The sequence below is a fragment of the Caldisericaceae bacterium genome (genome assembly GCA_036574215.1).
Taxonomy (GTDB): Bacteria; Caldisericota; Caldisericia; order Caldisericales; family Caldisericaceae; genus Caldisericum.
Genome location: JAINCR010000049.1, coordinates 1 through 52,890, shown reverse-complemented (window position 1 = coordinate 52,890; position 52,890 = coordinate 1). Strand labels below are relative to the sequence as shown.

45 protein-coding genes, 3 tRNA genes and 1 other RNA gene are annotated in these 52,890 nt (G+C 34.6%); all 49 read left to right on the top strand.

All coding sequences use genetic code 11. The features are described 5' to 3' along the window. The coding region (locus K6343_03060) for a penicillin-binding protein 2 (protein MEF3244947.1) at positions 1-1,548 on the top strand (1,548 nt) is incomplete at its 5' end. Beyond that, a complete protein-coding gene (locus K6343_03055; GenBank protein MEF3244946.1) occupies positions 1,545-2,987 on the top strand; it encodes a UDP-N-acetylmuramoyl-L-alanyl-D-glutamate--2,6-diaminopimelate ligase in 1,443 nt (480 codons plus the stop codon). The genes K6343_03060 and K6343_03055, both read left to right, overlap by 4 nt. Further along, entirely contained in the window at positions 2,977-4,332 is a 1,356-nt protein-coding gene (gene murF, locus K6343_03050; protein ID MEF3244945.1) for a UDP-N-acetylmuramoyl-tripeptide--D-alanyl-D-alanine ligase, read from the top strand. Before K6343_03055 ends, murF begins: the two co-directional genes overlap by 11 nt. Then, positions 4,325-5,293 carry a phospho-N-acetylmuramoyl-pentapeptide-transferase gene (gene mraY, locus K6343_03045; protein MEF3244944.1) on the top strand — a complete coding sequence of 323 codons (969 nt, stop codon included), beginning with the start codon at positions 4,325-4,327 and terminating at the stop codon, positions 5,291-5,293. The genes murF and mraY overlap by 8 nt, the downstream gene beginning before the upstream one ends. Positions 5,294-5,303: 10 nt before the next feature. Further along, positions 5,304-6,650: a UDP-N-acetylmuramoyl-L-alanine--D-glutamate ligase gene (gene murD, locus K6343_03040; GenBank protein MEF3244943.1), complete on the top strand. Its 1,347-nt coding sequence runs from the start codon at positions 5,304-5,306 to the stop codon at positions 6,648-6,650. After that, complete coding sequence (locus K6343_03035; GenBank protein ID MEF3244942.1) at positions 6,647-7,708, top strand: FtsW/RodA/SpoVE family cell cycle protein; 1,062 nt, start codon at positions 6,647-6,649, stop codon at positions 7,706-7,708. Before murD ends, K6343_03035 begins: the two co-directional genes overlap by 4 nt. After that, positions 7,705-8,769: an undecaprenyldiphospho-muramoylpentapeptide beta-N-acetylglucosaminyltransferase gene (murG, locus tag K6343_03030; GenBank protein ID MEF3244941.1), complete on the top strand. Its 1,065-nt coding sequence runs from the start codon at positions 7,705-7,707 to the stop codon at positions 8,767-8,769. Before K6343_03035 ends, murG begins: the two co-directional genes overlap by 4 nt. Beyond that, on the top strand, positions 8,762-10,114 hold the full coding sequence (locus K6343_03025; protein ID MEF3244940.1) for a hypothetical protein: 1,353 nt from the start codon (positions 8,762-8,764) through the stop codon (positions 10,112-10,114). Before murG ends, K6343_03025 begins: the two co-directional genes overlap by 8 nt. Continuing rightward, positions 10,111-11,043: a UDP-N-acetylmuramate dehydrogenase gene (murB, locus tag K6343_03020; protein ID MEF3244939.1), complete on the top strand. Its 933-nt coding sequence runs from the start codon at positions 10,111-10,113 to the stop codon at positions 11,041-11,043. Before K6343_03025 ends, murB begins: the two co-directional genes overlap by 4 nt. Further along, positions 11,040-11,969 carry a D-alanine--D-alanine ligase gene (locus K6343_03015; GenBank protein MEF3244938.1) on the top strand — a complete coding sequence of 310 codons (930 nt, stop codon included), beginning with the start codon at positions 11,040-11,042 and terminating at the stop codon, positions 11,967-11,969. The genes murB and K6343_03015 overlap by 4 nt, the downstream gene beginning before the upstream one ends. Next, complete coding sequence (locus K6343_03010; protein MEF3244937.1) at positions 11,966-12,571, top strand: hypothetical protein; 606 nt, start codon at positions 11,966-11,968, stop codon at positions 12,569-12,571. Before K6343_03015 ends, K6343_03010 begins: the two co-directional genes overlap by 4 nt. Continuing rightward, positions 12,564-13,769 carry a cell division protein FtsA gene (gene ftsA / locus K6343_03005; protein ID MEF3244936.1) on the top strand — a complete coding sequence of 402 codons (1,206 nt, stop codon included), beginning with the start codon at positions 12,564-12,566 and terminating at the stop codon, positions 13,767-13,769. The genes K6343_03010 and ftsA overlap by 8 nt, the downstream gene beginning before the upstream one ends. 11 nt (positions 13,770-13,780) lie before the next feature. Beyond that, a complete protein-coding gene (gene ftsZ / locus K6343_03000) occupies positions 13,781-14,833 on the top strand; it encodes a cell division protein FtsZ (protein MEF3244935.1) in 1,053 nt (350 codons plus the stop codon). A gap of 10 nt (positions 14,834-14,843) precedes the next feature. Continuing rightward, positions 14,844-15,701 (top strand): hypothetical protein, encoded by an 858-nt coding sequence (locus tag K6343_02995; GenBank protein MEF3244934.1) that lies wholly within the window; start codon positions 14,844-14,846, stop codon positions 15,699-15,701. Between the two features lie 41 nt (positions 15,702-15,742). Then, a complete protein-coding gene (locus K6343_02990; protein ID MEF3244933.1) occupies positions 15,743-16,297 on the top strand; it encodes an RNA polymerase sigma factor in 555 nt (184 codons plus the stop codon). Further along, positions 16,290-16,718, top strand: a complete 429-nt coding sequence (locus K6343_02985; protein MEF3244932.1) for a hypothetical protein — start codon at positions 16,290-16,292, stop codon at positions 16,716-16,718. Before K6343_02990 ends, K6343_02985 begins: the two co-directional genes overlap by 8 nt. Before the next feature lie 69 nt (positions 16,719-16,787). Continuing rightward, positions 16,788-19,010: an S-layer homology domain-containing protein gene (locus K6343_02980; GenBank protein ID MEF3244931.1), complete on the top strand. Its 2,223-nt coding sequence runs from the start codon at positions 16,788-16,790 to the stop codon at positions 19,008-19,010. A gap of 77 nt (positions 19,011-19,087) precedes the next feature. Beyond that, the gene (locus tag K6343_02975) at positions 19,088-20,056 is read left to right on the top strand and encodes an ABC transporter permease (protein MEF3244930.1); all 969 of its coding nucleotides are present in this window, start codon (positions 19,088-19,090) and stop codon (positions 20,054-20,056) included. A gap of 13 nt (positions 20,057-20,069) precedes the next feature. Next, positions 20,070-20,963 (top strand): ABC transporter permease, encoded by an 894-nt coding sequence (locus K6343_02970; GenBank protein MEF3244929.1) that lies wholly within the window; start codon positions 20,070-20,072, stop codon positions 20,961-20,963. 7 nt (positions 20,964-20,970) lie between these two features. Beyond that, positions 20,971-21,975: an ABC transporter ATP-binding protein gene (locus K6343_02965; protein MEF3244928.1), complete on the top strand. Its 1,005-nt coding sequence runs from the start codon at positions 20,971-20,973 to the stop codon at positions 21,973-21,975. Beyond that, positions 21,972-22,964 carry a dipeptide ABC transporter ATP-binding protein gene (locus tag K6343_02960; protein ID MEF3244927.1) on the top strand — a complete coding sequence of 331 codons (993 nt, stop codon included), beginning with the start codon at positions 21,972-21,974 and terminating at the stop codon, positions 22,962-22,964. Before K6343_02965 ends, K6343_02960 begins: the two co-directional genes overlap by 4 nt. A gap of 802 nt (positions 22,965-23,766) precedes the next feature. After that, a tRNA-Ile gene (locus tag K6343_02955) sits at positions 23,767-23,841 on the top strand. A gap of 18 nt (positions 23,842-23,859) precedes the next feature. Beyond that, entirely contained in the window at positions 23,860-24,579 is a 720-nt protein-coding gene (locus tag K6343_02950) for a hypothetical protein (GenBank protein MEF3244926.1), read from the top strand. Then, an RNA gene (gene rnpB, locus K6343_02945) (RNase P RNA component class A) lies at positions 24,577-24,912 on the top strand. The genes K6343_02950 and rnpB overlap by 3 nt, the downstream gene beginning before the upstream one ends. Before the next feature lie 74 nt (positions 24,913-24,986). Next, positions 24,987-25,064: transfer RNA gene (locus K6343_02940), tRNA-Pro, on the top strand. 3 nt (positions 25,065-25,067) lie between these two features. After that, a tRNA-Pro gene (locus K6343_02935) sits at positions 25,068-25,145 on the top strand. A 22-nt stretch (positions 25,146-25,167) separates the two neighbouring features. Further along, complete coding sequence (locus K6343_02930; protein ID MEF3244925.1) at positions 25,168-26,616, top strand: aminotransferase class V-fold PLP-dependent enzyme; 1,449 nt, start codon at positions 25,168-25,170, stop codon at positions 26,614-26,616. Between the two features lie 3 nt (positions 26,617-26,619). Then, positions 26,620-26,952, top strand: coding sequence for a hypothetical protein (locus tag K6343_02925; GenBank protein MEF3244924.1), 333 nt, complete (start codon positions 26,620-26,622; stop codon positions 26,950-26,952). After that, positions 26,933-28,939 (top strand): hypothetical protein, encoded by a 2,007-nt coding sequence (locus K6343_02920; GenBank protein ID MEF3244923.1) that lies wholly within the window; start codon positions 26,933-26,935, stop codon positions 28,937-28,939. Before K6343_02925 ends, K6343_02920 begins: the two co-directional genes overlap by 20 nt. A gap of 1 nt (position 28,940) precedes the next feature. Beyond that, positions 28,941-29,423 (top strand): hypothetical protein, encoded by a 483-nt coding sequence (locus tag K6343_02915; GenBank protein MEF3244922.1) that lies wholly within the window; start codon positions 28,941-28,943, stop codon positions 29,421-29,423. A gap of 6 nt (positions 29,424-29,429) precedes the next feature. Next, complete coding sequence (locus K6343_02910; GenBank protein ID MEF3244921.1) at positions 29,430-30,014, top strand: V-type ATP synthase subunit E; 585 nt, start codon at positions 29,430-29,432, stop codon at positions 30,012-30,014. Further along, positions 30,007-30,951, top strand: coding sequence for a hypothetical protein (locus K6343_02905; protein MEF3244920.1), 945 nt, complete (start codon positions 30,007-30,009; stop codon positions 30,949-30,951). The genes K6343_02910 and K6343_02905 overlap by 8 nt, the downstream gene beginning before the upstream one ends. Then, complete coding sequence (locus K6343_02900) at positions 30,944-31,270, top strand: hypothetical protein (GenBank protein ID MEF3244919.1); 327 nt, start codon at positions 30,944-30,946, stop codon at positions 31,268-31,270. The genes K6343_02905 and K6343_02900 overlap by 8 nt, the downstream gene beginning before the upstream one ends. Before the next feature lie 3 nt (positions 31,271-31,273). Beyond that, positions 31,274-33,049: a V-type ATP synthase subunit A gene (locus K6343_02895; protein MEF3244918.1), complete on the top strand. Its 1,776-nt coding sequence runs from the start codon at positions 31,274-31,276 to the stop codon at positions 33,047-33,049. Then, positions 33,042-34,421 (top strand): V-type ATP synthase subunit B, encoded by a 1,380-nt coding sequence (locus tag K6343_02890; protein ID MEF3244917.1) that lies wholly within the window; start codon positions 33,042-33,044, stop codon positions 34,419-34,421. The genes K6343_02895 and K6343_02890 overlap by 8 nt, the downstream gene beginning before the upstream one ends. A 1-nt stretch (position 34,422) precedes the next feature. Beyond that, a complete protein-coding gene (locus tag K6343_02885) occupies positions 34,423-35,043 on the top strand; it encodes a V-type ATP synthase subunit D (GenBank protein ID MEF3244916.1) in 621 nt (206 codons plus the stop codon). Between the two features lie 8 nt (positions 35,044-35,051). Further along, the gene (locus K6343_02880; GenBank protein MEF3244915.1) at positions 35,052-35,573 is read left to right on the top strand and encodes an NUDIX hydrolase; all 522 of its coding nucleotides are present in this window, start codon (positions 35,052-35,054) and stop codon (positions 35,571-35,573) included. 1 nt (position 35,574) lies between these two features. Further along, positions 35,575-36,432, top strand: coding sequence for a lysophospholipid acyltransferase family protein (locus tag K6343_02875; protein MEF3244914.1), 858 nt, complete (start codon positions 35,575-35,577; stop codon positions 36,430-36,432). Then, positions 36,426-37,097, top strand: coding sequence for a glycosyltransferase family 2 protein (locus K6343_02870; protein ID MEF3244913.1), 672 nt, complete (start codon positions 36,426-36,428; stop codon positions 37,095-37,097). Before K6343_02875 ends, K6343_02870 begins: the two co-directional genes overlap by 7 nt. Further along, positions 37,085-38,251, top strand: a complete 1,167-nt coding sequence (locus K6343_02865; GenBank protein ID MEF3244912.1) for an endonuclease Q family protein — start codon at positions 37,085-37,087, stop codon at positions 38,249-38,251. The genes K6343_02870 and K6343_02865 overlap by 13 nt, the downstream gene beginning before the upstream one ends. Further along, complete coding sequence (moaA, locus tag K6343_02860) at positions 38,244-39,203, top strand: GTP 3',8-cyclase MoaA (GenBank protein ID MEF3244911.1); 960 nt, start codon at positions 38,244-38,246, stop codon at positions 39,201-39,203. The genes K6343_02865 and moaA overlap by 8 nt, the downstream gene beginning before the upstream one ends. Before the next feature lie 2 nt (positions 39,204-39,205). Further along, the gene (moaC, locus tag K6343_02855) at positions 39,206-39,676 is read left to right on the top strand and encodes a cyclic pyranopterin monophosphate synthase MoaC (protein MEF3244910.1); all 471 of its coding nucleotides are present in this window, start codon (positions 39,206-39,208) and stop codon (positions 39,674-39,676) included. 60 nt (positions 39,677-39,736) lie between these two features. Further along, on the top strand, positions 39,737-43,912 hold the full coding sequence (locus K6343_02850) for a hypothetical protein (GenBank protein MEF3244909.1): 4,176 nt from the start codon (positions 39,737-39,739) through the stop codon (positions 43,910-43,912). 1 nt (position 43,913) lies between these two features. Then, entirely contained in the window at positions 43,914-45,938 is a 2,025-nt protein-coding gene (locus K6343_02845; GenBank protein MEF3244908.1) for an elongation factor G, read from the top strand. A gap of 17 nt (positions 45,939-45,955) precedes the next feature. Beyond that, positions 45,956-49,753, top strand: coding sequence for a DNA-directed RNA polymerase subunit beta' (gene rpoC, locus K6343_02840; protein MEF3244907.1), 3,798 nt, complete (start codon positions 45,956-45,958; stop codon positions 49,751-49,753). Positions 49,754-49,825: 72 nt separating this feature from the next. Then, positions 49,826-50,209 (top strand): 30S ribosomal protein S12, encoded by a 384-nt coding sequence (gene rpsL, locus K6343_02835; protein ID MEF3244906.1) that lies wholly within the window; start codon positions 49,826-49,828, stop codon positions 50,207-50,209. Next, positions 50,209-50,679, top strand: coding sequence for a 30S ribosomal protein S7 (gene rpsG, locus K6343_02830; protein ID MEF3244905.1), 471 nt, complete (start codon positions 50,209-50,211; stop codon positions 50,677-50,679). Before rpsL ends, rpsG begins: the two co-directional genes overlap by 1 nt. Positions 50,680-50,689: 10 nt before the next feature. Beyond that, positions 50,690-52,768: an elongation factor G gene (fusA, locus tag K6343_02825; protein MEF3244904.1), complete on the top strand. Its 2,079-nt coding sequence runs from the start codon at positions 50,690-50,692 to the stop codon at positions 52,766-52,768. A 9-nt stretch (positions 52,769-52,777) separates the two neighbouring features. Beyond that, positions 52,778-52,890 (top strand): hypothetical protein (locus tag K6343_02820; GenBank protein MEF3244903.1); only part of this gene is annotated, 113 nt, incomplete at its 3' end.

The window sequence follows — 52,890 nt, the reverse complement described above, 5'->3', positions numbered from 1 at the left end:
GAGTTTGCTCCACAGGTTGTGCCAACTTATGATGTATTGCGCGCTGAAAGAGGGGAAATAATCGACAGAAACGGAAATAAACTTGCAATAAATGAAATTACTTATCAACTTGATGTAAATCCAAAACTCATTGAAGCGTCTAAAATAGAATCTTTAAAAGAAATTTTGAGTAAATATCTAAAATTATCTTCATCTGATTTAAAAAGCATTTTTTCATCTAACGCTTATACTGTTGTTTCAACTTCAATTACAGAAAGCCTAAAAAAAGAAATTGATAAATTAGAAATTGATAATGGAGTTGTATTTACTAAGACTTACAGAAGAGTTTATCCGTATGGTGAAATAGTAGCGCCTCTTATTGGAGTTGTTGGCCTTGATAATGATGGTTTAAGTGGTATTGAACTTTATTTTAATGATTTTTTGAAAGGGAAAAAAGGTAGAGCCTTTAGAACATACAATTTTAACGAGCCAGAAACATTAGGTAAGCCTACTTATATTATTTATCCTAAAAAGGGTAGCACAATTCAGTTAACAATCGATATAAATATACAGGCAAAACTATACGCTTTAGTTAAAGAAACTGTTGAGAAATACAATGCAAAACATGGTTTTGCCATAGTAACAGAACCAAACTCTAATGAGATTCTTGCAATGGTGAGCTACCCATCTTTTAACCCACAAAATGTTGATAGCATCAAACCTAACTTGCCAATCAGTTACAATTATGAACCTGGTTCTGTCATGAAACCTATTGTTGCCTTTGCTGCACTTGAGAAAGGAACACTTAAAGAAAACGATGAGTTTTATTGTAGCGGGTCAATTAAGGTAAAAGATACCGTAATATCCTGTTGGAAAAAACATGGAGAAGAGCACGGAGTTAGAGACATCCTTGTGAATTCTTGCGATGTTGCGTTTGCTGAGGTTGCTCTCGGTTTAGGAAAGGAAAATCTTTTAAAGTATTTTAATTTATTTGGTTTTGGTGAAAAAACAGGTTTAGAAATTACTGCAGAAGAAAAAGGGATTATTCCTAACTTAAAAAGTATCGGAGATGTTGAAACTGCTACAATGGGCTTTGGTCAAGGAGTTGCTGTTACTCAAATTCAAATGGTTACAGCATTAAACTCTATTGTTAATGGCGGTAAACTCTACACACCTAATATCATTAAAAAGATAGAAGATTCGGGTAATGTAATTTATGAATCCTCCCCCATTCTAAAAAATGTTGTTGGTTCAGTTGATAACGTTAATTTAATAAAAAGTGCAATGGTTGATGTTGTTGATATTGGTGCTCCAAAAGCAAAAATAGAAGGGTATAAGGTTATGGGTAAAACAGGCACAGCGCAAAAGATTGATCCAATCAAAAAAAGTTATTCTCATACTAGGTTGATATACAGTTTTTATGGAGCCGTTCCCTATCCCGTTCCAAAAGTTTCGGTAATAGTTTCTATAGATGAGACAAAATACCCTCAGTATTCTACAACCGTAGCAGCGCCATTATTTGCAGAGATTGGTAATTTCCTTGTAAAATATCTAAGGATTGAAAAATGAAAATAGAAGAGATAAAAAAAGTTTTAAAGAATTGTAAAATTTACGGTAATTCTGATATTGAGTTTTTTGCATTGCAACATGATTCAAGAAAAATTAAAAAAGGTGATCTGTTTGTTGCAATAAGTGGACAAAATAACGACGGACACAATTTTATTGAAGATGCAATAAAAAATGGTGCAGTGGGTGCTATTGTAGAAAAGGAGACTACAAAAACTTTCGATACTCCTCTTATTAAGGTAGATGATAGTAAAGTTGCCTATGCAATTTTATCAGACCATATGTTCAACCATCCATCTTCTCAATTAAGGATAGTCGGTATAACTGGAACTATGGGTAAAACAACTATTGCTTACATACTTTACAGGCTTTTTAATTACGCTTCAATTCCTTCTGCTTTTATTGGCACCCTTGGTATTGGCATAAAAGATAAATTTGAATTAAAAGACCTTGAGCCTCCAACAACACCATTCCCTTTTGATCTGAATAGATACTTGAGTTTAATGAGAGATGACAACGTTAAATACGTATTTATGGAAGTTACCTCTCATGCTATAAAAGATAAAAGAGTATTTGGTATTGATTTCTATAAAAAGGTTCTCTCAACGATGGGGCTGGACCATCTTGATTTTCATAAAACTTTTGAAGATTATTTAGATACTAAAGTTTCTTTTTTTGTTGATGCTTTTTCTCCCATTTTAAATGGTGAAAGTTTATACATTGAAAGGTTTTTAGAAGTTTCTAAAGAACCCATACTTTACGGCGAAAAACCATCTTTTGATTTCTCATATGAATTTATTAACTCACAAGATATAGTGCTTCGGTTTAATATTTTTAGAAAAAGTAGCTTAATTGGTGAAGTTGAGATTCCTTTAGTGTCCAAGTTTAATATTGTTAATTTTCTTGCTGCCTCTTCTTTTGCAATTGTTGAGGGCATCCCATTTAACGTAATTAAAGAATTTGGAAAAACTATTTCAATTCCTGGCAGAATGGAAATAAGAAAATTTTTTAATAGAGCAATAGTAGTAGATTATGCACACAACCCTTCTGAAATTAGGAGCGTCCTTGAAAACCTTAGTTTGAATAAAAAAGGGCGGCTTATAGTTGTTTTTGGAGCAGTTGGCACATCTAATACAGAGAAGAGGATAGAGATGGGAAGAGTTGTAAGTAATTTTGCAGATTTTTGTTATGTAACTTCCGATGATCCAAGAGGATTTGATGAAAAAAAGATCATCGATGACATTTTAAAGGGTGTTTCAATTGACTATAAAGTGTTAGAAGATAGGCGCCTTGCAATTAGAGAAGCGTTATTAAAGTCAAAACCAAACGATACGATTGCAATTTTGGGTAGAGGTGTTGAAAGTAAGATGCATTTTAAAGATGGACGTATAGTAAATTTTAGAGATTTAGATGTTGTGGAGGAAGTAGTTTATGAACTTTAAATTAGAAGAGTTTCTTAATGGCTTTGATGGAATTAGGATGAATACTATACCTAAGACTTTCAATAAGTTTAAGATAGATTCAAGAACTGTTGAAAAAGGAGATATTTTTATTGCTTTAAAAGGTTTAAAGTATGATGGGCATGATTTTGTAAAAGACGCAATTCAAAAAGGTGCTTTAGGTGTTGTTGTTGAAAAAGAGATTCCTCTAGATAATACTTTTGAATTTGTTGTAAATTCTACCAGAGATTTCATTAAACACATCGGTTTAGTTGGAAGAAAGCATGCCTCAGGTTGTGTGTTGGGTATTACAGGAAGTGCTGGTAAAACTACCCTTAAAGAATCTGTTGCTAATGCCTTATCAAAAAAATTTTCCGTATTAAAAACAGAAGGCAACCTCAATACTGATGTTTCTTTACCGTTATTTTTTGCAAATGAAATAAATTTGAGAGAGGATTTTATTGTTGTAGAATTGGGTGTTCAAAAACCTTATGATATGGATTATCTTCTTGAATTAACTCAACCACACTACGGAGTTATTACAAATATTGGTGAATCTCACATCGAATATCTACAATCAAAAGAGGGGGTGTTAAATGAGAAATTTAAACTCGCAAAATACGTTGATAATAATGGCATTGCTTTTTTAAATGGTGATGATGATCTGTTGTTTGAAGCCTCGCATAATCTTAAAAATAGAGTACTTATAGGTTTTAATAAGAGAAACGATGTAGTAATTGATTTATTAACTAAAGAAGGCGTTAGGACGTTGAACCTGATTTTTGCTGATCGAAAATTTTACTTTTCACTTCCTTTTTACGGTTATCAGTTTGTTTATACTTTGGCTTTTACTTTTGCAATTGCCTTCCATTTCGGAGTTGACCCTGATTTAATAGTTTCCTCTTTAAAAGAATTTAAGCCTTATAGAGGAAGAGGAGAGATTATAAATTTTTCACATATATCCATATTGGATGATACTTATAACTCAAATCCAGTTTCTCTTACTTTTGCATTAAAATCACTTTTAGATGATAATAAACCAAAGGTTATAATAATAGGAGACATGCTTGAACTTGGCAAGGATGCTTATGAGATTCATGAAAGTTTTGTCTCTTTAATCGAAGAAGTTGATCCATATCTACTTATAACTTATGGGGATTTTACAAAATCTATTTACGAAAATGCTTCGACTGCTTTAAAATTTCATTTTACCGATGAAGACGCCCTAAAGGAGTTTTTAGAAAAATTTGATTTTAAAAAAGGTTCTTTAATTTTTTTAAAAGGATCACGCGGCATGAAGATGGAAAGATTTGTTGAAGTCTTGAAAGGAAGGTTTAAAGATGGATAAGAACATTTCAAACATTATCTTTGCTTTTGTTATCTTAATTGAATTTTTTTTATTGTTGTATTTTGAAAAATTTCTTATTAGATATCTTAAGAAACGTAATGCAGTCCAACATGTGCGTGATGAAATGGGCGATATTCACAAAATAAAGGAAGGCACACCAAGAGGCGGAGGGATAGTATTTCTTCTTGCACCTATCTTTTTTCTTCCCTTTAATCATTCAAAAGTTGCATTCTTTGTTACATCTTCAGTGCTCTTATTTGGTATAATTGGGCTTATTGATGATGTTCTTACTTTTAAAAAACACTCTTCAGATGGACTTTCTGTTAAAAGTAAACTTATTTTACATTTTCTTGCAAGTCTTACTCTGTTTGTAATTTTTAAAGATATCTTTTCTTTTAATGTTAAATTCTTATCTTTCGATTTGAAATTGGGTTGGTTTATTTATTTTATACTTTTCTTAATGATGTTTATTGGTTCTGCTAATGCTTTTAACCTGACGGACGGGGTAGATGGGCTTCTTGGAAGTGTTACTTTTGCCATACTTCTTTTACTATCTTTAATTGCAAACACCCTTGGAAACACTTCCTACGTATATTTGATACTTGTTTTTATTGTTTCTATTCTTGCTTTTCTATGGTTCAATAGCCCAAAAGCTTCAATTTTTATGGGGGATGTTGGATCGGGTGCTTTAGGTGCACTTGTTGCTTCTCTTTCTGTTATTTTGAAAATAGAGTTGTATCTTCCAATTTTTGCTGTTATTCCTGTCATTGAAGCTCTTTCAATTTTTATCCAGATTACATATTTTAAGAGAACTCACGGTAAAAGAGTATTTAAAATGACACCTATCCATCACCATTTTGAGTTATCTGGACTTAGTGAAGCACAAATTGATTTTAGGTTTTCTATTATAACATTGGTAGCTTCTCTTGTTGTATTCTTTTTAAAAGTGTATTTTGGTTAGGAGGTATAATGTGAAAGTTCTTGTTCTTGGAGCTCGTAAATCCGGTGTTTATGCAAGCATCCTTGCAAAAAGTAAAGGCTTTAGTGTTTTTTTATCTGAGCTAAACGACAACCATGAAACACATTCGTTTGAGTCACTTCTAAAAGAGCACAAAATCCCATATGAGATAGGTAAGCATAGTTTCGATAAATTTAAAGATTTTGACCTCGTTGTTTTATCTCCTGGCATACCTTTAAATTCAGAAGTTGTAAGGTATCTTGAAGAATGCGGTAAAAAAATTATAGGAGAATTGGAATTTGCAAATATGTTTGCTTCAAATACTGAAGTTATTGCAATTACAGGCACCAATGGTAAGAGCACTACAACAGCCCTTACTTACCACATCATTAAAGACTTTTATCCTTCATCTGTTTATGGTGGTAATTTAGGCACCCCTTATTCCTTTCTTCTTTTAGAAAATCCAAATCCACAGTTTGCTATTCTTGAAACGAGTTGTTTTCAACTTGAGACAATTGAACAATACCACCCAAAGGTCTCTGTATTTTTAAACTTTACAGAAGACCACCTTGACAGGTATGGCACCATGGATAATTATTTAGAAGCAAAGAAAAGGATTTTTTTAAACCAGACAGAGTCTGACTTTACCGTTTTAAATTTTGATGACAGCACCTTAAGAGAACTTGCAAAAGACTTAAGACCTAAGGTTTATTTTTTCTCTTTAACAAATAAAGTTGATAGAGGTGCCTATCTTTTGGGCGGTGAAATTTATTTTAAGGATTCTACAACCTCTGAATCCATAAAGATTATAAATAGAAGCGATATTCCCCTTTTAGGGCTTCATAATGTTGAAAATACACTTGCAGCGATTACTGCTTCAATTTTAATTGGTGTTGATATAAATACAGTTGCTAAATCTATTAAAACTTTTAAAGGTCTTCCCCATAGGCTTGAATTTGTAAGGGAAGTTGATGGCATAACGTTCATAAATGATTCAAAGTCTACAACACCTGATTCTACAATTAAGGCACTTGAATCTTTTGATAGGAAAGTAATTCTTATTGCAGGGGGAAGCTCAAAAAATAACGATTTTACAAATTTGGGTAAAATGTTTCCACAAAAAGTTAAACACCTTATACTTATGGGGAAAACAGCAAATGAAATAAAGGAAGCCGCAATAAAAGCAAATTTTAATAACTTTTCAGTTGTAGAAAGCTTAAGAGACGCAATTCTTCTTGCAAAATCAAAAGCAAGTCGCTTTGATGTGGTCTTACTATCACCTGCTTGTGCAAGTTTTGATATGTTCAGGGATTTTGAAGATAGAGGCGATCAATTTAAGGAAATCGTAAATTCGTTATGAAAAAGATTTTAAACCCGTATTCCATTTCTCTTATTTTCTTCGTAACCTTATTATCCATTATTGGCATTATATCAAGTGTTAGTCTTAGTGTAGTTTATCCAAATACGTACATAAGACAATTAGTTTCAGTTGCTATAGGATATTTATTGATGATATTTTTTGCATTTTTTGACCACCACATCTTACAAAAATTTGCTAAGATTAGCACCTTTATATTGTTTTTATTACTTCTCTACCTTCTTTTTCAAGGGGGTGTTTCAAGATTTATTAATTTTGGAGTCTTCAATTTTCAGCCTTCGCAATTTGCATACATAGTTTTGTCTCTACTTATTGCAAAAATTTTTTCTAATAAGATAAAGGACGATGAACTTACAAAGGTTTTTCTTGTTTCTCTGGTGTTGATTGGGGTTTTTTCTTTGCTCATTTCTTTAGAACCGGATATGGGTTCTGCTGCACAGCTGTTTTTGACGTGCTTTTTAACCCTTGTAATTATTGGAATGCCTCTATTGCATATTTTTGTGTTTTCTACTTTTAGCATAGTTTCATTTTTACTTCTACTTGGTTTTAGTGAGGAATGGAGAAGAAGAATAGAAGCCTTTTTAAATCCAGAAGCATTTGCAACATCAGATGCACTTCAAACTTTACAATCTATTAAAGCATTTGCAAGAGGAGGTATTAACGGTGTCGGTTTTCTAAAGGGTATTTTTAAATATCCTCAAGTTTTACCTGTATCAGTTTCAGACTTTGTTTTACCAGTCATCGGGGAAGAATTAGGAGGAATTGTTATTATAATAATTGCTGTCTCCTACTTGGGGTTGTTGTATACGGGTTTTAGGATTGCAAGTGTAGCGCAATCTCTTTTTTCACGGATTCTTGCGATTGGTCTTACTTTAGGGATTTGCATGTTTGCAACTATTAATTTTGCAGTGAATTTAGGTCTAATGCCAGTAACAGGGGTGCCTTTACCATTTATAAGCATGGGCTTTAATAATATGGTTGCTAATTTTATCTCTGTAGGTATACTTATTAATATTTCAAGGAAAGAGGTTGGTGAATGAAAGTAATTATAGTAGGTGGTGGAACTGGAGGTCATGTTTATCCTCTAATTCCTATAGGAAAAGAGCTTAAAAAAAGAAATTTTGAAGTGGTATTTGTAGGGAGAAAAGGAAGAATTGAAGATAGGATTTTTACCTCCTACGGTTTTGATATGGAATTTGTAAGTGCATCTCAATTTGATTTCAATATCAAAACAATCTTTTTATTTATCTTTAACTTTTTTAATGGCGTTACTGAATCTTTTAGAATTATCAAAAAGCATAAGCCCGATGCTGTATTAGGTGGTGGTGGTTATGTTTCTCTTCCTGTTCTTATTGCCTCTATTTTAACAAATGTCCCAATTTTTATATATGAACAAAATATCATTCCTGGAAGGACAAATTTGCTCTTTAAAAGATTTGCTATAAAAATTTTCCTTGGATTTCCTGATGCAAACGATATTTTTAAAGGAAAAGGCATGTTTGTTGGCAATCCAGTAAGAAAAGAAGTTATTGGAGTTGAAAAGAGAGTTGGTTTGGATTTTTTTGATTTTGAGGATAAATTTACCCTTCTTGTATTTGGAGGCTCTGGTGGTGCGTATAAACTTAACAAAACTGTTTTCTCTATCATTGAGGAGCTTCTTAAATTTGACATACAGATCATTTTTATAACCGGCGAAAAGTTTTATAAAGACTTTAAAGATAAGATTGTTCATAAGAGTTTGAGAATGTTTCCTTATCTTGAACACATGGGGTATGCCTATGCAGCTGCCGACCTTGCCATTACAAGAGGTGGAGCAATGACTCTCTCCGAGCTTGTATTAAATGAGGTTTATTCAATAGTTGTCCCTTTCCCTTATGCAAGAGATAACCACCAGTATTTTAATGCAAAGTATTTTGAATCTTTAGGCTGCGTTGAAGTACTTGAAGAAAATTCCCTAAATGAAAAATTGCTTTTGGATAGGATTTTAGAATTAAAGGAAAAATTACGTATAATAAAAATGGGTTGTAGCAGTTTATACCCAAAAGATAGTGAAGTAAAGATTGTCGATACAATTGAGGAAATTATAAATAAACATGGATAAAATATTGATGCTTGGTATTTTAGGCGTTGGCATGAGGAGACTTGCCGAAATTTACAATAGCCTTGGCTACGACATATATGGCTTTGATGTTAATTCAGATAGTGCAAAACAGCATTTGGAAAGTTTAGGAATTAAGTTCATTGATAAAGACTTTGTGGTTGATAAGTCTTTTAAAAAAGTTATTATTTCTTCGGCTATTCCAGAAAATAATGAATTACTTAAAAAGGCAAAATCTTTAGATATACAAATAGTAAAAAGAGGAGAGGCTCTATCCGAAATTGCAAAAAACTACAAAAGTATAGTCGTTGCAGGGACTCATGGTAAAACATCTACAACTTCAATAATTTCTACCTTGCTATCTTCTAATTTGTCGGTAAATGCTTACATTGGTGGTGAACATCCTAAGAATAGCACTTTTTTAAAAGATGCCAAATACTTCGTTATTGAATCAGATGAAAGTGATCGCACCTTCCTTTTATTTAAACCTTATATTGGAGTTGTTACAAGTATTGATAAAGACCATCTTAATGCCTACAATTTTAGTTTTGAGAATCTTAAAAATGCCTTTGGAGAATTCATGTCTAATTGCGATACTTTAGTTTTGAACGGTGAAGACGAAAATATCTTTGAAGTTTCTAAACATATACTTAAAAGGAAATTTTTTTATGGCCTTTGGAATAGAGAACTTGATGCTTATGTTGATAGCGCTCAGTTTGTCGAAGATGGTATACTGTTTAGAGCAAATATCTTAGGGAACCTTCTACCAGAAATTTTTGTAAATGTGTTCGGTGATAAATACTTATTAAACACAATTGCTTCCTTATTGGTAGCAAAACTTCTTAATGTCGATTTTAGTAGATTTTCTGAAGTGTTGGGTAGTTTTAGATTGCCTAAAAGAAGGCTAGAATTTATTGGTAAATATTACGATGTGTATTTTTTTGATGACCACGCAGATCATCCGACAGAAGTTGAAGCATCTCTTTCTGCTTTAAAAAAACATTTTCAAAATAATAGAATTATAGCAATTTTTGAACCACATAGATATACAAGAGTTTACACCCTCGGTAGTGAGATTGGAAAGCCATTTTATCTATCTAACATAGTTGTTGTTTTACCAATTGCGTCTGCTTTTGAAACTCCCATTGATGGAATTAACGACGAACAAGTATTTGATTGGATAAAAGAAAGAAACCCTCAAAAAGTTGTAATTAAAGCATCTAACTACGATGAAGCAGCAGACATTGTTTTGAAACTGTTGAAAAAAGATGATTTAGTTATAACCCTTGGGCCATCCAAAGTAAATTTTGTTTTAGAAAAAATTTTGCTAAAATCAGGTGGTATATGAAAACTATAGAAAAAATAAAAAATTTGGTTGAAGGGACTGTGCTTTTTGAAGAGCCTCTTTCTAAACACACTTCTTTTAAGATTGGGGGTCCTGCGGAAATTTTTGTAGAACCTTCTAATATAGAGGATCTTGAAAGAATGCTTAAATTTGCAAAACAAAATAATCTTGAAGTTACAGTTATAGGAAATGGGACAAACATCCTTGTTGCAGATGAAGGAATTAGAGGTATTGTAATTAAACTTGGAAGCAATTTTGGTAAGTTTACTTTTTCTCAAAATATTGCCTTTATTGAGGCTGGTGCCTCTTTACAATTTTTTATTGAACAAGCTATGAAGCGTAATCTTGGTGGCTTAGAGTTTGCTTTTGGGATTCCTGGTGCAGTTGGTGGTGCAGTTGCAATGAATGCAGGAACTAATTCTCACTACATAAGTACTAAGGTTTTATACGGAGATGTAATGGATTTAAATGGTAAAATTTATCGATTTAAACACGATGATTTTCACTTTGATTACAGATATTCGATTTTGCAAGACGAAAGACTGATTTTGTTAAATTCTGTAATCGCCTTGGAAGAAAAAGACGAAAAAGAAATTATTAAAGCAAAAGAGATGAATATGAGATTACGTTATGATAAGCAACCACTTGATTTTCCATGCGCGGGCAGTGTTTTTAAAAATCCCCCTACTACCTATGCTGGTAAGGTTTTGGAAGAGTCAGGATGTAAGGGATTGCGTTTTGGTGATGCAATCATTTCTGATAAGCATGCAAATTTTATTGTAAATCTTGGTAATGCAACAGCGAATGATGTGGTAAAATTGATAAAGGAAGCCCAATTGAGAGTTTATAAGAATAAAGACCTTGTGTTAGAACTCGAGATTAAACTTTTGGGTGACTTTAAAAATCTTGGGCTTATTGAAAGGAAGAAATGAGTATAAGAGTTTTGGTGTTGTATGGTGGAAAATCCACCGAAAGGGAAGTCTCTATAAGAAGTGGAAAAGCAATTGCCTCTGCATTAAGGAATAAAGGATACGACGTAATTGAGTATGATTTCCAGAATGAGCTTGAAAGTATTATTAAAAAAACTTCACCTGATGTTGTATTTATTGCTCTTCACGGTAAATTTGGCGAAGATGGGACAGTCCAGGCTATACTTGAACTCTATGGCATACCCTACACAGGCTCTTCATTTTTTGCAAGTGCTCTCTGTATGAATAAACTATTTACCAAATTTATGTTTAGAGAAATTGATGTTAAAACACCATCATTTACTTATTTTAAGAAGGATAATGCTCTTTCTTATTCCTATGCTTCAGAACTTTTGGGGAATAAAACACTTGTAGTTAAACCAAATGATCAAGGCTCTACAATTGGCATTACAATAGTAAAAGATGAGAACTCATACAATTTGGGTTTGGCTAAGGCATTTGAATTAAGCGAAATAGTTTTAGTTGAGGACTACATAAAGGGAACGGAAATTACAGTTGCAATTATTGGTAACTATCCTGATATACATGTTCTTCCAATTATTGAGATTGTTCCTGCCCATGAATTTTACGATTACGATTCTAAGTATACTCCTTCAATGTCAAAGCACATTATACCTGCAAGAATTAACTCTTATCAGAAGAACCTCACCGAAGAATACGGGAGGCGTATCTATAAAGAGTTCGGACTGAGAGATTTTGCAAGAATCGATATGATAGCAAATAAAGATGATGTCTATGTGCTTGAGGTAAATACAATTCCTGGTTTTACAGAGACGAGTCTTGTGCCAGATGCGGCAAAAGCAGAAAATATAAGTTTTGAGGACCTTGTTGACTTTATTTTACAAGAAGCACTTCAAAGAAAAAGGTGAAAAAACTCTTCTCAATTTTTATAGTAATTTTGTCAGTATTCATTCTCTTTTACTATTCCATTTTTGTTTTAGAAAATAAAATTAAGATAAATTCTAACGTTCCAGTTAAGCCTTCTTTTCTTTTAAATCATTTAGGGCCTGTATACTTAACGCTCTTTCCTAGAAAAGATGTTCAAATTGAAAGAAACCACTTTTCTGTTGAAGTCTTTTATGTGGAGAAAACTATTTTGAAGGTAAAATTTAAAGATGGTGTTTTTGATATTACCGCAAGAGGATACATAACAAAAAATGATAATGGTGCTTTTGATGTGATTTGTGATTTTGAATCAAATTTGTATAATGAAGAAACAAAAGATTTTCTTTTTAATTTGAAAAAATTAGGTTTTTTAAGTTTTGTTAAATATGTTGATTTTCAAAATGGAGGTATTGTATTTATTGACAAAAATAATATTATTGTATTAGTAGGACTGGGGGATTATGTGGAAAAAATTGCGGAGTACAGTAAAACAGTTGAATTTTTAAAAAATAATTTAAAACAAGTAAAATCAATTGATTTAAGATTTAATCTGCAAGCAGTCATTGAATGGAGAGAGAATGGATAGGATAGTTGCAGCACTCGATTTAGGGAGTCAAACAATTAAATATTTGATTGCCGAAATTGAAGATGGTAATGCTTCAATAATTGGGGTAGGCTCTGTTCCTTCTAAAAGTATTAATAAAGGTGTTGTAATTGATTTAAATAAGGCTTCTGAAGCGGTATCTGAAGCAAAAAAGATTGCAGAAACCATGGCTTATAAAAAGACAAACAGCGTTTATGTTTCTGTTTCTGGCACACACGTGTTTTCTTTAAATAACAAGGGAAGTGTCATCGTCTCAAGAGAAGGAAGAGAGATTTCAAAAGATGATATTAGAAGAGTTGAAGAAGCCTCAAAGGTTCTTTTACTTCAAGCAAATCAAAGGATTATTCACTCCATACCAAGGCAGTTTATAATTGATGGTCAAGGTGGAATAAGAAATCCTGTTGGTATGTCTGGAATTAAACTTGAAGAAGAGGTTCATATAATCACTGGGTCTTCTACTGTTCTTTACAACGTTGAGAAAGTAATTTCAATGGTTGGCCTTCAAAAAGAAGCGTTTGTTTTACAGGCGCTTGCTTCCTCTCTTTCTGTTCTTAGAGATCAGGAAAAGGAATTAGGTGTTGCCCTTGTTGATATTGGGGCAGGCACTGGGGATCTTGCGGTTTTTGTAAATGGAAGTATCGCACATACCTCTGTTCTTCCGATTGGTGGTGAATATATAACAAAAGATATTGCTTATGCGTTGAGGATTTCTCTTGAAGAAGCAGAGCGTATAAAAAAAGAGTACGGGTTTGCAAAGTGTGATGATAGTGATACTGAAGGTGTCGAAATTGAAGCAACCCAAATTGGCACAGATGAGAAATTAAAGGTTAATATGGATTATTTATCTGATGTGATTACAGCAAGAGTTGATGAGATCTTACAAACTATTAAACTCGAATTAATTAAGTCAGGCTATTGGGGATCGCTTCATTCTGGCGTTGTTATAACTGGTGGCACTGCTAAACTTAAAAACATTGCAAAAAGAGCAAACGAGATTTTAGAGTTGCCAGTAAGGGTGGGTTTTCCAAAGGGTGAATTTTCTTTTTCTGACATTCTGAATGCACCAGAATATTCTACTTCTATTGGGCTAATCCTTTACGCCCTGAATGAAGGTAAAACCTTTTCAAAGAAGAAATCATTTTTTTCTTATTTTTCCTGGCTTAATGATATTTTTGAATAGGAGGTATTTTTATGTTTGATATGGATCCTTGGAAAATAAGTGCAGCAAGAATAAAGGTTTTAGGAGTTGGCGGTGGGGGAGGAAACGCCATAAACAGAATGATAGACGAGGGTATTGACGGAGTTGAGTTTATTGCAATAAACACCGATGTGCAAGTTTTATCACTTAACAAAGCAGAAAAGAAAGTCCAGATTGGTCCAAGGACAACAGGGGGGCTTGGTGCAGGAAGTTTCCCAGAGATTGGAAAAAAGTCGGCTGAAGAAAGTAAAGATGAACTTAGAAAGATAATAGAAGGTGCAGATCTTGTGTTTATAACTGCAGGCATGGGTGGTGGCACTGGCACCGGTGCGTCTCCCATTATTGCTTCTATCACTAAAGAACTTGGTATTTTAACCGTGGGAGTTGTTACAAAGCCTTTTACTTTTGAAGGTAAAAAGAGAATTGAGCAAGCAGAAGAGGGTATAAGACAATTAAATGAGTCCGTTGATACTCTTATTCTTATTTCAAATGACAAATTACTTAAAATAATAGATAAAAAAACTCCTATTAATGAAGCCTTTAGAGTTGCTGACAATGTGCTTTTTTATGCTGTTAAAGGAATTTCAGAAATTATTACTAAACCAGGCCTTGTTAATGTTGATTTTGCGGATGTAAGAACAACCTTAGCAGGAGCTGGAAATGCTTGGTTTGGCATAGGAATTGGAAGAGGCGAAAATAGAGCAGTTGATGCGGCAAAACAGGCTATTTCAAGTCCATTACTTGAGTATTCTATAGAAGGCGCAACAAGAGTCCTTTTGAATATTACAGGGAGCCCCAAAAATCTTACCCTTTTTGAGGTAAACGAGGCTGCTACTTTTGTAAAAGAAACAGTAGGAAATGACTCGAATTTAATATTCGGAACCGTCTTTCAAGAGGACCTTGAAGACGAGGTAAGAATTTCACTAATTGCAGCAGGGTTTGATAAATCTAAAGAGGTAAAACCAAAAGAGAAACTAATAAAAATTGAAGAATCTATTGATCAAGGAGATTTTGAAATTCCAGCGTTCTTACGTAAGAAAAAATAGTGTTTGTTAAATGCAAAAAAAACTTGTGTATATTCTTGTTTTTGTTTTACTTTTTGTATTGGTTTTAAATTCTATTAAAGATATAATGGGCTTTTTAAGGAAAAACCTATCCAAATTTGAGGTTGTAAATGTATCTTATTACAAGATAACTAAAGAAATTCCGTTTAGTTTATTTTTTCCCTGCGTTAATGTAATTGCTCCTTCTAATGGTAGTGTAGAATATTTGAAGTCAAATTTTGACTATGTAAAAAAAGATGAACTTATTGCAAAACTTTACTCAAAAGAAAGTGTCCAAGGTATTTATGCAAACGAAAGCGGAATTTTTTTAGTTGGTATCGGAAATGTTAACGAAACTTACTCTTTCGATGATACCCAAAATTTTAGTTTTGTTTACCTGAATAAAAAAAATTTCTCCCTTAACGAACCCATTGGTTGTATAGTGAGTAATAACAATTTCTTTGTAGGTATAAAAAAAGAGATGTATTCTCATGATTCTTTGAAAGTTTTACTTAACGAGTTTTTAGTTGTTTCTGGAATAAAAATTTATGAAGACGACAAGTACTGTTTTTATGAGTTTTCTTATTATCTTGATGAATTTCTAAAGAAAAAATCCAACGTTACGATTCTTTTAGATAGTGTCTACGGTATTAAAATTCCCAAAAGTAGCGTAATAGCTGATACCGGTAAAAAATATGTGTATATAGTAAATGGTAATATAATTAAAAAAGTGGAAATAAAATTTGAAAATGTAGAAAATGACTTTGTAATTGCAAGTCTTATCGATCAGAATCTTTTGAGATTTAATTCGTTTATCATCGTTAGAACCCCACATTTGTTTAAACCTGGTGAGATAGTTGGTAATTTTTAGTGTAACTTTTTTATTTAATTTACGTATATATAGGTGAAGGAGTGGACGAATTTGAAATTATAAAAAAGCTAAAAGATGGTGATGAGAAGGCATTTGTTGAATTTTTTAACTACTATTTTGATAGAGTCTTTAACTATGTTTACAGAAGAGTAAAGATGAGAGAAGTTGCTGAAGATCTAACTTCTGAAACTTTTTTGAAATTTATTAAGAGTTTGAAAAATTTTGAAATTAGAGAGGGGTATCATCTTGATGCCTGGGTGTATGCAATTGCAAGAAATAACGTAAGAGATTGGTTTAGACAGAATCTTAGCCGTGACGTGCTTCCTCTTGAAGAAAAATTTGAAAAAGTCTGTCATCCTATTCTTTACGATGTTTACGGAAGTTTTACTGTTGAGGATGTTGATCAAATTGTTAGCGCGGCTTTAAATAGACTTTCAGAGGATTATAGATCGGTGCTATTAATGAGGTTCTATGAAAGAAAGTCTATTAAGGAAATTGCTTTAACTTTGGGCAAAACGGAAAGTGCTGTTAAGATAACGCAATTTAGAGGATTGAAAAAATTAAAAGAGATTATAGAGGAGTTGTTAAATGAATAAGGAAGATAAACTTAACGATGTTATTGAAAATTTTTTAGATGAAAAAGAAATTGATTTTACCAATGTTTCAGATGAATTAAAGGAGATGTTTGAAATTGCAATTTTACTTAAGAAAGATAAAGTTAATCCTAAAATATCAAAGGAAAAAGTTTTTAGCAATACCTTGAATACTTATAGAGAAGAAGTATGTATTAGTAAAAAGAAAGACGAAATTAATTTTTTAGGATTACTGTTAAATTTTCTTTTTTTAATTTTTGATTATTCTCCTTATAATTTTGAGACTCACTCTGAGCCAAATATCAGTGTTCATGCCTATAATGATTTTAGAAATATAAAATCTTCTTTATATTTGCAATCCCATCAATTTCTGTATAATTATATAGGTAATTTTGTTTTACCTATGATGCAAACTCTACGTTAAAGGGGGTGAGAAGTTGCAAAAAATTTTCGAAAAGTGGTTTTTAAAAAACAAAAAGAAGGAGGTAAGAGAATGAAGAAAGTATTAGTATCATTTCTTGTAGTTTTAATGGTTTTGACGCTTTTTGCAGTTAGACCGTTAAGTGTTGCTGGCGCAGGTTTTAAAGATGTGCCGGAAGATTATTGGGCAAAAGATCAAATCGATTATTTGGTTACAAAAGGTGTAATTGCAGGTTTCCCTGATGGAACATTCAAACCAGAGACTCCTGTAACAAGAGAGCAATTTGCAAAAATGATTTGTATTGCAAAAGGGCTCAAAGAGTATAAACCTTCTACACCAACATTTAAAGATGTAAGCGCATCTCGTTGGTCATTTGGCTATGTAGAAGCAGCTGTCAAAGCTGGTTACATTAAAGGGTATCCTAATGGAATATTTAAGCCAGAAAATTCCATCACAAGGCAAGAACTTGCAGTGCTTGGTGTAAGAGTGGTTGGTAAAGAAAAAGAAGCACAAGCATTCAAGGGCGAACCAATTGTTTGGGCAAACGATTGGAAAAAGATTGCTTCTTGGGCAGTTGGAGCAGTTACACTTGCATACAGACCTGATATACAGATTCTTACTTACCACACAAAAGAGGCAACTGTTGACCCAACAATGGCAGCAACAAGGTCAGAGTGTGCATATGCAATCTATAAGATTGTTGTGCCCCCACAGTTTGGTGGAAGAGTAGTTATTGCACAAACACAAGAACCTGATGCACTAATGAGTTTTGCAACTTCAATGATGGCACAGCGTAATATCGCTATGCAGTATGAAGATGGTTTAATTATGGCATTCCCCAACGGAGTATTGGCTCCAAGAATGGCACTTAATGTTCCAAACTTTAAAGATGGCACCTGGACGACCTACAAGGTAAATGACAAGACCTATATGAAGACAACTTACTACCTGAGAAAAGGTGTGAAGTGGTCAGATGGTGTTCCTGTAAATTACGAACAAGATATTAAATTTGGTGTGTATGACATTTATCTTTCCGGAAAAATTGAGCAGATACCTACAACAGATCCTTATGATAAGATTGAAAAAATTGAATTCCCTAATCCATACACAATGGTTATAACTTGGAAAGATACAACACCATATGCAAACCTTGGTCTTCCGATGTATCCTAAACACTTCTATAGCCAGGTTCCATTAGATCAAATTACATCTTCAGCCCTTGCAAAGAAACCTGTTCATGCAGGTCCATACAAGATTAAAGAGTGGGTTGAAGGGGCATATATTTCTCTTGAACCTAATCCTAACTGGTTCGGTTGGGCTGGTTCAAAACCACTTATCCAAGAGTTTGTGTATCAGTGGATACCTGATACAAATACCATGTTAATGAATGTTCTTGCAGGAAAGGTTGATTTAACTCTCATAGGACTTGGAGAGAAAGAAGCTCAACAGGCAGCAAGAATTAAGACTATTAAAGTTCAAAGGGTTCTTTCAACTTTCTGGGAACATCTTGAAGTTAATACAACTGATCCAATCCTTTCTGATGTAAAAGTCCGTAAAGCACTTGCCTATGGTATTGATTGCAATGATTTGAATAACCGTGTATTCTTAGGTCAAAGAAGAGTTAGCTACTATCCTTATATCGCACTCTTTAACGCATTCTATAGAAACGAAAAAGCAACTACACCAAAATACGATCCTGCAATGGCAAATAAACTCCTTGATGAAGCAGGCTGGAAGATGGGTTCTGATGGCTACAGATACAAAGACGGAAAGAAGTTAACCATTGAACTTTCAACGACAACAAGACAAGATAGAAAAGACGAAGCTGTAGTTCTACAAGCACAACTTAAGAAAATTGGTGTTGATCTTCAAACGAAATTCTTATCAGCATCATACTTCTTTGGCACTTATACTACTCACAGGATGTTCCAGTTAGCAATGTTTGCTTGGGGTGGTGATCCACTTGATCCAGGTGGATACACACTTTATCACTCCGACCAAATTCCAACCGAAGCAAATGAATGGGAAGGACAAAACTATACTGGTATTTCTGACCCTACCCTTGATGATGCAATTTATAAGGCAACTCATGAAGTTGACCCAGCAGTCCGTCAAAAGAACTACTATATTGCAGATCAGAGGATTGCAGACCTTGTGCCACAAATTGGATTAGTTATATGGACTGATATCTATACACCAAAAGCAAATCTTGCTATGGCAGGCTTTGATTATGTGGTTTCCTCTTCTATTGGTTACACATACAATTCAGAGCTCTGGTATTGGGAAAAGAAATAAGGTTTAGTTAGTTAAAATTTGCGGGGACCTCCGCAAAGAGGTCCCCTTTTTTAAAGGATAAGGAGGTTTAGGAAAAGGTGAGAAACTATGTAATAAGAAGAATTTTGCAGATGATTCCTCTGTTTTTAGGGGTTGCAATTGTTACCTTCGCTGTTTTGAGTTTAGTTGGTGATCCTTTTGCGCAAATGCAAATAAACCCCAGGATTAGACCAGAGGATATACAGAGATTAAAACATGCTTGGGGTTTTGACCTTCCGTGGTATCTTAGGTTTTTTAAATGGTTTTGGTCAATGATTACAGGAAATTGGGGTGTTTCAATTTTTGCAGGTGGTAAACCTGTAGTTGAAATTGTAGGAAGAGCAATTAGTTATACGCTAAGGTTTTCAATTGCCTCTCTTATATTTGCTTTTGTTATTGCTGTTCCTATTGGTATATATTCAGCCTTACACCAATACACTCTATTTGATTATGTGTTTACATTTTTTGCCTTTTTTGGAATGTCTATGCCAACATTCTGGTTTGGTTTTATTTTGATGATGATATTTGGTTTGAGGTTAAATTGGCTTCCAATAGGTGGCGTTATGACTCCAGGAATGGAATCGGCTCCCTTCTTTGCGCGTTTACTTGACCAAGCAAAATATATGGTTCTTCCGGTAATTGTTCTTTCGCTTTTTGGGATGGGTTCATGGATGAGGTATGCAAGAAGTTCTATGCTTGAAGTTATAAGGCAAGATTATGTAAGAACCGCAAGAGCTAAAGGACTTCCAGAAAGAACAGTAATATTTAAACATGCTTTACGTAATGCATTGATTCCTATTGTTACCCTTTTAGGACTCACACTACCTGGCATTATCTCTGGTGCAACAATTACCGAAACAGTATTTAGCATCCCGGGTATGGGTAGACTTACTGTAGATGCAATGTTATCAAATGACTATCCTGTTGCAATGGTCTGTTTACTTTTGGAGTCAACTCTTTTGATTGTGGGTAACCTTATTGCAGATTTACTATACGCTGTAGTTGACCCACGAATACGGTATAGTTAGGAGGTTAGTTGGTATGGCTATTGATATAACTACTTCAGAAGAAACTTTAACAGGAAGAATTGAAACCTATTGGAGTATTGTTGGAAAAAGATTGAGAAAGCATAAACTTGCCATGCTTTCTTTAGTTGTATTAATCCTTGTAATTGTTTTATGTATTGTAGGACCATTTATTTCTCCTTATACATCTTCTGAACTTGGTTCCGTAGAAGAAGTTTTGCAACCGCCAAGCTTAAAGCACTGGCTTGGAACAGATGAGTTAGGAAGAGATGTTCTTACACGATTATTTTATGGTGGTAGAATTTCACTTCTTGTTGGTTTTTCATCAGTTTTTTCAGCACTTATTGTTGGTATGATCATTGGTGCATATGCAGGATATTATGGCGGAGTTCTTGATACCATTCTAATGAGATTTACAGATATTATGTTTTCAATTCCAGTGTTACCTCTTCTTATTGTTCTTGCCTCAGTTATTCCTGGTGCAGGAGTTTGGAAAATTGTTTTAGTAATAGCAATTTTTGGTTGGATGACCGATGCAAGAATTGTAAGAGGTATGTTCCTTTCTTTAAGAGAAAATGAGTATGTAGAAGCAGCAAAGGCAATTGGTGTTTCAAATAATAGAATTATTTGGAGACATATTCTTCCAAATTCTCTTGCTCCTATTATTGTCTCTGCTACTCTTGGTGTTGGCGGAAACATCATTTACGAAGCTGCATTAAGCTATCTTGGTTTTGGTGTTATGCCTCCTACACCATCTTGGGGTAATATGCTTCAAAATGCTCAATATGCGATGGCTATTGCTCCATGGCTTGTTTGGTCTCCTGGACTTGCAATGTTTATAACTGTTCTTGCATTTAACTATCTTGGCGACGGACTTAGAGATGCAATGGACCCAAGGTTATATAGGTAGGTGAACTATGGAAAAAAGCGAAGTATTATTGGAAGTAAAAGACTTAAAAACTTATTTCTATACTGACGATGGTGTTGTAAAAGCGGTCGATGGAATGAGTTATACAATACATAAAGGGGAAGTTTTGGGGCTTGTGGGTGAAAGTGGTTGTGGAAAAAGTGTTTCTGCAATGTCAATTTTGGGCCTCATTGATGTTCCTGGAAAAATTGTCGGGGGAGAAATTATTTTTAAAGGAGAAAATTTAGTTGGAAAGACACCAGACCAGTTAAGAAAAATAAGAGGTGCTGAAATTTCAATGATTTTCCAGGAACCGATGAGCGCTTTAAACCCCGTGTTTACAGTTGGTAATCAGATAATGGAGGCAATTTTAATCCACCAAGATGTAAGTGAAGAAGAAGCCAAGAAGATGACAATTGAGCTCCTTAGGCTTGTTGGAATTCCCGAGCCAGAAAGGAGATTTAACCAATATCCTCATGAATTAAGTGGTGGAATGCGACAAAGGGTTATGATTGCAATGGCAATGTCTTGCAATCCAGACCTTCTTATTTCTGATGAAGCAACTACTGCTCTTGATGTAACAATCCAAGCACAGATTCTTGAACTTATGAAAGACCTTCAAAAAAGAACGGGTATGGCAGTTTTATTTATTACCCATGACTTAGCCCTTGTTGCAGAAATGGCAAATAGTGTTTATGTTGCCTATACTGGTAAAATTGTTGAAAGTGGCGAAGTGCTATCCATCTTCAAAAGGCCAAGACATCCTTATACTTACGGACTGTTAAGTTCCATTCCAAATTTAATTTCTGAGAAAACAAAGACTCCGCTTCCTGCAATAGAAGGGATGGTACCTAACCCATACCATATGCCACTTGGTTGTCATTTCAATCCAAGGTGTCCATTTGCAACGGAGAGGTGTAGAAAAGAAATGCCAGAACTTGCTGAAATTGAAAACAATCATTTCGTAAGATGTTTCCACCCTGTTTTAGTTAATGAAAGTGAGGTTGTATCATGAAAAAACTTCTTGAGATAAATAATTTAGTAAAACACTTTCCTGTTGTCGGGGGTGTTTTCTCAAGACCCATTGGCTGGGTAAGGGCAGTTGATGGTATATCCTTCCATATTTTTGAAGGTGAGACTTTTGGTCTTGTGGGGGAAAGTGGAAGTGGCAAAACAACTGCAGGAAAAACAATTATAAAGTTAATTGAACCAACAAAAGGCCAAATCATTTTTAATGGTGCGGATATAACAAGATTTGGGGAAAATAAAATGAGACCTTTGAGAAGAGAAATGCAGATAATTTTCCAAGATCCATATGGCTCTTTGAATCCAAGGATGCCGATTGGGGAGATTATAAAAGAACCTCTAATGGTCCATAACGTTGGAGATAAGAAAGAGCAGGATGAACGAGTCGTTGAGATTATGAAGTTAGTAGGTCTTAGACCTGAATACTTAAGAAGATATCCCCACGAATTTTCTGGCGGACAGAGACAGAGAATAGGTATTGCAAGAGCTATAGTTCTTAATCCTAAGTTTGTTGTTGCAGACGAACCCGTTTCAGCGCTTGATGCATCAATCCAAGCACAAGTGTTAAACCTTCTTCTTGAGCTCCAACAAAAACTTGCCCTTACTTATTTATTAGTTGCACATAACCTTGCTGTTGTAAGGCATGTATCCGATAGGATAGGGGTAATGTACCTTGGTAAATTGGTAGAAGTTGCCGAAACAAAAGAGTTATTTAAGAACCCTCTTCACCCCTATACGCAGGCTTTACTTTCTGCAATACCTATCCCGGATCCTGAGATTAAAAAAGAAAGAATTCTTCTTCAAGGAGATATCCCCTCTCCTATTAATCCACCGTCAGGTTGTAGATTTAGAACCCGTTGCCGATATGCAAAAGATATCTGTAAAGAATCCGAACCACCTTTAGTTGATGTTGGTTCTGGTCATTATGTAGCATGTCATTTCGTAAAAGAGGGTAAAGTTGTAGAATACTCTAAATAAGTTAGCGACTTTATTTATTTAAATGGGAGGAATTGTATCCTCCCTTTTTGTTTTATCGTATATTTAAGTAAGTGAAGTATTTCTTGTAATAACAAGGAGCACGTTCGCTTTACTAAGCGTAAACTCTGCTAAGGATCTTATATTTGAGGTGGACACTCCCTCAAGGCCCCACCTACACGTCATACTGAGCGATAGCGAAGGATCTTGCACTTGAGGGGGTAAAAAGGAACCCCTCAAGATTCCTCCGAATACTGAAAAACATAAAAGGTTGAGATTCTTCCTCGGTAAAAGTCGCCTCGTCAGAATGAAACCTACTCTGTCATCTTGCACTCTTGTCCTTGACGAAGTCAAGTGGAGCGATATCAACGAAGGATCTCATATTTGAAGGGGTAAACGGAACCGCTCAGAACTCCCCCAAGTTCTAAAAAAGAATGAAAGAAATTCTCACCTTGTGCAGAACAATGAGTGAATAGGAACAAAGATATTTGGCTTCCTCTAAGAAACAAGATGTAGTTATGAATAACTGAAAATAATGATTGGATTTGCTGGATGAGGTTGAGCATTACTAGGCTATTGCTTTCTTTACTTTTTCAAAGTTAATTTGTTTCAAAAATTTATTTTAAAATCTTTTTCATTAAAATGTATTTAATTACATTTTAACTTAAGGAATTACTTCTTTTGACGGGTTATTAAAAGTCTTGCTTAGAGGAAATACTATTTTTATGTTACTTATCAAATTCTTAACACTTCTTCCTCTTGACTAAAAAAAACTTTTATGTAAAATAGTTATGCATATGTAATAGGGCCCGTAGCTCAACGGCAGAGCGGTTGGCTCATAACCAATTGGTTCTTGGTTCGAATCCAAGCGGGCCCACCATAGAGGGAGGATTTAATAATGTCATTTATTGGTAAAGTGTATGAAATCGAGAAAAAGCTTTCCCAAACACTAAAAAAAGAAAAACGTGTTAAGGAGATAGAAGAAGAATTGAAAATAGAAGAGCAAATTAACAATTATGAAACTGAAAAGGAAGAGTTGATCCTTTCTAAAAAAGGTTTGGTTAGTAGAAGAAATGAGACTGAACGTGAAATAGAAGATGCAGAAAAAGAATTACAAAGTATAAAAAACGCAGTTGATAGTAACACCTTCAAAACTCAAAAAGAGATTAAAATTGCAAAAAAAACAGAAGAAAATCTTGTGTCTAAATTGGAAGAGTATAGAAAAAATCTAAATTTTGTGTTGAACGAGATAAAAGAAAGAGACACAAAAATTGAAGATTTGGATAAAGCAATTGATAACTTGAAAAGGAAAAGCGAGAAAATTAAAAAAGAATACGAAAAATTAGATGAGGAACTTAAAGAAGAAAGAGCTCTATTAAACCAAGAATTTGATAAAGTTATTTCGTCTTTGCCTCACGATTTTGTAACAAGATATTTAGATATAAGAAAGAGTTTCCCTGGTGGTGCTATTGAGAAAGTTGACCATGGGTTCTGTGGTAATTGTGGTGTGAAATTGCCGCTTGAAACTATTGCCTCACTTCATGAAACAAAGGGAAACGAAATTATCCAATGCGAAATCTGTGGTAAAATTTTATACATAGAAGAAGATTTGACTTAAGTAAGGAAGGCAGCCGCAGAATAGTTTGAGCTATTCTGAGGAAAGTCCGGACTCCTTGGAGCAGAGTGCTTGGGAAATCCAAGCGGGGGTGACCCTAGGGAAAGTGCCACAGAAAACAGACCGCCTTAGATTTAAGGTAAGGGTGAAAAGGTGGTGTAAGAGACCACCGGTAATGTTGGTGACAACATTACGCAAGGCAAACCCCACTTGGAGCAAGGCCAAATAGAGTAGCGAAGAGGAAGCTCCACCTTATGCTACTGGGTTGGCCGCTTAGATAAATGGCTGCCTTCTCCTTATGGAGATACAGAATCTGGCTTATTCCTTACTTAAGTCTTTTTTTGTTAAAACTGCTTGTATTTTTAACAAATTTGTATATAATTCATTGGTTACATCGTTAGGTAAGGCTTCGGGGCGTGGCGCAGTTTGGTAAGCGCACCTGCATGGGGTGCAGGGGGTCAGAAGTTCGAATCTTCTCGCCCCGACCATTACGGGATGTGGCCCAGTTTGGTTAGAGCGCTTGGTTCGGGACCAAGAGGTCGTGGGTTCGAATCCCACCATCCCGACCACTAAAATAAAGTGGAGGTAGAATTGGAGCAAGAAAAAGCACCGCTATATGAGGCTGTATCTAAATACATTAAAAGGAAGATGATTCCTTTTCACATGCCGGGACACTCTCAAGGTAAAGGTGCCCCAAGAATTCTTAAAAAGCTCTTTGGTGAAAAATTTTTTGATTTTGATCTTACGGAAGTTTCGGGTCTTGATTATCTGCACTATGCGCAAGGTGTTATAAGAGAAGCAGAAGATTTGGCAAGTAAACTTTATGGTACCGAGTCTACCATTTTTCTAATTAATGGAACTACTGCTGGTGTTCATGCAATGATACTTGATTCCGTAAAAGAGAACGAGAAAATTATAATTGGAAGAAATTCCCATAGGTCAGTTATTGGTGGCATTCTTCTTGCAAGAGCAAAGCCTTTGTTTGTTGAACCAGAATTTAACGAAGAGTTTGGAATTATTACTAACTTGACAGTTGAAGAAATTGAAAAAACTATAAAAGAAAACCCTGATGCGAAAGCGCTTCTTGTTACTACCCCGAATTATTACGGACTTCAAGGCAGAGTAAAAGATATAATAGATTTAGGGCACAAATATGGTTTGAGGGTTCTTATAGATGAAGCGCATGGTGCACATTTTCCGTTTAACGAAAAATTTCCAAAGTCCGCTATATACCTTGGAGCAGACCTTGTAACTCAAAGTGCCCATAAAACTTTGCCAACTCTAACGCAAACGTCTTTCCTACACATCCCCTCAAAATCAGTGAATGTTGATAGGGTTGAGCAAATCTTAAGCATTATAGAAAGTTCTAGCCCTTCGTATATCTTTATGACAGCATTAGATGTTGCAAGGCGAGAAATGGCATTACATGGTAAGGAAATGTGGGACCGTGCAATTGAAGTTGCTGAATATGCAAGAGAAAAAATAAGCGAACTTGACGGATTTAAAGTTATTACCGAAAAAATTGTAAACGGAATTGATATTTATGTCCTTGATCCTATTAAACTTACAATTAATGTTGAAGATCTGGGGTATTCTGGTTTTGAATTCGAACACTTCCTTAATAAAAACGGCATAGAGATAGAACTTGCCGATCTTCAGAATGTTTTACTTTTTGTTACTGTAGGTACTTCAAAAAGAGACATTGACATACTATTATCGGTTCTCAAGAAAGTGCAACCTAAAAAAGAAAAAAACAAAATTAAAATGGAAAGAACTCCAAAAGCGCCACCTTTTGCAATGATGCCATTTGAAACCCTGCAGAAAGAGTTTGAAGTTGTTCCGTTAAAAGAATCAAAAGGAAGAGTGTCTTGGGGAATCGTTGCTCCATACCCTCCGGGAATCCCCGTGCTTGCTCCAGGCATGATTATAGATGATGATTGTATAGATTTTATAGATGAAGTTTTTAAATATGGTGGTCTTGTGCAAGGTTCCGTAAGACAGGGAAGTGAAATTGCGATTAGGGTAGTGAAAGGGGTATAGATTATGGTAGAAAGAGATGTTTTAAATGCTATTAAATCTTTTGAAGAAGAAGGAGAAAGAGTTTTAAAAGAAGCAGAGTCTACGGTAAGGGCTTTAAAAGAAGAACTAAACGAGAAAAAAGTAGCTCTACGTAAGTTATACGAAAATAACTTTTTAAAGGAAGTTGAGAATTATAGGTCAAGTGCTCTAAAGCTTTTAGATGAAGAAGCTAAAAAGATAGAAAGTGAAAACAAACAATTTTTAAAACTACTTGAAGAAAAAGCAACAGAAAAAATTGATAAAATTATTGTTAATTATTTGAAAGAGGTTGTTGATTATGTCAATAGAGAAGCTTAAAAAAGTTTTGATTTTAAGCGATGTATCACAGAAAGATGAAATTCTTGAATCTTTGTATAATCTTGGAATTTTTCACATTGAAAGTGTAAGATCAGAAATTCTTGCAAGTATTGATAGTTTAAAACCCTTAATACCAGAAAAAGCCTACGACGAAGAGTTGAATAAGATTGATAGTGCATTTTCTATATTTAAGGAATTCGGATTTGGCAAGCAGGGTTTCATAAAAGGTTTTTTACCGCAGGATTTTGAGGTAAGTGAAGAATATTTTAACGATATTGTTCATAAATTTCCTCTTGATGAATTTGTAAAAAAAATCAATGATTTGAAAAACTCCTACGATAAAATTCTTGAAGAAGAAGCAAAATTAGAAGAAGATAAAAAATCTTTGATGGCGTTTCAGGGGTTTCCCTTTCAGTTTTCTATTTTACAGGGAACAAGTAGAACTAGCGCAATAATCGGGGAAATAAAAAAGAAAGACCTCGAAAAATTTAAAAGTGAAGAAGCATTAAACAATTTCTACGCTAATGTTTTTTATACTGATAAAAATGCTGCAAAAGTGTTTATTTTATATGTAAAAGAAGATACCGAATTACTTGAAAAAGTTATTAAGGATTATGGAATTGCAAAAATAACACCCAATAACCATTTCACAGGATTTTTTGAAGAAGAAGTTCAGCGAATTGAAAAAAGACTTTTAGAGCTTGAAAATAATAAAGAGATTATATTAGCAAAAATAAAAGAATACTTTGAAGAGAATGATAAGTTAATAGTGCTTAGAGATTATTTCCAATCTCTTTCAAACAAGGGAATAGGTATTGCAAAGTGTTTGAAAGGAAAAACATTCGTTGTTATTAAAGGTTATGCAAAAGAAAAAGATTTTAATGTTTTAATTGATGGAGTTTCAAAATTTACAGATCTTATTTTTGAATTGAAAATTGAAGATAGTGATTTTGTTCCTGTTAGCTTGAATAATCCCTTAATATTTAAGCCCTTTGAATTTTTAGTAAAGTTATTCGGTCTGCCTTCTTATAGTAATATAGATCCATCTCCAATTGTTGCAATTCTTTTCTCCGTTTTCTTTGGTTTTGCTTTGGGGGATGCAGGTTATGGGCTTGTCCTTTTCCTATTCAGTCTTTTATTTTTAATTAAATATAATAACAATGGAGGTGCTGCAAGATTTTTTAGCATACTTCTTTATGGAAGTATATCCTCTATAGCAGTTGGTGTATTAACAAACTCATATTTTGGTGACATACTTCCATCGTATTTTCCAAATTTTGCACTTACTAAATTTCTTAGTAAACTTGCAGTCATTAACCCTACTTCTCCGGACGGATCTGTTAAGTTTATGATACTTTCAGTTATTATAGGTTTTATTTCCCAGATGATCGGAATTTTGATAAGCTTCATTGTAAAAATAAAAAGTAGAAGTTATCTTGATGCAATATTTAATAGTTTAGGTTGGCTACTTTTCCTTCCTGGCATCATCTTATTCTTCTTCAAATCAACTTTTTCTAATTTGGCGTTTGCTTCAAACATAATGGTTATTTTGGGCGTTCTATTTATTTTAATTGGTGGATGGATGTCCATAAGAAGTCCTTTGTTTAAACCGGTAGCTGCTCTTGTAAATCTCTATGGTATAAGAAGTTCCTACGGTATATCTGGTTTCTTAGGCGATACTCTTTCATACCTCCGTCTGTTTGCGTTAGGTCTGAGTTCTGGTATCCTTGCTTCTTCGTTCAACTTGATGTCAAAAGTAATAGGAAATATGCTAGGACCTGTTGGAATTATTGTCACGATAATTTTACTCTTTGCCTTGCATAGTCTTGCTTTCTTCATGAATATTCTTGGTGCATTTATACACTCAATGCGTTTAAATTTTCTTGAATTATTTGGAAGGTTCTATGATTTAGGTGGTTACGAATTCAAACCTTTTGGGTTTGAGTTTAAAAATATAAGAATCAAAAAATCACAAGGAGGTAAGTAAAATGACTTTTAATGGTTCCATGTTTGTTGCAATTGGTGCTTCTTTTGTGGCAGCAATGGGTGCAATTGGTTCTGGTATTGGTATTGGTAGGACAACTTCACATGCAGCAGGTATCCTTTCTGAAAAACCAGAATTATTTGGTAAAATGCTTGTTATTATGGCTCTTCCTGGAACACAGGGCTTTTATGCTCTTGTTGTTATGTTTCTTATGATGCAGTTTTTTGGCTTTATTGGTGGTTCTCCAAAGGCTTCTTGGGGACAGGGACTTGCCGCATTATTTATCGGCATTTTAGTCGGTCTTATTGAATTTAAAACTGCATTAGACCAGGCACATTCAGCAATTGGCGCAGAAGATCTTGTTGCGAAAAGACCAGAGGAAAGCGGTAGAGCAATACTTTTACCAGCGCTTGTTGAAACCTATGCTATTTTGGGACTTCTTGCAGGTGTGCTTTTGTCTCTTTGGGTTTCGGCGGCAGCATTTTAATTGGCTATGAGTCTTGATAAAATTAAGGAAAAAATCATCTCTTCTTCGCAAAAACAGGCAGAAGAGATTATCAATAAAGCTAAAAGTGATATTGAGAATGAGTTAAATAATTTTGAAAATTCTCTTAGGAAAGAATTTGCATCTAAATTTGAGGAAGAAAAGAAATTAATTGATGATGAAATTGTTAAATTACGAATTTCTCACAATTTAAAGGTTGAAAAAGAAATTAACCTTTTGAAGAATAAGATTATTGAAAAGTTCTTTTCTGTTCTTAAAGAGAAAATTTTAAGTGATGAGAATCTCTATTTAAGTCTTATTACTCGACTTATAGAGAAAGACGCTCCTAACAATAGTGTTGTTTACATTAACGAAAAGGATTTTAATTTGTTTGGTAAGAAGATTAAATCCTTTATTGATGAAAGACTCAAAGATAAGAACGTTAAACTTTCTAAAACTACTGTTGAAATTAGTGGTGGATGTATTATAAAAACTGAAAATTACGAAGTAAACGACTCTATTGATGAAATTATTAATACATTTAAAGAACGAAAAGATATTGAAGTTGCAAGGGAGATTTTTAGTAATGAATAACTTTTCTTTTGAAATAAAAGGAAAAAGCTATTACGATTTTCTTTGTGGACGTGTAAAAGTTTTAGAAACTTATCTTTTGGATGTTGATACTTTAATTGCTCTTAAAAATAAAGATTTTCAGTCCTTTGTTTCTACTCTTCAGGGTTATCCGTATAAAAAGTACATAAGTAAGATTGATTTTCCTGAGGTAAGGAAAGCGATTTTTAAAAGAAGAGAAGAAGAATTTGAAGAATTTTCTAAGTTTGGCCTTGAACCTTTTATAAACGTATTTTTAAGGAGTGCAAATTACTTTTTGTTGGTTAAAAAGGCGTATTTAGGTTATGAGGTAGGTGATAACTTTAAAGAATTCCTCTTAAAAGGTGTTGGTTCTTATCCTAAACATTTTTATGAGTGTTTTTCTGACTTAAAAAAGAATAAATATCCATCTTACTTAATTCCTATAGTTATTGATTCTTATTACCTTTCATTTTTAGTTGACTATGCAAAATTAACAAAAAGTCCTTTTATAGAGGAGTATTACCAATCTTTTACTGAGGCAATTTTAATTCAAATTCTTATGAGAAGTTATAGTTTTCTAAACATAGGTTTTTTAAAAGAGGATGAGTTTCTTAAAATTGTTGAATTTTTGAAGCAAAAATTTCAAAATGTTTCAATCATTAAAGTTATTGATTCGGTTTCTTCGTTTACACGCATGGTTAATACCCAGAAATACTTTTATCGGGAGAAAAGTCTTTCCGAAAACTGGGAAGTGCTTACTCAAGAAATTTTAAAAAGTATTTTATTTAAAGGTAAATATTTTAACGAAGGCATTGAGCCTATTTTTGTGTATTTGCTAAAATTAAATGCCGAAACTTCTGTTTTACAAAAACTTGCGTATGCTCTCTACTATGGCTTAGAAACAAGTGATATAAGCGAACTGGAGTTAGTCTATGAATAAAGTTGCTTTTGTTGGAAGTAAAAGACTTGGTATTTTACTAAAAAATTTTGGTATTGAGTATTTTGTTGCCGAAAAAGAAACCGTAATAAATGAGATAAAAACATTAGCAAAGTCAAATGAATATACTGTAATTTTTACTGAAGAAACGTTCTTTGATTTAGTTAAAAATTACCTTCAAGAAAAAACAGAGCCGCTTCCTGTAATAATGATGTTACCAACTGTGATGGTAAAAAACAGAACCTTGAATCTAATAGGTGAAGTTGTTAAAAAAGCAGTTGGTATTAATATCCTTACAAAAAATGAAGATATAGGAGAGTGATCTATGGCGGAAAAAGTTGGCTATGTAGTGAAAGTTGCAGGTCCTCTTGTTATTGCAAAAGATGTTCCAAATGCTAAAATGTATGAAATGGTTTACGTTTCGGACCTGAAACTTTTCGGAGAAATTATCGAAGTAAAAGGGAATTTATCATCAATACAAGTCTATGAAGATACATCTTTAATAGGACCTAATGAGCCTGTTTATGCAACAGGTTTACCTTTAAGTGTTGAACTTGGACCTGGACTTATTGGCTCAATTTATGATGGAGTTCAAAGACCTCTTGACGAATTAATGGCGCATTATGGTAGTTTTGTTGAAAGAGGAGTTTCATTACCATCTCTTAATAGAGAAAAGCTTTTCCACTTTGTTCCAAAAGTAACAGTAGGAAAAGATGTTGTGGGAGGAGATGTAATTGGAACAGTCCAAGAAACTACTATTGTTGAGCATAGAATTCTTGTTCCCCCTAATGTTAAAGGTAGGATTTCAAAAATTGCTAAAGAAGGCGACTACACGGTTGAGGAGATTATTGCTGTAGTTAATGATGGACAAAAGGAAACTGAATTGAAAATGTACCACAAATGGCCAGTGAGATTCTCAAGACCTGTCAAAAACCGAGTTCCTCCCGATGAGCCACTTGTAACTGGTCAAAGGGTTATAGACACATTCTTTCCTGTTGCAAAGGGTGGAACGGCTTGTATCCCTGGACCATTTGGTAGTGGAAAAACAGTTGTGCAGCACCAACTTTCGAAGTGGGCAGACGCAGATATCATTGTTTTCATAGGTTGTGGTGAAAGAGGAAACGAGATGACAGACGTTTTGATAGAGTTTCCTGAATTGAAAGACCCTAAAACAGGAAGACCACTTATGGAAAGAACAGTCCTAATTGCCAATACTTCAAATATGCCTGTTGCAGCAAGGGAGGCATCTGTCTTTACTGGAATTACGATTGCAGAATACTATAGAGATATGGGTTACAATGTTGCACTTATGGCCGATTCGACTTCCCGTTGGGCAGAAGCTATGAGAGAAATGTCTGGAAGACTTGAAGAAATGCCTGGAGAAGAAGGGTATCCAGCATATCTTGCTTCAAGAATTTCTTCTTTCTATGAAAGAGCAGGCAAGGTATTTATTCTTGGCTCTCAAGATAAGGTATCAAGTTTGAGTGTTGTTGGCGCTGTTTCTCCTCCGGGTGGAGACCTTTCAGATCCAGTTGTGCAGTCAACTCTTAGAACAGTGCGTGTTTTCTGGTCTTTGGATGCTTCACTTGCCTATGCAAGACATTTCCCTGCAATTCAGTGGTTGAGGAGTTATTCCCTTTACGCAGAACAGTTAAGGGATTACTACGAGAAGAATGCAGGTCTCAATTTCATTGATTATAGAACAAGAGCCCTTGCCATCTTAAGAAAGGAAGCTGAACTACAAGAAATGGTTAGGTTGGTGGGAATTGATGCGCTTTCTCCACAAGACCGTTTAACACTTGAGATTGCAAAGTCGATAAGAGAAGATTTTCTCCAACAAGATGCTTTTGATCCAGAAGACACTTACGCTTCCTTGAAGAAACAGTACAGAATGATAAAATTGATTTTCCTATTTGCAGATTATGCAAAGGATGCCTTAGAAAAGAATGTTGATTTGAATAAAATTATAACTCTTCCCGTGCGAGTTGATATTTCAAGAGCGAAACTTATTCCGGAAAAGAATTTAGAGAGTTTTGATAAACTCGAAGAAAAAGTAAAAAAATCCTTTGAAGATCTTTTAAGTGAGGTGGCAAATGTCTAAGGAATACACAACTGCAAAGGAAATATCTGGGCCTCTACTCCTTGTTGACAATATTGAAAAGGCAACTTACAACGAAATTGTCGAAATTAAAACTCCAGATGGAGCTATCAAAAGAGGACAAGTCCTCGAAGTTAACGGAAATATGGCTTTAATTCAGGTGTTTGAAGGAACTTCTGGGTTAAGCCTTGGTGAAGTAAAGGTTAAGTTTTTAGGGCACGGTGTTGAATTGAGTGTTTCCCCTCAAATTCTTGGAAGAATATTTGATGGTTCCGGAAGGCCTATAGATGGTGCACCCCCTATCATTCCTGAGAAGAAAATAGATATAAATGGTGCTCCTATTAACCCTTATTCAAGAGATTATCCATCAGAATTTATTCAAACAGGAATTTCTGCAATTGATGGACTTAACACCCTTGTTAGAGGTCAAAAATTGCCTATCTTTTCTGGTTCTGGTTTACCCCATGCTGAGCTTGCTGCCCAAATTGCAAGGCAGGCTAAAGTTTTAGGTAAAGAAGAAAAATTTGCCGTTGTTTTTGTAGCGATGGGTATCTCATTTGAAGAGGCGAATTACTTTATCAATAGTTTTACAGAATCAGGAGCACTTGAAAGGTCTGTTATGTTTATTAATTTAGGAAATAGCCCCGTTATTGAACGTATTGCAGCCCCTCGTTTCGGATTAACTGCAGCAGAGTATCTTGCCTTTGAACTTGGGATGCATGTCCTTGTAATAATGACTGATATGACAAACTATTGCGAAGCCCTTAGAGAAATATCTGCAGCAAGAAAGGAAGTTCCTGGAAGACGAGGGTACCCTGGATACATGTACACAGACCTTGCAACAATTTATGAAAGGGCAGGTAGAATAAAAGGTAAAAAAGGTTCGATTACCCAGATTCCCGTCTTAACTATGCCAGAAGATGATAAGACCCATCCTATACCAGATTTAACGGGTTATATTACTGAGGGGCAGATTTTCCTTTCAAGAAGTCTTTATCAGCAAGGGATATATCCTCCAATAGACGTCCTACCAAGTTTGTCGAGATTAAAAGATAAAGGTATTGGAAAAGGAAAAACAAGAGAAGACCATTCCTCCGTTTTAAACCAACTATTTGCCTCTTATGCAAGAGGAAGAGAAGCAAGAGAATTGCTTACGGTTTTAGGAGAAAGTGCTCTTACAGAAGCTGATTTACTCCATGTTAAATTTGCGGATGAGTTTGAAAAGCGTTTTGTTCAGCAAGGCTTAAATGAGGATCGTTCAATTGAGGAAACTCTTGACCTTGGTTGGAAACTACTTTCAATTTTGCCGATAGAAGAACTAAAGAGGGTTAAACCTGAGTTTATTGAGAAATACCTTAAAAAAGAGGTAAGTTAGTATGCTTCTCAATGTTAATCCAACGAGAATGGAGCTTCTTCGCCTAAAGGAGAGGCTCAAACTTGCAAAAAGAGGACATAAGCTTTTAAAAGATAAACTTGAAGGGTTGATGCGTAATTTTCTTGATATTGCAAAGGCTTATGTTGTAAGACGAGCAGATTTTGATGAAAAATTCTCTGGAGCTTTGAAGAAATTTGAAAATAGCACTCAGGACATTGAAGATGATACCCTTATCGCTCTTTTTGAAGGTGGGACTTTTAGCCTTACGTTGTTCCATAAAATTAAAAGTGTAATGAACGTAAAGTATCCAGTGTTTGATGTTAAAACAGAGGGCAACCCCATATCCTATCCGTTTTCTTTAACAACTGTTCTGCTTGACAGAGCTATGCTTCAACTACTTCCCCTTATTAAAGATATGTTGGAACTTGCTTCAATTGAACAGGAAATTTATTCCATTGCATTAGAGTTAGCAAAAATAAGAAGAAGAGTTAATGCCCTTGAATATGTCATTATTCCTAATCTTGAAGAGACAATCACATACATAGAACAAAAACTTGAAGAGGCTGATAGGGAAAACATAGCAAGACTTTTGAAAGTAAAGGATATCATTAGAGAGCATTGATATAATTTATGGAAATTGTTAAAAAAGAAACCATCTTTAGTGGAAGGCTACTTTCTCTTATTAAAAAAACTGTCAAAAATAGCGACGGAAGTCTTTGGGATAGGGAAGTTGTAACTTACGGGGGCAATGCTTCGGTTATTTTACCTTTGGTAGATAATAAAGTGGTATTTGTAAAACAGTTTAGGCCCACAGTTGAGGATTTTATTTTAGAATTACCAGCAGGTAGAATCGAGAATAACGAAACCCCTTATGATTGTGCAAAAAGAGAATTAGAAGAGGAAACTGGTCTAATTGCTAAAAATCTTAAGTTTTTATTTGAGTTTTACCCTTCACCTGGTTTTGTTGATGAAAAATTGTATCTGTTTTTAGCAACTGAATTTTCCCATGGCATTGTTAATTTAGATGCAGGAGAGGAGGTTAATACTCTTTTTGTTCCCATAGACGATGCGCTTAGCTATCTTGATAATGGAACTATAATTGATGGTAAAACTATCATAGGGCTTTTATATATGAAGTTAATGCTAAAATAACATGCTAACGCAACTATACAATCTGGGTATAAAATTTGTAAGATATTTTCCTCAAGGTTTTGTTTACGGAACAGCTCGGTTTTTGGGCTTTATGTCTTTTTTATTTGATAGAAAGAGGAAAAATGTCCTTAAAAATTTAGCAGTTTTTACAGGAGAAAAAGGTATAAAATTAATCTTATTAGGTATTGAATTTTATATAAATTTTGCATTGAACATTGCAGACTACTTTATATTGGAAGAAAAAGGCTTAGATAAGATAAAAATTTTAACTCCAGCTTCTCAAGTTAAAGAAACTTTGGAAAAGTTGAAAGGCAAAAATGTAGGGGTTGTTGTTCCCACGGCACACCTTGGTAATTGGGAGGTTGCAGGAGCATTTGTCGGTTCACTTGGCTTTAGAGCCCATGGTATAGGTTTGCCGCAACAGGAAAAGGGAGTGGAAAAGTTTTACAAAAGCTTTAGAGAAAGATACAATGTAATCGTCCATCCTTTTCAAACTGGTTTCATCGGCGCATACAAAGGCATTAAAGTAGGTGATGTTGCAACTATTGTAAGTGATAGAGATATTAACAAAGATGGCATTTGTGTCCAGTTTTTTGGAAGGAATGTTACCTTCCCCAAAGGTGCTTCAGTTTTATCATATAGGACGAAAGCCCGTAGTATTTTTGCTATGTTGGTGAGGGAAAAAGGTGGTTATAAAGTGTATTTTTCTCAAGTGTTTAAACTTGATTTTAATTTGGTAGAAAAGGAATTTATAGAAGATTATGTGAAACAATTTGCTAAAGTCCTTGAGGATTATGTCAAAAAATATCCTACCCAATTTTTTCATTTTTTTGATTATCTTACGGAGTACAAATGCTAATTGCTATAATCCCAGCTAAAGACGAAGCGATAAATATTGGTGAAGTAGTTTTAAAAACTAAAAAGTATGCAGATTTCGTGCTTGTAATTGATGATGCCTCGGTAGATAATACAAAAGAAATTGCTAAAATGAGCGGAGCTTACGTAATTAGAAACGCTCATAACCTGGGTAAGGCAGATTGCTTAAAGATTGGTTTTAAGTATGCAATTGAAAATAGTTTTGATAGGATCGTTCTCATCGATGGAGACGGTCAGCATGATCCAGATGAGATTCCAAAACTACTTAAAAAGTTAGACGAGGGATACGATATTGTTGTTGGGGCAAGAAGATTCAACCTGAAAGAAATGCCTTTATTACGCGTATTTGCAAATAGTTTTTCTTCTTTTCTCTTAAGTGTAATCACCGGAGTAAAGATCCTTGATAGTCAGTCTGGATATAGAGTTTTAAAAACTGATGTAGTTAAAAAAATGACTTTTGAGACTAAAAGATACCAACTTGATACAGAAATGTTAGTTAAAGCTGCAAGATGCTCTTTTAGAATTGGTTTTGTCCCTATAAAGACTATTTATGCTGAAAAGGCAAAAAGCAAGATTAACCAACTAATAGACCCCATCAAGTTTTTAATTGTGTCTTTGAGGCTGTCATTTTATAGATGCAAAAAGTAGATTTCGTTGATCTACACATTCACTCTAAGTTTAGTATTCCCTCAAGTAAAAGTATGGGGTTAGAGAATATAGCAAACTTCGCTAAAAAAAGAGGCGTGACTATTATTGGAACAGGGGATATCCTCTTTCCTGAATGGAGAAAAGAAGTAGAAAAAAACATGGAATTTGAAAACGGCTTCTACTATTTTAATAATTTGCGGTTTGTTTTAACTGCCGAAGTTAATATTATCTTTGAGATGTTTTCATCTATTAAAAAATTTCATGCAGTCCTTTCTTTTTATGATTTTAAAAAAGAAGATGAATTTAAAAGGGCATTTGATAGATACGCTAATTTTGATAGTATTGCTCGTCCAAATATTAGTATCCGCCCAAAAGACTTTCTTCGTATTGTGGAAGAAATAGGAGGCGTCCACATTATACTTGCACACATTTTTACTCCTTACTATGGGATTCTTGGAGCAAACAATAATTTAAATAATGTTAACGAAGTTTTTGATAAAGATGTTTCCCAGATAATTTTTGTTGAAACAGGCTTAAGTGCTGATCCATCCATGATTTTTAAGGTCAAACATTTGAGAAGTTTTGTTGCTTTATCAAATTCCGACGCTCATTCTTTGAAGAACATTGGGCGGGAAGGTATTGGGGTTCCTTTTTCAAAAACTTATGATGAGCTATTTTTAAATCTTAAGAATAAAAGTGCAATCTTTACTATAGAAGAGTTTTCTGAAATCGGTAAATACTATTTAGATGGACATAGACAATGTAAGTTTAAAACAAATGATTTTTCTTTAGCAAACTGCCCAATCTGTGGGAAGCCTTTAACTAAAGGCGTTTTACATAGGATTTTTGAATTATCTCAAGATGAAAGTAATCTTAATAAAAATCCTCTAATACAGAAATTCTATTTTTTTGTTCCACTAAAAGAAATACTTCCTCTCCTATTCAATAAAAGCATGGTAAATTACATCTATGATAAAATCCTTGAAAACTTTAATAGCGAATACAATTTTTTCTTTTTTAATAGAGATTTTGGCTCTTATGATTTTTTATCCAATGATTTAATTACAATTGTTAAGAATATAAAAGATAAGAAGTTGACTTTTGATTATGGATATGATGGTGTTTATGGAAGTTGGGGGCTTTTAAGTGCTTAAAGACAATTTTGGAAGAGAGATAACGTATCTAAGATTTTCCGTTACACAGCGCTGTAATTTTAACTGCGTTTATTGCCATTCCTATAATAACAACGTATCTTCCGAACCATCTTTAGATGATATTGCTTTTATAGTGAATGTGTTCTCTTCTCTTGGCTTTAGAAAGATTCGTATTACTGGTGGAGAGCCACTTGTAAGAAATGATATTGTTGATATCGTAAGAGTTGTAAAACAAGCCAAATTTGATGAGATAGTTATGACTACAAATGGTTATAGACTCTACCAAATTGCAAAAGATTTAAAAGACGCTGGTCTTGATAGAATAAATATTAGTCTTGATTCTTTGGATAGGTCAACGTTCTTAAGCATAACAAGTCTTGATAAATTTGATGATGTGTACAAAGGGCTTTCAGAAGCAATTTCAGTGGGATTCAATCCTGTAAAAATAAATACAGTTCTTTTGAGGGGAATTAATGAAAGCGATATTTTGCCTTTAGTAGAAATGACTAAAGATAAAGACTTAATAGTTAGATTTATAGAACTTATGCCTGTTAAAGGGAATTCTTTTTTTGATGAGTATTTCTTAAGCTATAGAGATGCAATTAAGATAATTGAAAGTAAATATAAACTTGAGAAACATCCAACTCCATGGCATGAGGTTGCAAGATACTATAAAATTATTGGCTTTAAAGGTTTAATCGGTTTTATAACCTCTGTCAGTCAGCATTTTTGTAATAATTGTAATAGGCTTCGACTTACTTCGACATTTAAAATCTTCCCGTGTCTTTTTTCTTCTGAGTATGTTTCTATTAAGGATGCAGTTTTACATAGGGATGAGAAATTACTTAAAGACCTTATCATGAAATCTATTAACATAAAACAACTTGCTCATGGAGAAATAAAGGTAGGAACAAAAGAATTTATAGAAAATATGCAAGAATTAGGGGGGTAACGATGAGTCATTTTGATACCGATGGTAAAGCGCATATGATTGATGTATCCAATAAGGGCGATACTTTAAGAACAGCAAGAGCCTTTGCAAGGGTCTTATTATCTAAAGACACTTTAGAAAAGATTAAAGGAGGGGAAATAGAAAAAGGAGAGGTGCTTACAGTTGCAAAAGTTGCTGGAATTAGTGCTGCAAAAAAAACTTGGGAAATTATTCCAATGTGCCATCCGTTGAATCTTACCTATGTCGATATCAACTTTTCTTTAGTTGACGATCCTTCCTCTATTGAAATTGAGAGTTTTGTTTCTCTTATCGGTAAAACTGGGGCTGAAATGGAAGCTTTAGTTGCGGTTAGTATTGCTTCTCTTACGGTTTACGATATGTGCAAGGGAATAGATAAATCAATTACAATAGAAGACATATATCTTTTAGAAAAAACTGGGGGAAAATCTAAAAGATTTATTAGAAATGTATAATTTGACTTTTTAATTTTTTTTGATATAATAGAAAATTGCGTATTTACTTAAGGAGGTACGATGGATAAAATTTTTGATTTAAGCACAACGAAAGTAAAAGTACCTTTGCCAAACTTGTTACAAGTGCAGTTAAAATCATATGATGATTTTCTAAAGAACGGAATTTCTGATGTTTTAAAAAAGGTTTTTCCTATTGATACCAAGAATATTAGAGTTGAATTTGTCGAGCATTATGTAGGAGAGCCTATTAGGACTCCAGAGGATTGTATTAGAGTTGGTGTTACAAACGATGTTCCAATTAAAGCTAAATTCAGACTTATCTATAAGAACACTGGAGAAATGAAAGAGCAAGAGGCTTATATAGCTGATATTCCAAAAATGCTTTCTGATGGGACTTTTATTATTAACGGAAAGAAAAGGGTAGTGGTCCAGCAGTTAATTAGGTCGCCTGGAATTTACTTTCAAACTGAGAAAGACGCAGAAACTGGCTTTTTAAATTATATAGTAACAATCATTCCTGATCGTGGTAATTGGATGGAGGTTAAGGTTAGCAAAGATAACGTTATATACATCCGTTTGAAAAAAGGAATGAAAAAACTCCCCATTACAGTTGTTTTGAAGGCAATTGGTTTCAAGAATAACGAAGAAATCCTTGAACATTTCTATCGAGAGATGACTGTTGAGGTTCTAACAACTTCTCCTTTCTCTTACGATTTGGTGCTTGGGAAAAAACTTCTTGAAGATATCGTAGTTTCTAACAAGGTAATCCTTAAAAAAGGGACAGTTCTTACGGAAGAGAGTTTTGAAAAATTAAGAGAAAATAATATTCAAAGATATACATTTAAAGTAGAGGGATATGATTACTGGATTGAGCAAACCCTTAAAAAGGATAAAACTACCAATTCAGAGGAAGCCAAGGTTGAAATTTATAAAATATTCCATCCGAAAGAAAGGGTTACTTCTGAAGCTGCAGAAGAGCTCGTGCATAACATTCTTATGGATGAACGTCGCAATGAATACTATCCGATTTCAAGGTATAAAATCAACAGGAAGTTTAATACCAATAGCCAGGATCACATACTAACAAAAGATGACTTTGTAAATATGATTCTGTATCTACTTAAAGTAAGAGATGGTATCGAGAAAGAAGATGATATCGATAGCCTTGCAAATAGACGTGTAAAAACAGTTGGTGAGTTAGTTAAGGAAGAATTCGAAAAGGGAGCTCTTAAAGTCCAAAGAAGTGTAAAAGAAGCAATTTCAATTAGAAAACCCGAAGAAATAACTATTTCTTCTATATTCAGTAATAAAGCTATCACTGGCCAACTAAGACAATTTTTTGGTGTAAGCCAGTTATCACAATTTATGGAAGAGACAAACCCTCTTGCCTCTCTTACCCACAAAAGGCGTTTAACTTCTTTAGGAGCAGGAGGTCTTCATAGGAAAAGAGCTGGAATCGAAGTAAGAGACGTTCACCCATCGCATTACGGAAGAATTTGTCCTATTGAAACACCAGAAGGTCAGAATATCGGTCTTATTAATTCACCTACTATCTTTGCATCTGTTAACGAATACGGATTTTTAACAACTCCTTACAGAAAAGTTAAAGATGGTGTTGTGTTGGATGAAATTGTTTTTCTTCCTTTTGATGAAGAAGAAAAATATATTATTGCTCAGTCAAATACTAGGATAGATGAAAAAGGTCGAATTTTGGACGACCAAGTCGTTGCAAGAAGAAGGACTGGCTTTGGAGAGATATTACCTCAGTATGTTGATAAAAATCTGGTTCAATTAATGGATGTCTCCCCCCAACAGGTTATAAGTCCATCGGCTTCTCTTATTCCTTTCCTTGAGCATGATGATGCAAACAGGGCTCTAATGGGTTGTAACATGCAAAGACAGGCAGTCCCTCTTTTAGACCCTGATTTGCCAAGAGTTTCTACCGGGTATGAATCAAAGGTTGCAGTTGACGATATGGACCTTCCTATTTCAGGATACGACGGAATTGTTTCTTATGTTGATGGTAATGAAATTCATATAGTTCCAAATGTTAGTAAGACCAAAGTCGTTTCTATCTATAGAGAAGCATCTGACCTTAGGCACAGTCTTCTTAACCGAATAAAGCAAAAAGAAGTCGTTCTTTTTGACATAAAGCCGGAGAATGAAGAGTATTACAAGTTTATAGGCGAAAAGATTACAAGCCAAATTGTTGATAAACTTATAACTCACGGGATAGAGCAAATTTCGATTCTTGAAAATGAAAAGATACAGAAATTTTCAATGTTAGATCTCTTTGAGAAAGAAAGAAACGAAACACTTGTTGGGCTTATTGCTAAAGAGACTGTTTTAAGCAAGAAGGGTAAACCTATCATTGATGAAGGACAGAAAATTTCGGACACAAAGTTTAATAGGCTTTACGAACAAAGTGCGGTAAAAGAGATTAAAGTTGAAGAAAATGGTGAAGTTGTAATAAAACCTATTTTTAGAATCGTCTTAACTCCTCTTGGTAAAAGCCTTATTGGTAAAAGTCTTTTTGCTACACTTACAAATACAAAGAAGACAATTAGAATGAGTGAAATTCTCACTGAAGATCTTCTTAAAACTCTATATGCTCAAGGTATAACAGATGTATTGGTTTTTTCTACTCAGGAAGTAGAAACATTCAATTTAGGAAAAATTAACGAAGAGATATTGGATACAGTAGTTGCAAAAACTTATAAAAATGAGGCTCAAGAAGTAATTGTAAATGAAGGAGAAATACTTGACTACGATAAACTTCGTAAACTTGTTGAGGCTGGAATAAAAAAAATCGAAATAAAAGAAAGTGTTGTTTATAAACTAAGAAAGTTTGAGAGAACAAATCAGGATACCTGTAGAAACGAGCGTCCGATTGTTAAAAAGGGCGATATCGTTAAAAAGGGCCAACCTTTGGCAGATGGTTTTGCAACAAAGAATGGCGAAGCAGCCCTTGGCATCAATGTTCTAATTGCATATCTATCCTGGTATGGTTATAATTACCAGGATGCTATTGTTATTAGTAGAAGGCTTGTTTCGGAAGATAGATTTACTTCTATACATATTAAAGAATACACAGTAGAAGTTCATGAAACCGATCAAGGACCGGAAGAACTTACGCCAGACATAAAAGATGTAAGAAAAGAAGCTCTTAGATTCCTTGATGAGAGGGGTATTGTAAAAGTTGGTTCTAAAGTAAAGGCTGGCGATGTTTTGGTTGGTAAGGTTACTCCTTTCCCAGAAGAGGAAGAATCAAATGAAGCAAAGATTTGGAGAAGTCTTTGGAGTAATAGAAATAGTAATTTAAAAAATAGTTCGTTTGTTGTTCCACCAGGTGAGGATGGTGTTGTTATTGGTGTAGAAGTTTTCTCAAGGGAAGAAGGTTATGAACTTACGAAAAATGCATTAAAACTTATAAAAATATTCGTTGCGAAAAAGAGAAAGATCATAGTAGGAGATAAACTTGCAGGAAGACATGGTAATAAGGGAGTAGTCAGTAAGATTGTAGAAGAAGAGGATCTTCCTTATCTTGAAGATGGCACTACTATTGATGTAATTGTAAGCCCGCTTGGAGTCCCTTCGAGAATGAATATAGGGCAGATCTTAGAAGCAAACCTCGGTATTGCAGCAAGAAAATTGAATCTAAGGGTAGTTACTCCGTCTTTTATTGGAGCAACAGAAAAAGATGTGAAAGATTTACTTAAAAAAGCTGGTTATAGTGGATCAGGTCAGATGACAGTTTATGATGGTAGAACTGGAAAACCCTTTGAATATAAAGTAACAGTTGGGGAAGCATACTTTCTTAAACTTAATCACCTTGCTGAAGACAAGATTCATGCGAGGGCTGTGGGTAAATATACTCTCATTACTCAGCAGCCAGTTGGTGGTAAGGCTCAATTTGGTGGGCAGAGATTAGGGGAAATGGAAGTATGGGCACTTGAAGCATATGGAGCTGCCAATCTTTTGCATGAGATGTTAACAATTAAATCTGATGATCTTGAAGGAAGAAAAAGGGCATATGAAGCAATTTCCAATGGTATTACGATCTTTGACACCGGAATCCCAGAATCGTTCAACGTGCTTAAGAGAACTCTCCGTGGGCTTGCCATTGACCTAAAGGTATTGCCTTCCCAGAAACCCGAGTTAAAAATTAAGGAGCCATTGTATCCAAAACCAGTAAATAAAAAAATAAAATTTGAAAAATCTTCAAGGGAGGAGTAAAATGAAGGTTCAGGAAACTAAGAAAATTAGAAATGTAGTGCTTGTTTCTCATGGTAATGCAGGCAAAACTACACTTTTAGAAGCAATTTTATTTAAGAAAAAGTTCATCCAGAGAATGGGTAGAGTTGAAGATGGCAACACAGTTTCTGACTATCAGCCTGAGGAAAAAAATAGAAAATTTAGTATTAGTCTTTCATTGATACCTGTAGAGCATAAAGGAAATAAGATTAATTTTTTAGATACACCTGGTTATGCAGATTTTGTAGCTGAGGTTTTAAGTGGTATTAGGGCAGCAGAAAATGGAGTTCTGCTTATAAACGCTTCTTCTGGTATTGAAGTGCAAACGAAAAAATACTGGAAGTTCCTTGAAGTTGAGAATAAACCACGCGCAATCTTTATTAATAAACTTGATATTGAAGGAACTGATTTATCGGCTTTACTAAACCATATAAGTGATTTCTTTGGATATAAGGCTATCCCTCTTAATTATCCTGTTTTTGAGAATGGAAAATTTACAAAAGTGAGTTCAATTTTTGAGGACACTCAACATGAAAATTACAAACATGCTATTTATGAAATTGCTGCTGAAAACGATGATGCAATGCTTGAAAAATATCTTAGTGGTGAAGAATTGACTTTAGACGAAGTAAATACTGGTTTGAAGAAAGCATACATGAAAGGTAACTTCTACCCTATCTTTTTCGGGTCGGCGTTGAATCTTGTAGGTATTGATGAATTTCTCAATTTCATTACGGATGTAATGATTAGTCCAGAAGACCTGGGCGAAGTAAAAGGTATCAACCCAACAAATAAACAAGAAGAAACAAGGAAGATTTCTACTGACGAGTCTTTCTCTACTTTTGTATTTAAAACGCTTTCAGATCCTTACGTAGGTAAGCTTTCTTTTACTAAAGTTTATTCTGGTGTTCTTAAGTCGAATGCAACAGTGTATAACTCCTCAAAGGGTGTTGTAGAGAAAACTGGACAAATAGTCTATCTTACTGGTAGTGTTCAAGAACCTGTGGACGAGGTAATTGCAGGTGATATTGCCGTAATAACAAAACTTACCGTAACTCAGACAAATGATACTCTTTGTGATAGTGATAACCCAATAGATTTACCCAAGATTGATTTTCCAGAACCCATGCTTACCCGTGCAATGCGTCCAAAGACAAAAACCGATGAAGATAGGATGAGTTTAGGACTTTCTAAAATTACGGAAGAAGATCCAACTGTAAAAATATCCAAGAATTTAGAAACAAAAGAACAACTTATTTCTGGAATTGGTGAAACACATCTCTCAGTTATAATGGAAAAACTAAGTGGTAGATACAATGTGAATATTACCCTCACTCAGCCAAGAGTTCCCTACAGAGAAACTATTACTACCAAAGTAAAGGTTGAAGGTAAATACAAGAAACAGACAGGTGGTCATGGTCAATACGGTCACTGTTTCCTTGAAGTTGAACCTCTTGAGAGGGGAAAAGAGTATAGCTTTGAAAGCAGAATATTTGGAGGGGCAATCCCGAAACAGTATATACCAGCCGTAGAAAAAGGTGTTAAAGAAGCTATGGAAGCAGGAATACTAGCAGGCTATCCGGTTATCGATGTAGGCATAGCCGTTGTAGATGGATCTTATCATCCTGTTGACTCTTCAGAACTTGCATTCAAAATTGCAGGTTCTATGGCATTTAAGAAAGCATTAGAGCAAGGAAATTCCATTATTCTAGAACCTATTGAACGCATTGTTGTGATAGTTGATGAGCAGTATATGGGTGATGTTATTGGTGATCTGAACGCAAAGAGAGGAAGAGTCCTTGGAATGAAATCAGAAAATGGTAAGCAGATAATAGAAGCTTATGTCCCTCTTGCAGAATTGTTAAATTATGCAAATGACCTCAATTCAATCACTCAGGGGACTGGTGAATTTAGGATGGAGCATTCACATTATGAGCCTGTTCCACCTAAAATTGCTGAAAAAATAATCCAAGAGTCTCAAATGAATAAAAAAGAAGAAGCAGAATAAATTAGGGGGTGACTTTTTTGAATAAGGTAGATATAAAGGCTTTAAAAATACTTCTTGCCTCTTCTCAAGAGATAAGAGACTGGTCTAAAGGAGAGGTAAAGAGGGGAGACACTTATAGTTATAGAAACTATTTACCAGAGCCAGATGGTTTATTCTGTGAAAAAATCTTTGGTCCTATTCACTCTTATCAATGCCACTGCGGAAAATTAAAAGGAAAACAGCACGAAGGACTTACATGTCCTAACTGTCATGTCGAAATACTTCCTTCTAGCGTAAGAAGGGAGAGATTTGGTCATATTGAGCTTGCAACTCCTATTGTTCATATCTGGTATTTTAAAAACAACATCAACTATATTGCACTTCTTCTTGATATGAAATCAACTGATATTGAAAAAATAATCTACTTTGTGTCGTATGTGGTAACAGATCCTAAAAAGACAAAACTCCGTTATAAACAAGTTCTCTCTGAAGAAGAATATTACACATTTAAGTTTGAAGAAAACCTTGATTTTGTTGCAAAGAAAGGCGGAGAAGCAATAAAAGAGCTTCTTGAAAAAGTTGACTTGAAGGAATTAAAGGATAAAGCTACTAAGCAAATTAATAGCGGAACAACCCAAGAAAAAATAGCCGCAGTCAGACTTTTAAGTGTGGTAGATGGGTTATTGGAAAATAATAGAAAGCCCGAAGATATGGTGCTTACGGCTATTCCTGTTATTCCACCAGACCTTAGACCTTTAGTGCCTCTTGAAGGTGGTAAGTATGCTTCTGATGATTTAAATGAGTTGTATAGAAGGGTTATCAATAGAAATAACCGTTTGAAGAAACTATATGAAGTTGAAGCACCAGATATCATGCTTGATAATGAGAAAAGAATGCTCCAAGAAGCTGTTGATGCCTTATTTGATAATGGAAGAAGACCTTACCCAGTGGTTAATGCTAACAAAAGGCCGTTAAGGTCCCTTACAGATATCCTAAAAGGTAAGGAGGGTCGATTTAGGGAAAACCTTCTTGGAAAAAGAGTTGATTATTCAGGTAGAGCGGTAATAGTTGTTGGCCCAGAATTGAAAATTGATGAGTGTGGTGTCCCCAAGGAAATGGCGCTTGAGTTATTTAAACCTTTCGTAACCTACGAACTTTCAAAATTAGGATACAACAAGAAGAAGGCAAAAGAATTAATTGAAAACCCAACAGAAGAAGTATGGAAAGCCGTTGAAGATCTTTCTAAAAACTATGTTGTTTTACTCAACAGAGCTCCAACTCTACATAGACTGAGTATACAAGCTTTTAAACCTGTGCTTATAGAAGGTAAAGCAATTCAAATTTCCCCTCTTGTATGCACACCTTTTAATGCAGACTTCGATGGAGACCAAATGGCTATCCATTTACCTTTGTCTTTACAATCTCAAATGGAAGCAAAATCACTTATGCTCTCCTCGAATAATATTCTTTCCCCCGCTCATAGTGGTCCTCTTGATACTCCTGTTCAGGATATGGTTATTGGCATTTACTACCTTACACTTGAGAAAAAGGATGGTAAATTAAAAACTAAGCATATCTATGATAATCCATACCTTGTGGAATTACTTTACGAAAGAGGCACATTCTCACTTCACGATAAGATTAAATTTTATTTCAGGGGAGAAACAGTCGCGACAACCGTTGGGCGTGTGATTTTCAATGCGAAAATAAGAGATGGTGTATTCTCTAATGGTGAAGACGATTATCCATTCATTAACGAGGTAGTTGGGAAGAAACAATTAGAAAAGATCATTTCTGACTTTTATGATAGGTATGGTATTGTTAAGACAGATATACTTCTTGATAATCTAAAAGAAATAGGTTTTAAATTTGCAACCGTTAGTGGAGTAAGTATTGGACTTGATGATATTAAAATTCCGAAAGAACGAGTGAAATTTATAGAAGAAGCTCAAAAATCTGTTGATCATATTGAAGAGTTATACCAAAACGGTCTCAAAAATGAAGGCGAACGATACGAAGCAGTTGTTGATATTTGGAGAAAAGCAGCTGAAAATATCCAGCAACTGGTTTTTAACAATTTTAACGACTTCGACCCTGTTTATATGATGGCTATTTCTGGGGCAAGAGGAAATCCTAGCCAGATTACGCAAATGGCAGGCATAAGGGGTCTAATGGCTGGACCTACAGGAAAAATTATTGAGTTTCCAATCCTTTCTAACTTAAGGGAAGGTTTAAGTGTTCTAGAATATTTCCTTTCAACACATGGTGCAAGAAAAGGGCAAGCCGATACTGCATTAAGAACAGCGGATTCTGGTTATTTAACACGTAGGCTTGTTGATGTTGCACATGAAATTATTGTTAAAGAAGATGATTGTTCTTTAAGAAGAGTTAAACCAACAAAAATTGGTGATGAGATATTAGAACCACTTTCAGCAAAGGTTGTTCATAAGATAGCACAAGAAGATGTTATTGATGTAAATACCGGAAAAGCCTTTATTAAAAAAGGCGACGTTATTTCCTTTGAACAAGCTAAAATGCTTGATGATCTTCAAATTAACTCAATTCTTATAGAGGATTACGTTAACGGTATTGAATTAGAACCTATTGTTGAGGGTAATAACTACGATAAACCTGTTATATCATTATCTGAGCAGATATGGGGAAGATTTGCAGCTGAGAATGTTTTTGCTCCAGCACAGGTAAAGAAAATAAAAGTAAATAAAAAGGCTCTTGGCCATACACTGGCTGAAGATATCCGTGATAGTAATGGAGTGGTTTTAGATAAAGGTAAAAAGGTTACCGAAAATGTTTTGAAGATTTTAGAGGAACTAAATATTGACTATGTTGATGTTTTTGATGGTAAGTTAGAATTAGTAGTTAAGAAGAACGAACTAATTACAAAAGAGATTGCAAAGAGGATTGAAGGTTTAGGTATAAGAAAGGTCAAAGTCCGTTCTCCTGTAACATGCAATGTTGAACATGGAGTATGTGCAAAATGTTACGGTATAGATCTTTCCAATAGGCAAGTAGTGAAAATTGGGGAAGCCGTTGGTGTTGTGGCATCAGAATCCATTGGGGAACCTGGAACACAACTAACTCTTAGAACTTTCCATACCGGAGGAGTTGCAAGTAAAGACATTATACAAGGTCTACCAAGAGTTGAGGAGCTTTTCTCAGCAAGAAGCCCTAAGGGTAAGGCAATCATTGCAAATGCTTCAGGTAGAGTAGAAATTACATCTGATAAATTGAGGCAACTTATCACTATTACTACAAGTAAAGGAGAGAAGATAAAGATTACAGCTCCAAGGGATAAAAAGATAAAAGTTTCAACAGGAGATAATGTAAGAATAGGAGATATCTTAAGTGAAGGACCTCTTGATCCTAAAGAGATACTTGAAATTAAGGGTTTGAATTTTACTGCAAAATATCTTGTGCAGGAAATTGAAAAAGTTTACAAGTCTCAAGGAGTGGATATTAACATTAAGCACATTGAAGTTATTTTGAAGAGAATGTTTGATAAAGTATTAGTAGTTGATTCTGGAGATACTAACTTCTACAACGGAGAAATTGTTGATAGAGAAAAAGTATTGATGGAGAATAGAAGAGCACTGGCTGAAGGGAAGAACATTGCAAAATTTAAGCTTTTGGTCCAAGGTATTACAAAGACTGCTCTTTCCTCTGATAGTTTCCTCTCTGCCTCTTCATTCCAAGAAACACCAAGAGTGCTTGCTGAGGCAGCTATTAAAGGAAAAATAGACCTCTTAAGAGGAATGAAAGAATCAATTATTGTTGGTAAGAAAATACCTGCAGGCACAAATATGGAATTTGAAGAATGAATTTTATTATTGACATTTAATTTTATTTTGGTATAATTTTTTGTTATGTGAAAAATTGGATAGGAGGATGCAATGCTTACTTTTAATCAATTGGTAAGAAGCCCTAGGAAAAGGGCAAAAGAAAAAAGTAAAACACCGGCATTAGAAGGATGCCCCCAGAAGCGAGGGGTTTGCATTCAAGTTAGAACAATGACTCCTAAGAAGCCTAATTCTGCTTTGCGAAAAATCGCAAAAGTAAGATTGACAAATGGTATGGAAGTTATAGCTTATATACCTGGTATTGGACATAACCTTCAAGAGCACTCCATGGTATTGGTAAGAGGCGGAAGGGTAAAAGACCTGCCTGGTGTAAGATACCATATTATACGAGGTGCTCTCGATGCTGCTGGTGTTGAAGGAAGAAAACGTGGAAGATCAAAATATGGTGCTAAAAAACCCAAGACTGGAGGTGCATAATGCCAAGGAAAGGTCCTGCGCCGAAAAGAGAAATTGAAGGAGATCCAATTTACGACCATGTAATGGTTGCTAAATTAATTAACAACTTGATGAAGGGAGGAAGAAAAAGCCTTGCAGAGAAAATTGTTTATTCCTCGTTCGATATTATTAAGGAAAAAACGGGTAAAGATCCTATTGAAATTTTTGAACTTGCATTGGAAAAAGTAAGGCCTTTGGTAGAAGTTAAACCAAGAAGAGTTGGTGGTGCAACTTATCAGATTCCAATAGAAATTGAAAAAGAAAGAGGTCAAAAGCTTGCAATTAAGTGGATAATTGCAGCAGCTAGATCGGTAAAAGGTAAGAGAATGGAAGAAAAGTTATCTGAAGAAATTATTAATGCAGCAAATGAAACAGGTGCTGCATATAAGAAGAAAATTGATTTGCATAAGATGGCAGAAGCAAATAGATCTTATGCACATTTAAGGTGGTAGGTGAAATTTAATGAGTAATGGTGCCCCTCTTAATAAAATAAGAAACATTGGGATTATTGCTCATATTGATGCGGGTAAAACAACCACTACTGAGAGGATCCTCTATTATACAGGAAAAACTTACAAACTTGGTAATGTAGATGAAGGTAATACCGTAATGGACTGGATGGTCCAGGAAAAAGAGAGGGGTATAACTATTCAATCGGCAGTTACAACCTGTTTTTGGAAGGAACATCAGATTAACATCATCGATACACCCGGCCATGTTGACTTTACGGCAGAAGTTGAAAGGTCACTTAGAGTTCTCGATGGGGCTGTGGTTATCTTTTCCGCTGTTGAAGGGGTTGAAGCACAATCCGAAGCTGTTTGGAGACAGGCAAATAACCACCATGTTCCAAGGATAATTTATATTAATAAAATGGACCGACTTGGAGCATCTTTTGAGGATACTCTTGCAAGTATAAATGAAAGGTTGAATATTAAAGTAATTCCTGTTCAGATTCCTCTTATAGAACAGGATGAATTTAAGGGTGTTATTGATTTAATAGAAGATAAAGCCTACATTTTTACTTCCGAAAGTGGCGAGGAATTCGAAACAGTTGATATTCCAGAAAATTATAAAGAAAAATTCAATTTATACAGGGAGAAAATGTTCGAAGCAGTTTCAGATGTTAATGAAGATGCCCTTGAACTCTATCTTGAAACTGGAACAATCCCTAAAGATGTTCTTAAAAAAGCAATAAGAAGAGCAACTATCGAAACAATTGCTTTTCCAATCGTTGTAGGTTCTTCATTTAGGAATAAAGGTATTCAGATGCTTCTTGACGGTATTTGTGAATATTTACCCTCACCGCTTGATAGAGAAGATACAATTGCGAAAACAAAAGATTCTAATGAAATTAAACTTTCGCCTGATCCAAATGGACCGCTTGCTGCACTTGTGTTTAAGGTTATGGCTGACCCCTACTCGGGTATCTTGAGTTTTATTAGAGTCTATTCTGGGACTATTAAAAAAGGTAGTTATGTATTAGATTCGACAACTGATGAAAAGCAGAGGGTTGCACGTTTATTAAGATTACATGCAAACAAAAGAGAAGATGTAGATTCGATATCTGCAGGTGATCTTGGAGCAGTTATTGGACTAAGAAATGCCTATACGGGCCATACAATTTCTGATGTAAATAATCCCATTATCCTTGAGGATATAAAATTCCCCGAGCCAGTTGTTTCTATTGCTGTAGAACCCAAAAGTAGCACTGATCAAGACAAGCTCTCTCAAGCACTGGCAAAGTTTGCAATTGAAGATCCTACTTTTAAGATTAAATACGATGAAGATACCTCAGAGACAATAATTTCTGGAATGGGTGAACTGCACCTTGAAATCATAATAGATAGGCTTTTAAGGGAGTATAAGGTTGAAGCAAGAGTAGGGAAGCCACAAGTTGCATATAAAGAAGCTATTTCTAATTCTGCAACAGCCGAAGGAAAGTATATTAGGCAAACAGGTGGTCATGGCCAATATGGGCATGTAGTTTTAAGGATTTCTCCAACTGATCTTGATAAAGGAATTGTTTTCGAGGATAAAACCAAAGGTGGAATTATACCTAAAGACTTTATTCCATCAATAGAAGAGGGTGTAAAACTTGCCGCAGAAAATGGACCGCTTTTAGGTTTTCCTGTTTACGGAGTTTATGTAGAATTAGTGGATGGCTCATATCATCCTGTAGATTCTTCGGAGCTTGCTTTTAAAATTGCCTCATCAAAGTCATTTAAGGAAGCAGTTGATAGAGCTTCTCCTTATTTACTTGAGCCTCTTATGAATGTTGAAATTATAGTTCCGATGACATTTTTAGGAGAAGTTATTAATAGTGTAAATTCAAGAAGAGGTAATGTTAATGGGATAATTGAAAGGGGAAATACTGTTGTTATTAAGGCAACTATTCCACTTGAGACAATGTTTGGATATACAACGATTTTAAGAACGATTACACAGGGAAGAGGTTCTTTCTCCATGGTTTTTGAAAGATACGAAAGAATTCCTTCTCAAATACAAACAGAAATTATTAAAAAAGCCAAAGGAGAAATTTAGGAGGTAAACATGGCAACTAAAGAAAAATTTGAAAGAGCAAAGCCGCATGTAAACATTGGTACCATTGGTCATATTGATCATGGTAAAACTACTCTTACTGCTGCTATTACCAAAGTTCTTGC

Coding starts and splice junctions, on each gene's coding strand:
- K6343_03055 (MEF3244946.1), top strand. CDS start 1,545: ATGAAAATAGAAGAGATAAAAAAAGTTTTAAAGAATTGTAAAATTTAC.
- murF (MEF3244945.1), top strand. CDS start 2,977: ATGAACTTTAAATTAGAAGAGTTTCTTAATGGCTTTGATGGAATTAGG.
- mraY (MEF3244944.1), top strand. CDS start 4,325: ATGGATAAGAACATTTCAAACATTATCTTTGCTTTTGTTATCTTAATT.
- K6343_03035 (MEF3244942.1), top strand. CDS start 6,647: ATGAAAAAGATTTTAAACCCGTATTCCATTTCTCTTATTTTCTTCGTA.
- murG (MEF3244941.1), top strand. CDS start 7,705: ATGAAAGTAATTATAGTAGGTGGTGGAACTGGAGGTCATGTTTATCCT.
- K6343_03025 (MEF3244940.1), top strand. CDS start 8,762: ATGGATAAAATATTGATGCTTGGTATTTTAGGCGTTGGCATGAGGAGA.
- murB (MEF3244939.1), top strand. CDS start 10,111: ATGAAAACTATAGAAAAAATAAAAAATTTGGTTGAAGGGACTGTGCTT.
- K6343_03015 (MEF3244938.1), top strand. CDS start 11,040: ATGAGTATAAGAGTTTTGGTGTTGTATGGTGGAAAATCCACCGAAAGG.
- ftsA (MEF3244936.1), top strand. CDS start 12,564: ATGGATAGGATAGTTGCAGCACTCGATTTAGGGAGTCAAACAATTAAA.
- ftsZ (MEF3244935.1), top strand. CDS start 13,781: ATGTTTGATATGGATCCTTGGAAAATAAGTGCAGCAAGAATAAAGGTT.
- K6343_02995 (MEF3244934.1), top strand. CDS start 14,844: ATGCAAAAAAAACTTGTGTATATTCTTGTTTTTGTTTTACTTTTTGTA.
- K6343_02985 (MEF3244932.1), top strand. CDS start 16,290: ATGAATAAGGAAGATAAACTTAACGATGTTATTGAAAATTTTTTAGAT.
- K6343_02980 (MEF3244931.1), top strand. CDS start 16,788: ATGAAGAAAGTATTAGTATCATTTCTTGTAGTTTTAATGGTTTTGACG.
- K6343_02970 (MEF3244929.1), top strand. CDS start 20,070: ATGGCTATTGATATAACTACTTCAGAAGAAACTTTAACAGGAAGAATT.
- K6343_02965 (MEF3244928.1), top strand. CDS start 20,971: ATGGAAAAAAGCGAAGTATTATTGGAAGTAAAAGACTTAAAAACTTAT.
- K6343_02960 (MEF3244927.1), top strand. CDS start 21,972: ATGAAAAAACTTCTTGAGATAAATAATTTAGTAAAACACTTTCCTGTT.
- K6343_02950 (MEF3244926.1), top strand. CDS start 23,860: ATGTCATTTATTGGTAAAGTGTATGAAATCGAGAAAAAGCTTTCCCAA.
- K6343_02925 (MEF3244924.1), top strand. CDS start 26,620: ATGGTAGAAAGAGATGTTTTAAATGCTATTAAATCTTTTGAAGAAGAA.
- K6343_02920 (MEF3244923.1), top strand. CDS start 26,933: ATGTCAATAGAGAAGCTTAAAAAAGTTTTGATTTTAAGCGATGTATCA.
- K6343_02915 (MEF3244922.1), top strand. CDS start 28,941: ATGACTTTTAATGGTTCCATGTTTGTTGCAATTGGTGCTTCTTTTGTG.
- K6343_02910 (MEF3244921.1), top strand. CDS start 29,430: ATGAGTCTTGATAAAATTAAGGAAAAAATCATCTCTTCTTCGCAAAAA.
- K6343_02905 (MEF3244920.1), top strand. CDS start 30,007: ATGAATAACTTTTCTTTTGAAATAAAAGGAAAAAGCTATTACGATTTT.
- K6343_02900 (MEF3244919.1), top strand. CDS start 30,944: ATGAATAAAGTTGCTTTTGTTGGAAGTAAAAGACTTGGTATTTTACTA.
- K6343_02895 (MEF3244918.1), top strand. CDS start 31,274: ATGGCGGAAAAAGTTGGCTATGTAGTGAAAGTTGCAGGTCCTCTTGTT.
- K6343_02890 (MEF3244917.1), top strand. CDS start 33,042: ATGTCTAAGGAATACACAACTGCAAAGGAAATATCTGGGCCTCTACTC.
- K6343_02885 (MEF3244916.1), top strand. CDS start 34,423: ATGCTTCTCAATGTTAATCCAACGAGAATGGAGCTTCTTCGCCTAAAG.
- K6343_02880 (MEF3244915.1), top strand. CDS start 35,052: ATGGAAATTGTTAAAAAAGAAACCATCTTTAGTGGAAGGCTACTTTCT.
- K6343_02875 (MEF3244914.1), top strand. CDS start 35,575: ATGCTAACGCAACTATACAATCTGGGTATAAAATTTGTAAGATATTTT.
- K6343_02870 (MEF3244913.1), top strand. CDS start 36,426: ATGCTAATTGCTATAATCCCAGCTAAAGACGAAGCGATAAATATTGGT.
- K6343_02865 (MEF3244912.1), top strand. CDS start 37,085: ATGCAAAAAGTAGATTTCGTTGATCTACACATTCACTCTAAGTTTAGT.
- moaC (MEF3244910.1), top strand. CDS start 39,206: ATGAGTCATTTTGATACCGATGGTAAAGCGCATATGATTGATGTATCC.
- K6343_02850 (MEF3244909.1), top strand. CDS start 39,737: ATGGATAAAATTTTTGATTTAAGCACAACGAAAGTAAAAGTACCTTTG.
- K6343_02845 (MEF3244908.1), top strand. CDS start 43,914: ATGAAGGTTCAGGAAACTAAGAAAATTAGAAATGTAGTGCTTGTTTCT.
- rpsL (MEF3244906.1), top strand. CDS start 49,826: ATGCTTACTTTTAATCAATTGGTAAGAAGCCCTAGGAAAAGGGCAAAA.
- rpsG (MEF3244905.1), top strand. CDS start 50,209: ATGCCAAGGAAAGGTCCTGCGCCGAAAAGAGAAATTGAAGGAGATCCA.
- fusA (MEF3244904.1), top strand. CDS start 50,690: ATGAGTAATGGTGCCCCTCTTAATAAAATAAGAAACATTGGGATTATT.